Origin of the sequence: Kosakonia sp. (genome assembly GCF_032104925.1) — a bacterium.
GTDB lineage: Bacteria > Pseudomonadota > Gammaproteobacteria > Enterobacterales > Enterobacteriaceae > Kosakonia.
Genome location: NZ_DAMCGF010000011.1, coordinates 56,053 through 113,723, shown reverse-complemented (window position 1 = coordinate 113,723; position 57,671 = coordinate 56,053). Strand labels below are relative to the sequence as shown.

Annotated in this window: 51 protein-coding genes and 5 pseudogenes (2 of these 56 only partly in view); 22 read left to right on the top strand and 34 right to left on the bottom strand. The window is 52.2% G+C overall.

Annotated elements, in window-relative coordinates:
- Positions 1-1,167, top strand: the 3' portion of a protein-coding gene (locus RT644_RS19310; RefSeq protein ID WP_313627699.1) for a methyl-accepting chemotaxis protein. Its footprint begins 354 nt before the window's first position; the window shows 1,167 of its 1,521 coding nt (coding positions 355-1,521); its start codon lies off the left edge, out of view; its stop codon occupies positions 1,165-1,167.
- Between the two features lie 443 nt (positions 1,168-1,610).
- The gene (locus RT644_RS19305) at positions 1,611-3,173 is read left to right on the top strand and encodes a methyl-accepting chemotaxis protein (RefSeq protein WP_313627697.1); all 1,563 of its coding nucleotides are present in this window, start codon (positions 1,611-1,613) and stop codon (positions 3,171-3,173) included.
- On the opposite strand, the gene RT644_RS19300 is transcribed toward RT644_RS19305, so the two are convergent.
- Complete coding sequence (locus RT644_RS19300) at positions 3,170-3,691, bottom strand: PadR family transcriptional regulator (protein WP_313627695.1); 522 nt, start codon at positions 3,689-3,691, stop codon at positions 3,170-3,172. The genes RT644_RS19305 and RT644_RS19300 overlap by 4 nt on opposite strands.
- 236 nt (positions 3,692-3,927) lie before the next feature.
- Here RT644_RS19300 and RT644_RS19295 point away from each other — a divergent pair, with 236 nt between their 5' ends.
- Positions 3,928-4,701 carry a siderophore-interacting protein gene (locus RT644_RS19295; RefSeq protein WP_313627737.1) on the top strand — a complete coding sequence of 258 codons (774 nt, stop codon included), beginning with the start codon at positions 3,928-3,930 and terminating at the stop codon, positions 4,699-4,701.
- A 36-nt stretch (positions 4,702-4,737) separates the two neighbouring features.
- On the opposite strand, the gene RT644_RS19290 is transcribed toward RT644_RS19295, so the two are convergent.
- The 7 genes from RT644_RS19290 to RT644_RS19260 form a co-directional block, all read right to left on the bottom strand.
- Positions 4,738-5,907, bottom strand: coding sequence for a DNA repair ATPase (locus tag RT644_RS19290; RefSeq protein ID WP_020455359.1), 1,170 nt, complete (start codon positions 5,905-5,907; stop codon positions 4,738-4,740).
- A gap of 267 nt (positions 5,908-6,174) precedes the next feature.
- Positions 6,175-7,317, bottom strand: coding sequence for a response regulator (locus tag RT644_RS19285; protein ID WP_017457425.1), 1,143 nt, complete (start codon positions 7,315-7,317; stop codon positions 6,175-6,177).
- Positions 7,310-8,404, bottom strand: coding sequence for an HDOD domain-containing protein (locus RT644_RS19280; RefSeq protein ID WP_313627692.1), 1,095 nt, complete (start codon positions 8,402-8,404; stop codon positions 7,310-7,312). Before RT644_RS19280 ends, RT644_RS19285 begins: the two co-directional genes overlap by 8 nt.
- Positions 8,395-9,504: an ATP-binding protein gene (locus RT644_RS19275; protein WP_313627690.1), complete on the bottom strand. Its 1,110-nt coding sequence runs from the start codon at positions 9,502-9,504 to the stop codon at positions 8,395-8,397. The genes RT644_RS19280 and RT644_RS19275 overlap by 10 nt, the downstream gene beginning before the upstream one ends.
- A 5-nt stretch (positions 9,505-9,509) precedes the next feature.
- Positions 9,510-10,622 carry an FIST N-terminal domain-containing protein gene (locus RT644_RS19270; RefSeq protein WP_020455355.1) on the bottom strand — a complete coding sequence of 371 codons (1,113 nt, stop codon included), beginning with the start codon at positions 10,620-10,622 and terminating at the stop codon, positions 9,510-9,512.
- A gap of 390 nt (positions 10,623-11,012) precedes the next feature.
- Positions 11,013-11,381 (bottom strand): STY0301 family protein, encoded by a 369-nt coding sequence (locus tag RT644_RS19265; protein ID WP_313627687.1) that lies wholly within the window; start codon positions 11,379-11,381, stop codon positions 11,013-11,015.
- 466 nt (positions 11,382-11,847) lie between these two features.
- Positions 11,848-12,558, bottom strand: a complete 711-nt coding sequence (locus tag RT644_RS19260) for a hypothetical protein (RefSeq protein ID WP_313627685.1) — start codon at positions 12,556-12,558, stop codon at positions 11,848-11,850.
- A 70-nt stretch (positions 12,559-12,628) separates the two neighbouring features.
- Between RT644_RS19260 and RT644_RS19255 the strand changes: the two genes are divergently transcribed.
- The 3 genes from RT644_RS19255 to RT644_RS19245 all read left to right on the top strand — a co-directional run bounded on the left by RT644_RS19255 (position 12,629) and on the right by RT644_RS19245 (position 15,960).
- Entirely contained in the window at positions 12,629-12,886 is a 258-nt protein-coding gene (locus RT644_RS19255; protein WP_313627683.1) for a hypothetical protein, read from the top strand.
- A gap of 877 nt (positions 12,887-13,763) precedes the next feature.
- Positions 13,764-14,884, top strand: a protein-coding gene (locus RT644_RS19250; RefSeq protein ID WP_313625751.1) for an IS3 family transposase whose coding sequence is annotated in 2 segments (ribosomal slippage) — positions 13,764-14,022 and positions 14,022-14,884 — 1,122 coding nt in all. Because the reading frame shifts where the segments join, the coding sequence is not laid out codon by codon here.
- Between the two features lie 596 nt (positions 14,885-15,480).
- On the top strand, positions 15,481-15,960 hold the full coding sequence (locus RT644_RS19245) for a hypothetical protein (protein WP_313627681.1): 480 nt from the start codon (positions 15,481-15,483) through the stop codon (positions 15,958-15,960).
- 263 nt (positions 15,961-16,223) lie between these two features.
- On the opposite strand, the gene RT644_RS19240 is transcribed toward RT644_RS19245, so the two are convergent.
- The 3 genes and pseudogenes from RT644_RS19240 to RT644_RS19230 all read right to left on the bottom strand — a co-directional run.
- Entirely contained in the window at positions 16,224-17,180 is a 957-nt protein-coding gene (locus RT644_RS19240) for a hypothetical protein (RefSeq protein WP_313627679.1), read from the bottom strand.
- A gap of 44 nt (positions 17,181-17,224) precedes the next feature.
- A complete protein-coding gene (locus RT644_RS19235; RefSeq protein WP_313627677.1) occupies positions 17,225-17,686 on the bottom strand; it encodes a hypothetical protein in 462 nt (153 codons plus the stop codon).
- A gap of 316 nt (positions 17,687-18,002) precedes the next feature.
- A pseudogene (locus RT644_RS19230) lies at positions 18,003-18,421 on the bottom strand (transposase); the annotation flags it as partial.
- A gap of 326 nt (positions 18,422-18,747) precedes the next feature.
- Between RT644_RS19230 and RT644_RS19225 the strand changes: the two are divergent.
- Positions 18,748-19,707, top strand: a complete 960-nt coding sequence (locus tag RT644_RS19225) for a hypothetical protein (protein ID WP_313627675.1) — start codon at positions 18,748-18,750, stop codon at positions 19,705-19,707.
- 119 nt (positions 19,708-19,826) lie between these two features.
- Here the strand turns inward: RT644_RS19225 and RT644_RS19220 are convergent, their stop codons facing one another.
- The 5 genes and pseudogenes from RT644_RS19220 to RT644_RS19205 all read right to left on the bottom strand — a co-directional run.
- Positions 19,827-20,282 (bottom strand): hypothetical protein, encoded by a 456-nt coding sequence (locus RT644_RS19220; protein WP_313627673.1) that lies wholly within the window; start codon positions 20,280-20,282, stop codon positions 19,827-19,829.
- Positions 20,233-20,439, bottom strand: a complete 207-nt coding sequence (locus tag RT644_RS23670) for a hypothetical protein (protein ID WP_409521886.1) — start codon at positions 20,437-20,439, stop codon at positions 20,233-20,235. Before RT644_RS23670 ends, RT644_RS19220 begins: the two co-directional genes overlap by 50 nt.
- Before the next feature lie 224 nt (positions 20,440-20,663).
- Positions 20,664-21,053, bottom strand: a complete 390-nt coding sequence (locus RT644_RS19215) for a hypothetical protein (protein ID WP_313627671.1) — start codon at positions 21,051-21,053, stop codon at positions 20,664-20,666.
- A gap of 12 nt (positions 21,054-21,065) precedes the next feature.
- A pseudogene (locus RT644_RS19210) lies at positions 21,066-22,217 on the bottom strand (RHS repeat-associated core domain-containing protein); the annotation flags it as partial.
- A pseudogene (locus RT644_RS19205) lies at positions 22,215-22,768 on the bottom strand (transposase); the annotation flags it as partial. The pseudogenes RT644_RS19210 and RT644_RS19205, both read right to left, overlap by 3 nt.
- 427 nt (positions 22,769-23,195) lie before the next feature.
- Between RT644_RS19205 and RT644_RS19200 the strand changes: the two are divergent.
- Positions 23,196-23,426: a hypothetical protein gene (locus tag RT644_RS19200; RefSeq protein ID WP_160271263.1), complete on the top strand. Its 231-nt coding sequence runs from the start codon at positions 23,196-23,198 to the stop codon at positions 23,424-23,426.
- A gap of 329 nt (positions 23,427-23,755) precedes the next feature.
- Here the strand turns inward: RT644_RS19200 and RT644_RS19195 are convergent, their stop codons facing one another.
- Both RT644_RS19195 and RT644_RS19190 read right to left on the bottom strand, forming a co-directional pair.
- Positions 23,756-25,726, bottom strand: a complete 1,971-nt coding sequence (locus RT644_RS19195; protein ID WP_313627668.1) for a methyl-accepting chemotaxis protein — start codon at positions 25,724-25,726, stop codon at positions 23,756-23,758.
- Positions 25,727-26,425: 699 nt separating this feature from the next.
- Positions 26,426-26,961, bottom strand: a pseudogene (locus tag RT644_RS19190) (tyrosine-type recombinase/integrase); the annotation flags it as partial.
- 147 nt (positions 26,962-27,108) lie between these two features.
- Between RT644_RS19190 and RT644_RS19185 the strand changes: the two are divergent.
- Positions 27,109-27,600, top strand: coding sequence for an Imm42 family immunity protein (locus RT644_RS19185; RefSeq protein WP_240528458.1), 492 nt, complete (start codon positions 27,109-27,111; stop codon positions 27,598-27,600).
- Positions 27,601-27,731: 131 nt separating this feature from the next.
- Here RT644_RS19185 and RT644_RS19180 read toward each other — a convergent pair.
- A pseudogene (locus tag RT644_RS19180) lies at positions 27,732-28,038 on the bottom strand (transposase); the annotation flags it as partial.
- A gap of 156 nt (positions 28,039-28,194) precedes the next feature.
- Complete coding sequence (locus RT644_RS19175) at positions 28,195-28,881, bottom strand: hypothetical protein (RefSeq protein WP_269232327.1); 687 nt, start codon at positions 28,879-28,881, stop codon at positions 28,195-28,197.
- Positions 28,882-29,480: 599 nt separating this feature from the next.
- On the opposite strand from RT644_RS19175, the gene RT644_RS19170 reads away from it, so the two are divergent.
- Positions 29,481-29,657 (top strand): hypothetical protein, encoded by a 177-nt coding sequence (locus RT644_RS19170; protein ID WP_170956376.1) that lies wholly within the window; start codon positions 29,481-29,483, stop codon positions 29,655-29,657.
- 121 nt (positions 29,658-29,778) lie between these two features.
- Complete coding sequence (locus RT644_RS19165; protein ID WP_160271258.1) at positions 29,779-30,399, top strand: DapH/DapD/GlmU-related protein; 621 nt, start codon at positions 29,779-29,781, stop codon at positions 30,397-30,399.
- 5 nt (positions 30,400-30,404) lie between these two features.
- On the opposite strand, the gene RT644_RS19160 is transcribed toward RT644_RS19165, so the two are convergent.
- Complete coding sequence (locus RT644_RS19160) at positions 30,405-31,757, bottom strand: MFS transporter (protein WP_313627665.1); 1,353 nt, start codon at positions 31,755-31,757, stop codon at positions 30,405-30,407.
- A gap of 129 nt (positions 31,758-31,886) precedes the next feature.
- Between RT644_RS19160 and RT644_RS19155 the strand changes: the two genes are divergently transcribed.
- On the top strand, positions 31,887-32,795 hold the full coding sequence (locus RT644_RS19155; RefSeq protein ID WP_313627664.1) for a LysR substrate-binding domain-containing protein: 909 nt from the start codon (positions 31,887-31,889) through the stop codon (positions 32,793-32,795).
- Positions 32,796-32,863: 68 nt separating this feature from the next.
- Here RT644_RS19155 and RT644_RS19150 read toward each other — a convergent pair whose 3' ends face one another.
- Positions 32,864-33,412, bottom strand: coding sequence for a flavodoxin family protein (locus RT644_RS19150; RefSeq protein ID WP_017457750.1), 549 nt, complete (start codon positions 33,410-33,412; stop codon positions 32,864-32,866).
- Between the two features lie 53 nt (positions 33,413-33,465).
- Positions 33,466-33,897, bottom strand: a complete 432-nt coding sequence (locus tag RT644_RS19145) for a DoxX family protein (protein ID WP_313627663.1) — start codon at positions 33,895-33,897, stop codon at positions 33,466-33,468.
- Positions 33,898-34,064: 167 nt separating this feature from the next.
- Between RT644_RS19145 and RT644_RS19140 the strand changes: the two genes are divergently transcribed.
- The gene (locus RT644_RS19140) at positions 34,065-34,463 is read left to right on the top strand and encodes a winged helix-turn-helix transcriptional regulator (RefSeq protein WP_020456379.1); all 399 of its coding nucleotides are present in this window, start codon (positions 34,065-34,067) and stop codon (positions 34,461-34,463) included.
- 16 nt (positions 34,464-34,479) lie between these two features.
- Here RT644_RS19140 and RT644_RS19135 read toward each other — a convergent pair whose 3' ends face one another.
- Complete coding sequence (locus RT644_RS19135; protein ID WP_313627661.1) at positions 34,480-35,490, bottom strand: alpha/beta hydrolase; 1,011 nt, start codon at positions 35,488-35,490, stop codon at positions 34,480-34,482.
- 292 nt (positions 35,491-35,782) lie between these two features.
- Between RT644_RS19135 and RT644_RS19130 the strand changes: the two genes are divergently transcribed.
- From RT644_RS19130 to RT644_RS19120, 3 genes are read left to right on the top strand one after another with little or no spacing between them, the layout of a single operon-like run.
- Positions 35,783-37,141, top strand: coding sequence for a hypothetical protein (locus RT644_RS19130; protein ID WP_313627659.1), 1,359 nt, complete (start codon positions 35,783-35,785; stop codon positions 37,139-37,141).
- The gene (locus tag RT644_RS19125) at positions 37,138-39,030 is read left to right on the top strand and encodes a hypothetical protein (protein ID WP_313627657.1); all 1,893 of its coding nucleotides are present in this window, start codon (positions 37,138-37,140) and stop codon (positions 39,028-39,030) included. The genes RT644_RS19130 and RT644_RS19125 overlap by 4 nt, the downstream gene beginning before the upstream one ends.
- The gene (locus RT644_RS19120; RefSeq protein ID WP_313627655.1) at positions 39,020-41,734 is read left to right on the top strand and encodes a DEAD/DEAH box helicase; all 2,715 of its coding nucleotides are present in this window, start codon (positions 39,020-39,022) and stop codon (positions 41,732-41,734) included. The genes RT644_RS19125 and RT644_RS19120 overlap by 11 nt, the downstream gene beginning before the upstream one ends.
- A gap of 10 nt (positions 41,735-41,744) precedes the next feature.
- Here RT644_RS19120 and RT644_RS19115 read toward each other — a convergent pair whose 3' ends face one another.
- Entirely contained in the window at positions 41,745-41,990 is a 246-nt protein-coding gene (locus RT644_RS19115) for a zinc ribbon domain-containing protein (RefSeq protein ID WP_020456384.1), read from the bottom strand.
- Between the two features lie 150 nt (positions 41,991-42,140).
- Between RT644_RS19115 and RT644_RS19110 the strand changes: the two genes are divergently transcribed.
- Positions 42,141-43,178 (top strand): hypothetical protein, encoded by a 1,038-nt coding sequence (locus RT644_RS19110; RefSeq protein WP_313627653.1) that lies wholly within the window; start codon positions 42,141-42,143, stop codon positions 43,176-43,178.
- A gap of 66 nt (positions 43,179-43,244) precedes the next feature.
- On the opposite strand, the gene RT644_RS19105 is transcribed toward RT644_RS19110, so the two are convergent.
- The 8 genes from RT644_RS19105 to RT644_RS19070 form a co-directional block, all read right to left on the bottom strand.
- Positions 43,245-43,520, bottom strand: a complete 276-nt coding sequence (locus tag RT644_RS19105) for a hypothetical protein (RefSeq protein WP_313627651.1) — start codon at positions 43,518-43,520, stop codon at positions 43,245-43,247.
- A 186-nt stretch (positions 43,521-43,706) separates the two neighbouring features.
- Positions 43,707-43,982, bottom strand: coding sequence for a hypothetical protein (locus RT644_RS19100; RefSeq protein ID WP_313627649.1), 276 nt, complete (start codon positions 43,980-43,982; stop codon positions 43,707-43,709).
- A gap of 184 nt (positions 43,983-44,166) precedes the next feature.
- Complete coding sequence (locus RT644_RS19095) at positions 44,167-45,489, bottom strand: ABC transporter substrate-binding protein (protein ID WP_045510207.1); 1,323 nt, start codon at positions 45,487-45,489, stop codon at positions 44,167-44,169.
- Complete coding sequence (locus RT644_RS19090; RefSeq protein WP_313627647.1) at positions 45,482-46,555, bottom strand: ABC transporter ATP-binding protein; 1,074 nt, start codon at positions 46,553-46,555, stop codon at positions 45,482-45,484. Before RT644_RS19090 ends, RT644_RS19095 begins: the two co-directional genes overlap by 8 nt.
- A 4-nt stretch (positions 46,556-46,559) precedes the next feature.
- Positions 46,560-47,384: a phosphodiesterase gene (locus RT644_RS19085; RefSeq protein WP_313627646.1), complete on the bottom strand. Its 825-nt coding sequence runs from the start codon at positions 47,382-47,384 to the stop codon at positions 46,560-46,562.
- An 11-nt stretch (positions 47,385-47,395) separates the two neighbouring features.
- Positions 47,396-48,283, bottom strand: a complete 888-nt coding sequence (locus RT644_RS19080) for a carbohydrate ABC transporter permease (protein WP_020456390.1) — start codon at positions 48,281-48,283, stop codon at positions 47,396-47,398.
- A complete protein-coding gene (locus tag RT644_RS19075) occupies positions 48,273-49,145 on the bottom strand; it encodes a sugar ABC transporter permease (protein WP_313627645.1) in 873 nt (290 codons plus the stop codon). The genes RT644_RS19080 and RT644_RS19075 overlap by 11 nt, the downstream gene beginning before the upstream one ends.
- Before the next feature lie 193 nt (positions 49,146-49,338).
- Positions 49,339-51,498, bottom strand: a complete 2,160-nt coding sequence (locus tag RT644_RS19070; RefSeq protein WP_313627644.1) for a TonB-dependent siderophore receptor — start codon at positions 51,496-51,498, stop codon at positions 49,339-49,341.
- A gap of 433 nt (positions 51,499-51,931) precedes the next feature.
- On the opposite strand from RT644_RS19070, the gene RT644_RS19065 reads away from it, so the two are divergent.
- From RT644_RS19065 to RT644_RS19045, 5 genes are read left to right on the top strand one after another with little or no spacing between them, the layout of a single operon-like run.
- Positions 51,932-52,759, top strand: a complete 828-nt coding sequence (locus RT644_RS19065) for an ABC transporter ATP-binding protein (protein ID WP_313627642.1) — start codon at positions 51,932-51,934, stop codon at positions 52,757-52,759.
- The gene (locus RT644_RS19060; RefSeq protein ID WP_313627641.1) at positions 52,756-53,781 is read left to right on the top strand and encodes an iron ABC transporter permease; all 1,026 of its coding nucleotides are present in this window, start codon (positions 52,756-52,758) and stop codon (positions 53,779-53,781) included. Before RT644_RS19065 ends, RT644_RS19060 begins: the two co-directional genes overlap by 4 nt.
- Entirely contained in the window at positions 53,778-54,830 is a 1,053-nt protein-coding gene (locus RT644_RS19055) for an iron ABC transporter permease (protein WP_313627640.1), read from the top strand. Before RT644_RS19060 ends, RT644_RS19055 begins: the two co-directional genes overlap by 4 nt.
- A gap of 16 nt (positions 54,831-54,846) precedes the next feature.
- Positions 54,847-55,794, top strand: a complete 948-nt coding sequence (locus RT644_RS19050) for an iron-siderophore ABC transporter substrate-binding protein (RefSeq protein WP_313627638.1) — start codon at positions 54,847-54,849, stop codon at positions 55,792-55,794.
- A gap of 9 nt (positions 55,795-55,803) precedes the next feature.
- Positions 55,804-56,697 carry a MurR/RpiR family transcriptional regulator gene (locus RT644_RS19045; protein ID WP_045510179.1) on the top strand — a complete coding sequence of 298 codons (894 nt, stop codon included), beginning with the start codon at positions 55,804-55,806 and terminating at the stop codon, positions 56,695-56,697.
- A 271-nt stretch (positions 56,698-56,968) separates the two neighbouring features.
- Here the strand turns inward: RT644_RS19045 and RT644_RS19040 are convergent, their stop codons facing one another.
- Positions 56,969-57,671, bottom strand: partial view of an efflux transporter outer membrane subunit gene (locus RT644_RS19040; RefSeq protein ID WP_045510176.1) — the 3' portion only. 662 nt of this gene lie beyond the right edge of the window; only the last 703 of its 1,365 coding nucleotides appear in the window; its start codon lies off the right edge, out of view; the stop codon is at positions 56,969-56,971.

Here is a 57,671-nt window from a genome sequence, read left to right as displayed (position 1 = left end):
AAAGATGAGGAGATCGCCGCCGTTGAGCCGCTGTACAAAGCGTTAAATGAAGGGCGCTGCAACAAACGTGTCTATAAAGGCCTGGTCATTAGCAAGCACTGGTGGGGAAAACTGGCGGGCATGCCGCTACGCTGGCGTGCGCGCAGCGTCATGACGTTGTTGTGGGCTGCGCAATTTGCTGGATTATGGTTTACCGGTGCAGGCGGCCTGGCGCTGGCGCTGAGCACGCTGGCGATGCTGCTGGGCTGCCTGGCATTTGAGTGGCAAATCGTTCGCCCGGCGGAAAACGTGGCACGTCAGGCACTGAGTGTGGCCACCGGGGAACGCAATAGCGTGCAACCGTTGAACCGCAGCGATGAGTTGGGGCTGACATTGCGGGCGATCGGGCAACTGGGGCTGATGTGCCGTTGGTTGATCAATGACGTTTCAACCCAGGTTCACAGTGTGCGTAGCGGCAGTGAAACGCTGGCGAAAGGTAATGAAGATCTTAATGAACGCACGCGCCAGACGGTGGTGAATGTGCAGCAGACGGTTGCCACCATGAGCCAGATGGCGGCATCGGTACAAAACAACTCGCAAACAGCATCGGCGGCAGACGAGCTCTCCAGCTCCGCCAGTAGCGCCGCCACGCACGGCGGTAAGGCGATGGAGACGGTGGTGAAAACCATGGACGAGATTGCCGACAGCACCGGGCGCATTGGCTCTATTACCAAGCTGATTAATGACATCGCTTTCCAGACCAATATCCTGGCGCTGAATGCCGCGGTAGAAGCGGCCAGGGCAGGCGAGCAGGGCAAAGGGTTTGCGGTCGTGGCGGGTGAAGTTCGCCACCTGGCGAGCCGTAGCGCCAGCGCGGCGAATGATATTCGTAAGCTGATCGACGCCAGTGCCAGTAAAGTGCAGTCTGGTTATGACCAGGTGCATGCCGCAGGCCGCACGATGGAAGATATTGTTAATCAGGTACAAAACGTCACTGCGCTGATCGGCCAGATTAGCCAGTCAACATCGGAGCAGGCTACCGGGCTTTCTGAACTGACGCGCGCAGTGGCGGAACTGGATGCCATCACGCAGAAAAACGCTGGTTTGGTAGAGGAGAGCGCGGCGGTTTCGGCAATGGTTAAACATCGCGCCGCCCGCCTGCAGGATGCCGTCGCCGTTTTGCACTAACAGTTTACCTTGCTCTTAAAAACCACTGGCCGCGCGCTGGTGGTTTTTTATTGGTAAGCGCTTGATTTCTGCCATTTCATGTAAGTGCGATATATATATTTTGTTAATTTTATATTAAGCACAGTTCGCATTGTGAAGTATTAATATATTTTCGCGCCTCTTATTTTATGCAGCGTTAAATCTGATGTAGCGATATTAATATGCCCTGCGCCAATCTTTATTTTCGTATATATAACGATCGATTGATCATTATTAATAGTTGATTGCTATCAGAAAGTTCATTAAGTAACTAAAAAAACGATCAAACTCATAAAGTTAGCGCTAACGTTACCGATAACGGCTAGTGGCTGCATTCTTTTAATTTGCGCCAGGGACTTAAGCGCGCCATTAGGGTGAGGGCGCGGAACTTTCGTCAATAAAATAATCAAACCCATGGAGAATATATGTTTTTACATGATGTAAAAATCGGCACGAAATTATTTCTGGCGTTCGGCTTTTTTATTGCGTTAATGGTAGTGAGTTCCTGTCTGTCTCTCTTCAGCCTGAACCGCGCGAATAACGGAATGCAAGAGATTGTGCACGAGGATTACCCAACCACGGTAAAAGCGAATCAGCTTATTGATAATTTCCAGACCTTTGTCAGCACCCAGCAACTGATGCTGCTGGATAGCGACGGCAAATGGACCGGTGAATCGCAAAAGCAGCTTGCTGAGATAAGCTCCCACATTACCGCTCTGCTGGAGGATTTATCTAAAAATCTGCGTGATGATAAATCGCAGAAAAACCTCGCCGACATCCGCACCGTGCGCCAGCAATACCTCGACTCCCGTTTCCGCATTCTCGATGCCGTTAAAAATAATGACCGCGCGGGTGCGATTCAGGAGATGATGACCAAAACCATTAACATCCAGAATGCTTACAAAGAGCGGGTGTTGGCGCTGATCGCCATTCAGGATGGGCAAATGCGTGCGGCGGGCGACCAGGTGCAGAACGATTTCAGTTCTAACCGCCTGATGCTGATTCTGCTGGCGATTGTTAGCATCGGCATGGGCAGCCTGATTGGCTGGTATATCGTACGGATGATCACGCGCCCGCTGAGTGAGGCGGTTGCCTTTGCTGAAGCGATTGCCGATGGCGATTTGACGCGTACCATCGATTCTCGCCACCGCGATGAAACCGGCGTACTGCTGCGTGCGCTGATGGAGATGAAAAACCGTCTTGTTGAGATCGTTCATCAGGTGCAAAACGGCTCAGAGAGTATTTCCAGCGCGGCGGCGCAGATTGTGGCCGGTAACCAGGATCTGGCGGCGCGTACCGAAGAGCAGGCCAGCTCCGTCGAGCAGACGGCGGCGTCCATGGAGCAGATCACCGCGACGGTGAAAAACACCGCCGATCACACCTCCGAAGCGACCCACCTTTCTGCCGATGCGGCGACAGTCGTGAAGAACAACGGCGAGATGATGAAGCAGGTCACCGAGAAGATGCGCGTGATTAACGACACATCCAACCGTATGTCCGACATCATCAACCTGATTGACGCAATTGCCTTCCAGACTAACATTCTGGCGCTGAACGCGGCGGTCGAAGCGGCGCGCGCCGGTGAACACGGTCGTGGTTTTGCGGTTGTGGCGGGTGAAGTTCGCCAGTTAGCCCAGAAGAGCGCTTCCTCTGCCAACGATATTCGCCATCTGATTGAAAGCTCTACCAGCCAGACTCGTGAAGGCATGGCGCTGGTCGAAAAAGCCAGTGCGCTGATTAACGGTATGGTCAGTAATGTGGAAGAGATGGATGTTATCCTGCGCGAAATTGGTCAGGCGAGCCGCGAGCAGACCGATGGTATTTCGCAGATTAACAGCGCGATTGGCCTGATTGACTCCACCACCCAGCAGAACTCCAGCCTGGTGGAAGAGTCGGTGGCAGCAGCAGCGGCGCTGAACGATCAGGCGTTACATCTGCGCGAGCTGGTGCAGGTGTTCCGCCTGCGCGACGTGCCACAGGTAGTTTAATCGAGTTGTGAAATCTCCAGCGCTGCGCGGTCGATAATGCCAATTATCTGTTTAAGCTGCGTGGCGCTGACTTCCCCCTGATTCACCCGTAAATCCAGTACCGCTTTAAAGTTCTCCAGCGCCCGTTTCATCTGTGGGTTTTTGCGCAGTTGATAGCCAACGTTGCGTGCTTTAATCCGCTCTTCAATCTGTGCCAGCGATGGCGCATTTTCCGCCAGCCACTCCGTGCCCTGCGGCGTAATGGCGATCATTCGGCGTCCGTTTTCTTCATCGCTAACGGTAATTAACTGCTGCGCTTGCAGAGCATCCAGAGTGGGATAAATCACACCAGGGCTGGGTGTGTAGTTGCCCTGCGTCAGCGCTTCAATGGCTTTGATCAGCTCATAGCCGTGGCTGGCGTTTTGGCTGAGCAATTGCAGGATCACCAGACGTAATTCGCCGTGACCGAAAAAGCGCTGGCGTCGGCCGCCGTGTCCGTGGTGGTGCTCCCTGTCGGTATTGCCGTGATGATGACGCATAGCTGCTTACTCATTTAATTTGATATATCTAATTTATATCTAAAATAACCCGCTTGAACAACACTGACGGCGTTTTTTATTTAATAGAATGATTTTTAATGACTTTATTTCCTGGTTTAGCAACCGATGCGCTTTCGTGTGGATATATCTTAAAAAGATCTTGCCTTCTGCCTAATCAACAATCATTATCATTTGCACAACATTTAGATATATCGTATTCACGTTCATGAAGGCCGATTATGACAACCCACTCTCAACGCTATCCCCAGCGCGTACGCAATGAGCTGCGCTTTCGCGAGTTAACTGTTTTGCGCGTCGAACGCCCAGGTGCGGGCTTCCAGCGCATTGTGCTCGGCGGCGAGCAACTGGATGGCTTCACCTCCCGCGGCTTTGACGATCACAGTAAAGTCTTCTTCCCGCAGCCGGGTACGCGCTTTGTACCGCCAGTCGTGACCGATGAAGGTATCGTCTGGGGCGATGGCCCGCGCCCGGCTTCCCGCGACTATACGCCGCTGTACGATGCCAGCCGCCACGAACTGGCACTGGATTTCTATATTCACGACTGCGGCGTAGCGAGTAGCTGGGCGATGCAGGCGCAGGTGGGCGATAAATTGACTATTGGCGGGCCGCGCGGTTCGCTGGTGGTGCCGGAAGATTACGCCTGGCAGTTATATGTGTGCGATGAATCCGGCATGCCGGCGCTGCGCCGCCGCCTTGAAGCGCTCAGCCAGCTTGCTGTACGCCCGCAGGTTACTGCGGTGGTGAGCATTGCGGATGTTGCTTATCAAGATTATTTCGCGGATATAAACGGCTTTGATATTCAGTGGGTGCCGGGGCATCACCCGCAGGCCGTTGCCGACAAACTGGCGGCGATAAGCGTGCCGGAAAACGACTATTTTATTTGGCTGACCGGGGAAGGGGAGGCAGTGAAATCGCTGATGGATCGCTTTGAATCTGCCGACATCGATCAACAACTGGTGCGTGCGCAAGCCTACTGGCACAAGAAATAAACACAAAGCCCGGTACGATTACCGGGCTCGTTGCGCTCAGGCCACTTCGTCGTACTCGGCTTCGCTGACCTGCTGCTCCAGCGTCTGGCGGATCTCGGCCAGCGCTTTCTCCTGCTGGCGGAAGTAGGTTTCCCTGTCGCCAAGCGTGGAGATCAACTGCCAGGACTCCTCTTTTTCCAGCGTCGCCAGCTCTTCAATCAGGCTGGCAATATGCTGTTTGACTTCAACAATGCGCTGGCGCAGACGCTGCAGATCGTTGAGACGATCGCTTGCCATTAATGGCTCCAGCCCTTTTTGCAGACGGGTCAAAATCGAGCGGATGGCGCTCAGATCGCCGCGCTGGCGCGCCTGGTTAAGCTGCACCATCATGCTATGAGCGTCGTTTTTCAGTTCGTTATCCACCAGGTCCGGGTGGCAGAGCTTACTGGCCTGGCGCCACAGGCGTTTTAGCTCATGACGTTCGTCTTCGCTCATCTTCTGCTCGAAGCTAAAGCGTTTTTCCGCGTCGTGCTGCTGCTCCTGGTAGCTTTCATACTCCTGACGCGCTTCGTCGCGCGCCTGGCGCGTGGGCTCTTCCTCCCGCGTGAGGCCGCGCTCCAGTTCCTGCGCTTCGGCGAGCAGCGAGGCAATCAGCTCGCTTTGTTGTTGCAGATGCTTGCGCGCTTCCGCCGCCTGTAATGAGTGCGGTGGCATGCTCTGCCAGCGTTGCGTCAAGGTCACTAAAACGTCCACGGCTTGCGACAGGTATTTCTGGCAGCGCAGATAATCCGCCTCGCGACGGCGCGCTTCCGCTTCCTGGCGGCGCACCGCCGCTTCGGCCAGCGTTTTACGCAGCCGCAAAATTTGCGACATCAGTGGCCCAAGGCGAGTTAAGTAGAGATCGTTGAATTCATCCAGCAGCTGGATACGCGCATTGCGTTTATCAATGAGTTCGCGCATTTGCTCTTCCAGCGCTTTCAGCTCCAGCTTGCTGGCGGCCACTTGCGGATCCTGCCAGCTGACCACTGAGCGCTGGTTTTGCAGCCAGACGGTGATGGCGCGCATCGCTTCGCTGTAATTTTTCTCTTCAAGTGCGTGAACGATAAACGCTAACTCCGGGTCCGTAACTTCATTTTTGAGTAAAGGAAGCTGGCTGAGGATGATGCCGTCATCCTCCAGTTCAATGGCGTATTTGATGATTTCAAGCCGTTTTATAGGTTTGTTCATGGCGTTTCGTCAAAGCGCGTTGAGTGTGTTAAAGGGAGTTGTTAATTCATCAAATCTGGACCATGGATGCAAATCTCGCAATAGCCCGGAGCCATATTACATGGGACATATTTCAATGCGTTAGTCTTTCTGTGAAAATTGCGTTTATGGCGCCTTTTTGCCGCGAAATGAGCAAAAAATTGCTTTATGGCGGGGTGTTTGCCCCGCCTGCAACGATTTACCTCTCTGCAACATAACGACGCGATGAATCTCCCAATCGCGTACCGATCATGCCGATGCGGTGCTGTCTGGCAGCCCGCGAACCCGGATGGGTTCCTCAATGGCATTAGCCGCGAGCAAGCGTTGTAATGCCGAGATCGCCGTGTCGGTCAATTCGTGCCCTTTGGTCAGCACCATTAAGCCATTGGTGGTGCGGATATCTTCGTCTACCACCCAACCCGGCATCAGCTCGCGAATACGCGCAGAGCGCACGCCGGTCACATTGGAGCGGAAATCTGACAGGGATTTAATGATGTATTCAGGTAACGGTGGATGCGCCGCCCGTAAAATTTCCCATGGCCGCTCCAGGCTCCATCCCCGCGCCGCATGCCGTTCCAGCTCAAGGGCTGCGCGCAGCAGATGGGCACCGCGTAAAACCTCAAGCGGCACATTCGGCGCCGGCTCTTTTGCCTGGTGGCGAATGATCCCGGCGACCAGTTCAAGACGGGGAATATTTTCCACCAGCTTTCCCGCGACGTCTGGGTGTCCCAGCAGCAGTTTTTTCTCCTCCTCGGAGAGTTTGCGCTGAGCGGCGTCGGCCTGAACGATATCGGCGGGAATACCAACGCAGCCAATTTGGCTTAATGACGCGGCAATCGTGTAAATCCACTCATCTGGCCACTCCAGCTTCGGCAGCGCGTGGCGAACGCAAGATTGGGCGAACGCCGCCCGCTGAAACGCCCACGGTGCGACCATGGCAAGCACTTCCGTCAGCGTTTTGACCGAAGCGGTAAGGGTGGTTGCCAGCAGCTCTTTTTCTGCGCAGACGAGACGATACTGGCGCACAGCGTCATTAAGCGCCGCGACCAGTTCTTCTTTCGGACACGGTTTGCAGAGATAGCGGAAAATGGCGCCTTTATTGATGGCGGCGATAGAGGACTCCACATCGGCCTGCCCGGTAAGCAGGATCCGCACGCTATCGGGCGAGAGTTCCCGCGCTTTCGCCAGAAAGGTGGCGCCATCCATGCCGGGCATGCGCATGTCGGACATGATTACCGCAAAGCGCTCTCCCCAACGAACAGCGTCCAGAGCGGCTTCGCCGCCTGGTGCCACCACCACATCAAATTCGCCAAACAGGTTTCGTTCCATCGCGGCGAGCACGTTAGGTTCATCATCTACGCACAGCACCCTGGGCAAGGCGGTATCAGTCATGAAGTGTGTCCTGTAGGTTAGCGAGCATTTGTTGCCATAAGGGGAGCTGGTCAAGCACACCTGCTTTTTCAAGGTAATCGCGATCGGGGGGGCTGTTGTTGGCCAGCGCCACAGCGACATGCACCACGCCAGACGCTCCGAATGCATCATGTGCGAAACGTGAGGGCCGGGCCTGCTCCGCCACTATTTCGACGATATCCAGCGGTAATCCCCACACTGCCAGCAGGTAAGCGCCCACTGCTGAATGCATGGGAATAGCATTACATGTGGTTGTTTCGCTACCGATCTCGCTCATTTCGGGGATCAGCTTCGCAATATTCGCGAGTAGCGCGGCGGTGGATTCCAGCCCCTGATGGCCCGTCATCCGGGCGGCGAGTGAAGAGGCAAAAAGAGAGACCCGGCGTAACTCGCTGACCAAAGGATCCCTTTTCGCATCGGCAAAACAGTGTGATGCCAGCACCAGCAATTTCACCTGATCCATGCCGAGAAGCGTAATAGCGCTACCGATATCGTGGATTGGCGAACCTCTGTTGAACCAGGCGGAATTCGCAAGCTGCATGATTTTGGCGCTCAGCGCCGGGTCGCTGCCCAGCAATTCGGCAATCTGCCGGGTATCGCTCTCTGGGTTATTGAGAAGATGTTGAACCTCAGTGAACACCTTCGGTGCGGCGGGCAACTGATTGATTCGACCGACCATATCGAGCACCGCCGGATCGTTGAACATGGTGCGCAGAGAAAGCGCGCTTTCAATTATCGCTATTAACGTCGCGCTGTCGCAGGGTTTCGAGACAAATCGATGTGCGACTTCCAGCATACGCTGGGTGGCACCGGGTTCTGAGTAGCCGGATAAAATGATACGTATCGTACCCGGCCAGCGGTTGCGCACCTGCGCCAGTAACTCTGCGCCATCCATAAAGGGCATACGCATATCAGAGACCACGACATCCGCCGGTGTTTCTTCCAGCATGGTCAGCGCTTCAGGGCCGCTGTTGGCGAAGCGGCACTCCCAGTCGATATCTTGCAACATGATGGCGCGCTCAATGCCTGAAAGCACCCGGCTTTCGTCATCAACGAACATCACTTGCATGCAGGCTCATCCTCGTTGCGGCAATGGAGCGGAAATTGCAGGATAAACGTGGAACCCACGCCTTCTTCTGACTCGCAGCGAATCTTCCCATTATGTTTGTCCACCACGGTGGAGTAGACAATCGCTAAGCCTTGTCCAGTCCCTTTACCCACCGCTTTAGTGGTGAAGAACGGATCGAAAATGCGGTCGCGGATCGCTGCGGGTATGCCACTGCCATCATCCTGGACGCGGATTTCTAGATAGTCGCCGTTCTGTAATGCTGAAATAACGATGCGGCCTTTCTCTTTCACTCCTTCCTGCAGGGTATCCGCAATGGCATGGGCGGCATTGACCACCAGGTTGAGAATGGCCTGGCCGACCATGTCACGCAGGCAGGGGAGCTGCGGTAAGTTGTCGGCGATGTTAGTTTCGAGCTCCGCCACATATTTCCATTCGTTGCGGGCCACCGTGACCGTGGTATTAATCACATCGCGCACATCTATCCGCTCTTTCACATTCTTCGAAGGGTGGGAAAACTCCTTCATCGCGGCGACAATCCGCGCAATATGCTCAAGCCCCTCCAGAGACTCGTCCAGCGCGCCTGGAATTTGTCGACGCAGAAAATCAATTTTTGTGCGTTTGAGCGTCGTATCGAACTCTGCCATCACCGGATCATCGGCCATTTTTTTGCGCGCAACGTCCGCGAGCGCGAGGGCGGCATTCAGCAGTTTTAGCAGCGAGTCCGTGGCACCTTTGATGAAGCCGACATTATCGGCAACATACTGCGTCGGGGTGTTGATTTCGTGGGCGATACCGGCGGCGAGCTGACCGATAGACTCCATTTTTTGCGCCTGAAGTAGCTGGGTCTGCGCCAGACGCAGCTCGGCCAGCGCCTTTTCCAGCTCATGCCGTTCGTTTTCGAGTTCCATTGTCTTACGCGCGACCACTTTCTCAAGCCCGACATTTTGTTCGAGAATGGCAAATGGTGTGGCGTGACTGTGCCGGGCTTCCTGGGCGATGCGGCGTTTCAGCACATCAATGGTTTTATCCCTGGCTGCGAGTTTGCGCTCGTAGTCAGCAGGGGAAAGAGGCGGGGTAGAGGCTTCGGAAAAGAGCGACATGATATTTACCCTCCAATGGCGACACCGGTAAATGTCTGGTTGACATGCAACCCGTTGTACTGCTCACCGTAGGTTGAAAACCCTACCACCCGGTTCTGCACCATGATTTCACCGATCTGCTGTTCCAGCCCCTCTTTTTCGAACTGGAGACGGCGCAGGATACAATCGCAGCCGATGATCACGGCAGGATTGGGGATCGTCTCGTGCACTTTTTCAAACGCCTGGCTAAACGTCTGGATCGGATCTTCCGCTTTGCCGATCGAGACGATCAGCCCCTCTTCGATAGCGCAATAACAGGTAAGCGAGAGATCGTCGTTCATTTTCTGAATGGAACGGACGTAAGGCTCATCGCCGAAAGAGAGCACCAGCGGGTTGCGGGAAAAGACAGTTGGTGTCAATTCATCGACGGTAAGACCAAGGGATTCGGCATAGATCTGCGCGGCGGGTTCGCCGTTGATCTCCATAATGAGCCGTTTTTCCGCGTCCGCCTCGGTGATAACCAGCTCGACATCGCTGGGTACAAAATGCTGGATCTTAAACGTAGCGACCGGTGAACTGGTTTCGATAACCGCGAATACGGCAGCGTCAGAGATAAAATGACCATCGCCATCATAAATAAAGCTTTTTTCGAAACGCAGATCGTCACCGGCAGAGCCGCCAATGAGGGGCACATTACCAATCTGTTGATAAAGGTTTGCCACCAGCCGCTCTTCGGCCATCGACAGACCATCCACCAGCAGCAGACCAAAACGATGCAGGTTTGGTCTCTCTTCGCTGTCGCGGCGAATGGTTTCTGCGATATCCGTAATGACCGAGGTGTATTCAAGCAGAGGATGAATGATAAACGCGCGGGCGTGAAAACCATCGCTCAGCCCGAGACCCAGCAGCCCAGAATGCTGAAAGCCTTCAGTGCCAATATGACCGGAAGAGGTACAACCGATGCAGGGGCAGGAGAAGGTGTTTTTTAATTCGCGGCCTAACACCTCCAGATCGTAATCCGGAGAGCAAAAGAAAAGGATGGTTTCAACATCGTCATGACCGATTTGGGCGGCAAACTGGGCAACGGCTTCGACCGGATCAGGAGATTCACTGCTGGCATATCTGGGCTGGAAACTCACGGCAAATTCTCCCACTCTGTGCAGCGGTTTTCGCCTCTGCGGTAGCATGACCCAATGCATTGCTCATTGGTCTGATGAAGGAAGATTAGGAGGTGGGTGAGTAAATATCAAATCGGCAGGTTGATAATTTGACAGGCTTTTTACTTCGCTTTTCTTTTTGCATCGGCACGGTAAATTCCGCGCATTTCCGCCGGTACAGACGCGGCTGAAGGATTAACTTTTTTAAGCGCAGAAGCTGCTCGTCGAAGAGATGAGAAACTTGTTGATTAGGTTATTCGGGGCCACGAGTCAGGTCGATATGCTGTGGCGTGTGGGGGCAATTATTCAAAGAAATCAGCGCTTAGCTCATTTCGAACGCCACTATTTCATTCCTCGCTTACTGTGGCGGGATTATTGGCAATGGGCGATCAGATTATTGTGCTGGTCATATGAGGCCGAGCATTTCTGCGCCGTTGCCGGAACCACCAATTCGACAGTTTGCAGCGTATTTTTATACCGGCAAACAACGTAGAGCGATGTTTTATGCTGTCTTGCTTCGTCCTGATAATCTGCCAGGGTCCAGGCAGTGTCTTTATCAGTATCCGGCATGAGTTCGACCTGTTCTTTTGGCGGCCCGACAAACAAGCTGGCATCCGTCAGGGCATGTTGTTTCATCGTCAGGGAGGGGAATTGCGGGCACTGAATGCTTTCTGCCTGCGCAATTCTGGCGAACGACAACACTGCTAAAGTGAAAAGAGTACGTTTATTCCACAACTTCATAATTATCCCCGTTGTTTGCCGTGTGTGATGCATGATGAACACGAATTATACGTTTGCTGACAGGATAAAGTGCAGCCACTTTTTTACCAGAGGGTAAATACATTTCTTTTTGACAGACCTATGTATGCCCCTGTCTCAGTGATTAGATTTTATTTTTGCTCAGGAAATTGCTGAATGAAAACGTGACGAACTTCCTGCGCCGGATGATGGCTCAAATTATTCACTGCTTTGAAGTTTTTTTACAATAGTAAAAATGCCCCTGACGGAGCATTTTAGCTGTGATAAGTACGGTGCTAATACCAACGATTATATTTTATAAACAAAAACGAAATAATAAGAACCCATATAATGCTAAGCAGCGCAGCATGATTTGGAACAAACATTACAAACAGGAAAATTCCGCCAATAAGCAATGCAAAGGGGATTAAATAAAAATGCGCTTGTAGCAACCATAAAAGGGCTTTTTTCATCGCTTCAGCATCTCATATAGCGCGTCTGCAATTACCTCTTCATTATTTCCTCCTGATTCAACTTGGTAAATAACCTTTGACATCTGAGGTTCAATAAGAAAGTAAAGCATCTCAAGGTTTTCACGGTATAAACTTTGATAATAAGCAGCATCCTGAAATTTTAATTTGTTAGCCGCTAGAGCAGCGATTTGTATTTTTGAATACATCGCTGCACCTTTAACAAACCACATCGACATATTGTTGACCATCTTGATATGCGATTCCTGAAAACCAGCACTGTCAATTATTAGCTTTGAAATAGTTAAGGAGATAGCTATTTTGCTGGATTTGACGGCAGCGTCGTGAGCTTTATCCCCAATTTTCTCTTTGATAAAAGATAGAAGGTTAAAGCTTTTCTCCTCGCCAAGTCTGTTAAGAGTTTTCCGAAAATAAAGCTCAACCATATCGAGTACAACATCATTACGTTTGTACATCTCGCTAAAGCAGAGGAAAAAGCGTTTATCTTCCTGCCACTGCTCATAGCAGGTACTATGGTAGTAATCGTCAGGAATCAGGCAGGAACCATAGTTAATGAGTCGCTGACCGCCTAATTTCACTTGCTCAACAGTCTCCATATGGCTGGCATGTATCTCGCGCAATGCTTTTGTTACAGCGATAGCCATCCGTTTGTCCGCCTGCATTTTCAATTTAAAATAGTTTTCTGCCATTTCAATTAGCCTTGTTGTAGCATTGTGGCTTAATAATTGATTATGCTCGTCAAAGGGGGCAAGAAAGAAAATGACAAAGGGGAAAAAAACAGCGATTTATGTTATTGTTGCAATTATTTTCTTTCTAATTATTCCGGAGTTCGCATTAAGGTATATTTCGACGGATTTTCTGGGCAGGATTAGTGACTTTACAAGCCTGTGGGGAACGTTTAGCCCCTTTCTTTCTATGCTTGTTTTTCTTGGCTTATCTTCAATTATTCTGGCTGTTATCACCGTTGCTCTTGTTGGGAAAATTTACCGGGTTTTATCCCGGTCCGGTGGTCAGTAAATCCTTTTAAAAACCGGCATATGCCTTTTCATTTAGAGCGTATGCATCTGTTGTATTAGTTTGCATGCGCTTTTTGTCTTGTTTGATGATGAGCCGCTCAAATGTGCCCAGGGATCCGAAGTTCTCATGCGGCTGCATTAGCGCAAAGTGGGCAGGTCAGCCTCACGCAGACAAAATAAACGTGTCGCAGACAAAAACGGCACTACACCGCACCCGCCTGCGGGTTTTGGATCGAGTAAATTTTCCAGTTTTATTTTTCTTCAAACCATCGCGCCAGACTGCGCCAGTGTTGGCAAGTTGCGGGAACAGCCGAACTGAAAAGATTGAAAAGAATTTCAGTAATTTTCAGTGGTCAGGATCAATACCAGATTTAGATGAAAATATAACTATATGAATAGTAAAGGGAATAAGGGTTTTATGTAATCTTTGCAGATCATTACCTGCTGATTGATCTTTTGTGTATTTACTGGCAAAGCCAGGCTTGGCGCAGCCTGGCGAGTAGCATCGGGTTAGAGCGTGGGTGAAAAATTACGCTAGCATTATTAGGCCAAAATTACTTCTACTTCGTCCAGTAATGACTTGGATAAGCTTTTTTCCATCGCTTCACGGTATCCTTCTCGGAAATAGAAAAAAAAGCTTTCATCGGAATTTGATATATTACAATCCAAAACTGGTAATAAAGCATATTTGCTTGTAAATATTGATTTTCTGATTTTCTTTATCTTTCCATCGAAAGACGAATCGTTAACCTCAAGTAATTCTAAACATCTTTTCTTTAGAGGTGTTAAATCAATTAAAAAATCCTCTGACCTGCTCCCCGTTGATTAATACACCGCGATGTTAGTAATGTCTTCATAAGCCACATGAGGACATCCCCATGAAGAAGCGTTTTTCCGACGAACAGATCATCAGTATCCTCCGCGAGGCTGAAGCCGGGGTTTCTGCCCGTGAGCTCTGCCGTAAGCACGCCATTTCCGACGCCACCTTTTACACCTGGCGTAAGAAGTATGGCGGTATGGAGGTGCCCGAGGTTAAGCGCCTGAAGTCGCTTGAGGAAGAGAACGTCAGGCTCAGGAAGCTGCCTGCCGAAGCCATGCTGGATAAGGAGGCGCTTCAGGTGGCTCTGGGGCGAAAGTACTGACGACAGGCCAGAAGCGGGAAGCCGTGGTGTTGATGTGTGATGCGACCGGTCTGTCGCAACGTCGTGCCTGCCGGCTTACAGGTTTGTCCCTGTCGACCTGCCGTTATGATGCTCAGCGTCCGGCTGCTGATGCACATTTATCAGGGCGTATTACTGCGCTGGCGCTTGAACGCAGACGTTTTGGTTATCGGCGCATCTGGCAGTTGCTGCGTAGGGAGGGCCTTCACGTCAATCACAAGCGGGTATACCGTATTTACCACCTTAATGGACTGAGCGTAAAACGCAGACGGCGCCGTAAGGGGCTGGCGACCGAGCGGTTTCCACTTCTGCGCCCGGATGCACCGAACCTTACATGGTCGATGGATTTCGTTATGGACGCACTGGCTAACGGTCGCAGGATCAAGTGCCTGACCTGTGTGGATGATTTCACGAAGGAGTGTCTGACGATCACCGCTGCTTTCGGTATTTCAGGCGTTCAGGTCACGCGTATTCTGGACAGCATCGCGTTGTTTCGGGGGTATCCGACGACAACAAGAACCGATCAGGGCCCGGAATTTACCTGCCGCGCGCTCGATCAATGGGCCTTTGAGCATAGTGTGGAACTACGGCTTATCCAGCCAGGTAAGCCAACGCAGAACGGATTTATTGAGAGTTTTAACGGACGTTTTCGCGATGAGTGTCTGAATGAACACTGGTTCAGCGATATTCTTCATGCCCGGAAAACGATTAATGACTGGCGGCAGGATTATAACGAGTGTCGTCCCCATTCATCACTGGATTACCAGACACCAGCTGAATTCGCAACGGACTGGCGAAACAGGAAATATGAAGAAAAACCAACCGATATTACTAACTGAAGGTTGTATCTAATCCCGGGGGCAGGTCACTAGATTATCCGTGGCGATTCAGACTGAGTGCTGGCCTTACGGCGGGGGATCAGCGAAGACCTGCACCGCGGTGATACTGAGCGAACCCACCAGTGGTGCTGGGGGCATGGTGATAGCCTTTGAAGAAGTGATGCTGGCGCGGGGATTAAATCCGGCTGAGTAGCTGCTGGTCACGGCGACCGATATCGATCCCCTCGCAGCCGATATGACGTTCATCCAGTTGAGCCTGCTGGGAATACCGACCATCGTGAAGACGGGCAATTCGCTGGCACTGTCCGTGAACCGCACCTGCTATACCGCGGTGTATTACTTCAATAACTGAAAAGCCCGCATGGCCTGCATGAGCGTATTCAGGCCATGCGGGCTTTTTTTCCTGAGTATTTAAAGGGATCACCGGCAGAGGACATAAGCGCTGATGCCGGTTAAAGCCTGCCTTACGTCAAGGCATGGAGAAAGGTGTGTCACGCCTTTGATATCCGGGTACAACAGCGAGAAGTCTTTTCTGCTTATGCCGATACTGGCTGAGACACAAGCCGTTAACCTGAAAAGAAAAAGGGAGATGTGAAATGAACAGACTTACAGGAATCGCTGTTTTATGTCTGGCTCTGATGGGATGCAGTTCTATACCCTCAGATAACAGAGCGCTGAATTTTAAAACAGAAATGCAGTCGCCGGTGTCAGGACCGACTACAATAACCGTAACTGCTGACAGCCTTCTTAAACAAGAAAATACCCGCCATCTGATTCTGTATCCACTGCGTCCATTACCGGGAAAATCATTTCGCTCTGAGCTGGACAGGAAATTTGCCGCTGCGACCATGTATATTGAATTGCCTCCTGGCAAAGGAAACAGAACTGCTGAGATCAGCGGTGAGATAAATTACTATGATCATGAGCGGTATGAAAATGGGCACCTGATGGGAGACAGTGTCAGGTCAATACCTGTCCCGTTACAGACCGTCCCGCTGACACTTAATAAACCCGTCTCAGTCAGTCTGCCACAGGGGATTCGCTATTCCGTCATGCTGACGGACAGTCAGCCCTGAACCTGACATTTAAATATGTCGACACCCGACACCGTCAGGTGCCGGGTATCGGCTACTTTCCCTGCAGTCACGCGTCCGTCTCAGTTTTCATGATGAATTAACAACAATGAAATCATGAAACCCTCCATAACCATCAACGCGCCGTGCCTTCATGCAAGACTGGCCGCTGAGTACAGAAGTGTTACCCTGTCGTTATGATTAACCGTTCCCCGTCGAGGCGCAACGCAGGCTTCGCGCATGTCTACTGCTTGGACAGGCTAGGGTTATTTGTCATTCGCTCCGGAGGAGGCAGTAGCGTAGAGGAAATTTAAGAGAGTCTGTGGAAGATCGGTAGTCTTTTTGTCAGACCCGTCCGCTTTCAAAAAATAATCCAGTAAGGTTTTTGGCGTTTTTGACAGGTTCTCGAACAAATTTACGGGATGCTGTACCACTTTCCCACCTTCCAGACGGAAGCCGTGTTTCAGTCCGGTTGCAGTAACAAAGAATTTGCCATTTACGCTCCCGAAATCAGGCTCCGGTATTTTAAGTGTTGCTTCACTGGCTGCCTCAACAATGAAGTTTTGATTCCCTTTTTGCTGATAGACAGAGAACTGCGCCTCGGAAACCTGTTCCTTATCAGCATGGTTTTGACCAGTCTGATTGACGATGCTCTCAATAAATTGAAAATTTGCCAAGTGCGACGGAGAGTATCCAGGATCCAGTTCATAGCGTAAAAAACCTTCATCCAGCCCGGAGCCAGACAGGTTACCCCCGTTCAGAATACGTGAGGCTGTCGCCTCATCTTCTGCGGTAAATTTGTAGGTCAGTACATGCCCACTATTATCATACATCTTCCCGTTATTCAGGTTGGCCATCACGCCACTAAACATACGGTAATCGCCTAAATCGCGGGCGAGATCGTCCACATAACGCAAATCCGTTCCCTGTTGCTGTGCCTTTGCATACAACCCTGCCAGTGTGTTGCGGTCATTATTTGTCAGAAAATTAACGGAAGACATGCCCATCGTGGCTTTCGTCAGTTGAGTTTGTACTGGCGGGTTGCTGTCTGTATCGCCGAACAGACGGGACATCAGCAGCCCCATACCACTGATAGTCGCTTTCCCTGATGCTGCTGTCGTTTGATTTGACGCCTGAACAGGCTGAGGGCTCGTAGCTTTTGAAACACCCTCAGAGGTGGTTTGCGCCTGTGTGTATTTTACTGTGGATGTATTGATAATCATAAAGCCGCTCCCCCAGACCTGCGATTTAAAGTGTTTTGAATTAATTAATAGCTGTAGTCCAGCGTGATGCTTTCCTGACGTGACGGACGAGCCTGATCGCCAGGTTTGCCGGTCAGCGTGTGTCGGAACTGTACCTGCACACCTAGATCAAACGGTAGATCATTAAATTGGGTAGTGGATGAAGAAGACCCGCCAGTTATATCAATACATTTCATGGAGCCTGCACTGTAAGGGCGAAAATAACAAAGTTGAGCTTTGTCGGAGAAGGCCGAAACATAGGCTGCAGCGTTGTATCTGACCATTGTTAATTTTTTGGAGGCGTTTAATGTTCCTTTTGGAAAATCAGTCGAACTGACATACAGATTAGTTGTTGAAGGTCCGCCTGTCCCCGTGGAGTAAATATTGATTACGGGTGCTGTTACCGCTTTAGTAATAGAGTTTGTCGCAGCCATTACTGGCAAAGACGCCATGAACAGTATGGAGAGTACTACTGCTTTCATTTCCATTGTTATTCCCTGAAATATTTCCGTTAGTTGCTCAGCTACAGAACTGACCAGCATCAGATACCATAGAGCACCATGTCCCTGGTGAGTCCATACAGCATTTCCTGTAGCACCCCACAATCCGGTTCCGGATTGGATATGCTGCGCTTATTGATGTGAATTCGCACATCGTCACAGCCAACGGCATAAATCCGGATAACTTTAGGGGTTACTACCTGATCTGGGGGGGGAGAAATTGTGTTTGCTTGACCTTCTGACCCGAATATGATCCAGCCGTAATCAGGAATAACCGGCTTCATGTTGGCTGCATATTCTGGCAACCGGCGATTTGTTCAGGCGACCAGTCCTGATGCATCTTCTCTGCGATGATTTTACACAGTGTGGGTCTTTCAATTAGCTTGCAGGGGTTTAGCCTAAGATCATTTTCCCTCGCAGCAGTATCCGCATTTTGATGCACGGTGTTGTTTTGCACCGCCGTGCCTCTTGATCTCTCGGCTAATCGTTGAGGGGGCTCTTGATAATTTGTCAGAGATGTCCTTGATGCTGCGTTTTGCTACCAGCCCTCTGGATATCTCCTCTCTTTCATCGAGCGAAAGGGCTAACGGTTGTCGCTTTCGGTCAGGGGGACGATATCCACCAGTCTGGTGGATAGTGGGCATGATAGAAGAATCATATCAGTCGAAAATATCTGGCGATACCATGCAGGGAATCGCCTTGCTTATATCTGTTCCAGATAATCGCTTTCTATTCTGGCGTGTAATTAATATGCGTTCTTCGTTTCATGGCAATGTCCCCCTTGATTAAGGATTACGTTGCATCGACCCGTTGAGCTCACAGCACGGAGTGGACATTCATTCTCAAACGTGGTTGTAATAGCATTCAGTAATCAAATAATTCTCTTCGAGTTGGATGGATAATCATTTGTAATGTTATGTTGTTTGTGATTAAAGAAAAAAAGGTCTCTGCCGATTATTACCTGAAGAGAAAGAAGTGCTTGCTGCATTCGGTAGAAATAGGGATGTACTTTTTCTATTTAACTTTAACTAAAAAACGAGTAGTTCAATATGACTAATGAGAAAATTCATACGGAATTTATCAACAAGATAGTATCAGAGTTTGATGCAGATGATAACGTTAACTACAAGTATTCGACAGGGAAATCTACCAAGCAAATTATAAAAGATATAAGAGATGCTGTTTTATTTATTAAAAGAGAAAAAGAAAATAACAAATTCGATGAGGAATGGGGTTCTTCCGTTGCGCTTAACGCGTTAGCCCTTGTGGCAATATTAATTTTTGTATTCGCTACCGGAAAGAAATCTGATTCTGAATTTATTGAAGCGTTAAGACTGCCTGCCTATATCATATCAATCATGTTATCGACAATGTGGATAGGTATTAGTATCGAAAAAACATTAATATTCAACCAGATATGGAGGTTTAAAACTGCAAAAATTATATTGTCGTTATCATTCACTGGTTTGGTTGTGTATTGTACCGCAGAGGCCTCTGCAATAATTAATGATATATTTAGTATTGATCCATCATTTTTCCCTTTTACAAGAAGCTTTCTTATTGCTTATCTCTTCTTCAAAAAAATATCTATCCTTGTTTATCTGTTAGCTTTTGTGGGTATATTGTGTTTAATCAATGTTATTTTATGCTTGAAGGCAAAGTGGGGTGGAAATAGTGATATTGATTTTCCTTTTGGGGCACTGGTTTATATATTTTTTATATGTATCTTCAGTTACTTTGCTTTAGGGTGGGTTGGTAGTAATTTCAATGATGAAGTGTTAAACAGAAAAGTATATTCATTAGCTCACCAGCTAGATTTTAACAAAAAAAACCCGTGCTCAAATTTAAAAGAAGATAAAGTAAGTGTGATTTTTCTTGGGCCAAATCAGGACAAAGTACTTGTTGACTTCAATAAAGAAGAAACGTTTACTGCCTCCGGTTTTCTTGAGGGAATCTACTGGTACACATATGACAATAATAAATTAAAAATTTTACAGTGCTTGCATTAATGTCGCATGCTAAACATTTCCATATTGCTTACTTTGATCCTAGTCTGAAATATCCACCGTGCTTCAAAGCACGGTTAAACACTGTTTAGTAGGCGAGGATCTTTTTAAATGGTAATGTCTTAGCCATCTTCAGAAAAACAGAAACTCATTTTTGTTGAAATCCAAGATAGAATAAAAGTTACTTCACTTCCCTCGAAAACTTCCTGTAAATATTTCTTCAGCAACTCGATGTCTTTTGTCATCGGAATGAACACATGGTATTCCTTAACGTCAGCTTCAATCGCCGCATCATTATTAAGCACGATGGCTAGCTTATCGGCACCAAGTTTAACAGACTGAATGGCGTCGGCAATTTCATATTCCGTCGTATCACTCTGGAACCCGATACACTTATTCACTGGTAATTCGTCCTCATCAAGTCGTCCAATAATGATGAAGTTTTTAGGGGCATGAGCATCATCCCCTATACCTATAGTGAGTACATCATCTTCTTCATAACAATTAACACAGACTGCATTGAATTGCCTAATTTTTATCATTCTTTGTCCTTGCCCTGCAAAGCTTTTCGCCTGCATGATTTCTTACCAGAAACCTGTCATTTATTATCTGTCCTGTTTCCGAAGGCCTGTTATAAACGACATCAGCACCAGTATTTATTCTTCCATTACACGATGTACACGGAGGATACTGCCCGTCAATAACAAATTCTCTGCTAAGAACGGCGGTTGGCAAGGCACTATTAATATCGAAGTGTACCGATCATCGGATAGGAGGTCAGGTAATTATAGAAAAGATATAAGCTGGATGAGTATTCCTTCCTGAGTATGTTCAACTCATCCATCCTGTAATTGACTGTGAAGATGACATTAAAAATTTGACTGCTCATAGGCAGATACGTTTACTACGTATCTGCACAGAAATTAATTTCAATCGCTTGGCCAGATGGCACTTGCATGTTATAAGAAAGCGGTTTCGCTGCTACCAATTTTTTTAAGCTCAAGCCCCTTAAATTTTATACCTATCCCATGTTCCTGATCTAAATTGGTTGAAAACATGAATCCGAAATCATCTTCCTCATCAGGAGAAAGATAAATCTTCACCAATACGATATTTTCTGCTGTTGAGCCATACACCCGTTTGCAGTATACGCGGGTTTCAGCTGTAATTTTCTGGAAGAATTCGTTCTGATTCTCAATAAGAAAATCAATGTCGGTTTTCATTTTTTCATCGGCCGAATCCGCTTCCAGGTTTATGCACTGGACGGAGTCGGAACCGAATGCCGACAGAACCAAATCTACCGAAGCTCCTTCATCATCTTCATAAAATTTCAGATCATCAGGTTTCATGAAAAACTCCTTCTATTTACAGTTTAAAGACTTGGCCGTCTTCTTGGCTTCAGCGGATTCGTACTTGACGCCATTGTATTTTTCGAATTGGCTGACAGAGCCTGAATGCGGGAAAGTTGCCTCATGAGCACTGGTTTCCACAAGCTGCATTGTAGAAGTATTCGACACCGGGTCATAGTCATTCAGATGATGCCAGGTATAGTTCTCCGGATGTGATTTTCCTGTAATATTACCGGAAGCATTTGCGTATCCTGCGATGTCATTAGCGGCCTTAAAATCGCCATATCTGCTGCCGGTCATTTGAATTTTAACGATGCTTTCCCCATGTGGGTATAAAGCATCACTACCTGAAAAATCAACCCCGGGATATCGCGAAAGACCGGTAGGATCAATCCACACCAGCGGGTTCGGCGCATACTGATAAAGGTTCCACCCACCGTTTAACCCAATCGGATCCTGAACGATAAACCGTCCGACCTGCGGGTCGTAGTAGCGGAACAGGTTGTAGTGCAGGCCGGTTTCGCTGTCGGCGTACTGCCCGGCATAGCGCAGCGGTTGATGGGACAGAGTCTGGTTCTGCAACTGTCGTGTAAAGCCTTCTGTCTGGTGCCGTATCTCGCCAAAACTGCCGTAATGGCCGCTCCATCGTACGGTACCGTTCGCATCGGTGGCTTCCAGCGGCGCGCCATTCAGGTCAGTGCTGAACCAGAAAATCTCACCGCTGTTATCGTTCTGCAGATGGTCGATTCGCGCCAGCGGACTCCAGACTTCATTCGGGTCGTAAATATAGGTACTGCAATGGCCACCCTCAAGCTGCTCCTGCAACAGGCGATAGCCCTGCCACAGGAAACAGATTTCGGAAGCACCATGGGTTGTGGTGACGATTCTGCGGGTGCGCCTGCCGAGGGCATCATAGTGATATCGCGCCTCAAAACGTCCCTCCGGCCCGGTTCCCTGCGCTGAAATAAGCTGGTTTTCGTCGTCATATACGTAATGCTGTTCATACAGGCCACTGCGGCGGCTGACAAGATTGCCCCAGTGATCATATTTCATAAACAGATTCTGCCAGTGCAGCAGACGGTTATTGGTTACCGGCAGGTCGTCATCATTGGCAGCAAGGTTATCCGCTGCGTCGTACCGGAAATGTGAGCTGCTGTGCCCCTGTATTCCGGCACGCTTCATCAGCCGCCAGACCCGGTTCACTCCGCACTGCTGTCCGGTATCACGCAGATCCAGATGGATCTTGCGATAACCATAGACGCATCCCGACTCCAGCCAGAACTGTTTAATCTGTCCTGTCAGTCTCAGGTCTGTCTGATGGCGTTGTGAATGCGGCTGCTGAAGCCAGGCGTAAAAGCCACTGGGATGAACATCCAGCACCCGACAGAGCAAACGAACAGGCCAGCAACGGCTGTTGTCGCGGATAAAGGTGTACCTCAGTCGGACAGCTTTGCGAAGTACGCCGCGGCTTTTTTTAATATGTCCCGTTCGTCCGTAACCCGCTTCAACTCTTTCTGAAGACGGCGGATCTCGGCCTGAGCATCTGACTGTTCATTATGAGTGGAAAAATCCGGGCCGTACTTCTTTATCTAGGCGTAAAGACTGTGAGTGGTGATATCGAGACGTGTTGCAACACTGGAAACAGAATGACCACGATCAACAACCTGTTTGACTGCTTCAATTTTAAACTCTTCAGGATAACGCTTACCGCTCATGGGCACCTCTCTTTAAGTCATCTTAAATGACTCTGAGGTGTCTGTTAAACCCGTGGCGATTCAATGATCGGTTTGTGATCTCTGATGGTCGATCTTTTACATTATCTGAACGTGATGTCAAATTTACATAGTTTTGTCCGGACGATTCGGGCTTTCAATTTTTGAATTTCCATTACATAGAGCTGGCGGTCGAGGCACCTGGCCCCAGCAACTGCTCTCAGCAATGACAAAGCACGGTACTGATACGCCAGGTCCGTCCGGGGTAACGCATATAATACCTGTTACCGGTTTGATTGTTCGGCTGGTTCTGGTACAGAAATATGCGATCGCCATCCGGGCGCTCTCCATAAACAGTGGTGTTATAAATATCCAGCATACTCAATCTGCCAACGAAGGAGATCACTATGCGTAAGCGAGAGGACTAGATATGTTAGAGTATAGCGTAGGTAGTTCATTGGACAGAGATGATCTTTATGCTGAATTATTATTCAATCGAGTTCAGTGGGGAGAAATTTCATTAGCTGAAGATAAAAAATCTTTAAATATAATCATTTACCCTAATGGTAATAGCATTTTTGAGTTTAAATATGATGAATTATTGCTCTTGCTTGAGAAAGCGAAAAAACATCTTCTTAGTCTTGAACCTTTAAGTGAATGATAAAATTCTGAGGCTCATATACCATAATGAATATCTCCTGAACGAAGGTGTTGCCAGTATAAAAATAACGATTTGCAGAAGAGTCGATTATCTTTGCCATATAGGAAGTCAGTTCCTGACGTGGCCTTTGTCTGCCAGCAGATTAAGCAAACCGGACAGGTGCTCCGCGAGTCCCTGGTTACCCTGCCGTAGGCCACCAGGTACATGCCCAGCGAGAAAATTATGATCAGCCTGGGCTCACCGCGTGACACTTTCCTGGCGTAAAAATTTGCGGTAACAATATGAATCGATTAGAGAAGCTCTGCTGATTTATCAGCAGAGCTTGACCTTCAGTGATGGTCGTGTCGGGTAGAGAGCTTCTGCAATACTGTCAGTTGCGCAACTGCTTCTTGCATGGCATCCATACCTGCGGTCAGGGCATGCAGGCTGCTTAGATGTGTAGCGATACTTTCCCGCTCACCATTGGTTTTACTGCTCATGGTCGCAATCGTATCAGCTGCGGAAATAGAGTGCTGTGCCATGTTGCTGGCCGTTTCCACGGTATTGTTCGCCACGTTGCGGATGCGAGAAATCGTGGTGACCGCCTGATTAATGTTTGCGGCGGTGGCATCCGCCTGTTCTTTTGAGGAACGTGCCAACCGCCGCACCTCGCTTGCAACAACGGCAAAACCACGCCCGGCATCGCCAGCCCGCGCTGCTTCTACAGCGGCATTGAGCGCCAGCAAGTTAGTCTGGAATGCAATGTTACTGATACCACTGGTAATTTCATTAATACCTGCAGATATTTTCTCCAGATCGTCCAGCCCTTCAACTAAACGGTTCTGTGCCTGCTGGCTTTGGATAGCAATATCGCTGATAGAGCGAATACTGTTTTCCGCCATCCCCAGGGTTTCATTCTGCGTCTGGGTCGCCGCTTCGAGCATCGGTAATGCCGTCATTAGCGGCCCCAGTTTCTGTTGATAGGCAACCACGCGAGAAATTACCCCACTCTGGAAATCATTCAGTGCTTCCCAGCGACGAAGCGCGCGCTGGGCATAGTGTCCCGCATAGCTGGCATATTCCACCGGGAAATTCGTCATTGCTTTCACATCATGGTTGAAAAAAACCAATGCGGATAACGTCTGGTTAATTGGCACCCCAAGAATTTCCCCAAAGCTGGAAAATCCTGCAGCTGGTAAGCCTTTAAAAAAGTGTGCGTTATGCAGATGGGACTCACTACCCAGACGACGCAGTATACAGTCGTTCATCAGGACGGCCGCAGGTTTACCAAGCCCCGTAATGAAATGATTCCAGTCCTGTTGTGTCGCCTGTTTAAAATCAGTTTCTTCGAGCAAATGCAGGCGATCACCAAATTCAAGGTCGCAAAAAAAGTGCACACCGTTACTGTCAATGGTCGCGACAGAGCGAATGAAGTACTCATCTCCTACTTTCACGCCGAAGGTGAGTCCTTTAAGTTTTTCGGTTAATTGTTGCTCATTACAGCGTAAATGTTCCGCCAGCGCGCTCGTAAAATGAACCTGCTGACCCTGTTCGTTAAATACGGATGTGACGGTACGGGCGACCGGATCCGCCTGAGCAATCAGCCAGCTTTTATTGCACGGTTTAAAATTCTGGCTTTTGAAAGGAGCGAATGATTTCCCTCTCGACATGGTGCAAAAGACAATCACTGCTTTTCCCTGCATCACCTCACCGCCCACGCTTATCCATGTACCATCAAAAGCGAGTTTTCCTCCTGCCGAACCGCCAATAGCAAGGCAGGGGAAACGACCGCAGTTATACCAGGCCTGCATCAAAAAGCCTTCTGATGCAGAAAGCCCGTCACAGTAAACCATAGCGAAAGTTTTCTCTGAGGAGAGCGGCATACGCACCTGCAGCCTTTCGAGCTCCAGCTGAATCGCTTTGATTCGATCCGGAGCGGTATGCATATCTTTCACATGTAAATCAACGATATGTACTTCGTGCTGTGCAACCAGTGAGTCGGGCAGGAACAGCCAGCTGCCCTGTTGCCCCGCGCCGTCACAATAAGTCGTTTCGCGGCCGCTGCTACTCAACGCGCCACTGGAAGAAAGGGTGATTACGGTTAAGTCGGGAGAGGATAATTGCTGCCATGCCCGGCTGACGTTTGGATAATCGGCATTAGGCGGAACAAATGTCATCAGGATCCCACGGGATTTATTACTTAAGCCTGCCGCCGATAACGATCTGGGCATATTTCGGCAATCATAAATGCCATTCGCTGGCTGGGAACGACTCCGGCGCAATGCTGCGGCTAACAAGCTTTTTATCGACATAGATGACATATCCTCACCATTTTTGAAAAACTAAATTTTTTACAGAATCTAAAGTTAGGACGAATTTATGAGGCTATATATTCTGCTTTCATTACATACTTCAAACGAAGCGTCAGATACAATTTAGAAAAATTGCTTTGATTACTTATTTCTTATCGCCTTGGCGGGCTAAATGTTTAATTATTTTTATCGGCGGATAGGCGCGGCAATTATTAAAATAGTCAAAATAATCAATATATAACGACGCATAGCAGACTATCGATATATCATCCAGTAAAAAATATATACCAATTATGTGATACGTCTCAAAATATGGGCGTAACTATCCATGGCATCAAGCCTATATATTTACAGACCTGACTGTTTCTTAGTTTTACCTTAAGATAACTGTTTACTTTGAACACTCGGCCCTGAAATCCTGCGCCATTCAGAAATAGAAGGTCACGTTTAATATCAACAAAACGGACCTTGCAGATCTCAAATCAACCCCATCCAATATAATGAAAGTGTGTGAAAAGCAGCTCAACAGTAAAAAGCAGATAAAACAGAGAAAGAAATACACAGACTGCTAAGAAAGTTTGGCGAAGCAGGCGCTCTTGAACTCCTCTGACATGGGGGAAATGCTAATGACACGCCGCCACCGGACGAAAAAAACAGTTAAAAAACAACACCTTCCTTGTAAAAGGCTCTCGCACTCCAAAGCCAGGATTATTTCGCGAAGTTAAATTTATCTCTTGCCCTGCGGAGTTTATCTTCCCCGCGCCCGTCACACTTCTGCGTGGTGGTGACGCTGGCGTAACCCATTGCATCCTTGGCCGTAATTAAGTGCTCACCATTATCGAGCAGCGCCGTTGCGAAGGTTCTTCTGAGATCATGGGGCGCGCACTTGTCGAGATCGGCCTCTTACTGACGCGTCTGCAGAATATGCTACACCGCCTGGTCGGTGAGACGGTCGTTCGTGACTCAGTCATGCCGACGGATGCCTGTGAACAGTGGGCCGGGATGTTCGCCACGAATCTGATCGGTCTACAACATTAATCGTTGTCAGGCTCCGGCCGGCACATAGGCCAGTTTTCCTTATTACCTTTGCCAGGCACTTTTAATGCATGCTCACCGGGGAGGGTATCTTCATAGCTCAGCGCCACCGCCTCTGATCGGCGCTGGCCGCAGCCAGGAATCACCGCCAGCAATGCTGCATCCCTGCCGCCTTTGCTGCTGCCGTCGGCTTCACACATAGCGCATAATCTCCATACTATAGATAGTAATGGTTACAAATAGAGATTTTCTCCAGATAATACGGGTAGTTACGATTGGTCAGGTAGTACCGCAAACATAAAAAACAAGCTTGAGTTACCAAATGACGTTAGAGCAGCCTTGAGAAAGCAGGAAGGATGGAAAATAAAATGATTATTGGAAATGCATTGGAAATTGGTATTCAATTAGAATCAATTATTGAATTGAGTTCCCCAAGTGGCCTTTTTAATTTTATTATTGATGATCGGTTAATTCCTGGTAAGGGAATAGTCACCGATCTATATGTTGTGATTTCCTCGCTAAAGGATAGTTTGAATAATAAATTAGCTGATGGTGTCATTGATATAGGGGAAATACCATTGGATGATTTGGATTTTTCAAACGGAGCCCCGGAAAATGTGCTTTGGCTTGATGTAAGTGAATTATCAGATTACGGTTGTGTTTTTTGGTTGGGATTTGATAGGGAATTCGAACGTTTGTTTTATTCAACTGATTTTGAAAAAACAATTCAGGAAAAAATATATCCAAAGGGTACAATAGAAAAACTGATTAATACTTTGCCAGATGCTAAAGATTTTATAATTAGAAGAATTAATAAAGAAGTAACGATTACTGATGTTACTGTTTAGCTATTAAAAATAAGAGTCTTAACCCGCTCGCGTTGGTTAACACACCCTGATAGGCCCGCAGGCTTGAAACCATAGAAAAAGTAGAGCAGCAAAAAATAATAGACTAAGCAAAAAATAATCTTCGGGGTTTTATTCAGGCTCCGGTAGACCTGACGAATACTGAGTCCGAATGCTGTTATCAGATACGTTACCAGTTTACGCTTAAAGACTGGTTTTAGCGCTTTTTTCGATAACGTCTTTCAGTGCCCGGTTCTCCTCTTCAAGATCCTTTATCTTTTTAATATCAGAAGATTCCATTCCATCGCGTTTAGATTTCCAGTTGCAGTAGGTGGCCTAAGTGTTACCAACCTCCCGGCAGGCATCTTTTACAATACGTCCGACTTCTACCGACTTAATCACGGTGATGCCCTGATGCTCAGTAAAACAGGCTTTACGCATGGCGATCTCTGGGGGTTGGCAGATTGAGTATGCCGGATGAACGCTAAAAATGAATGGCTTGGTTTGAAGAGATACTTACAAGCGTAACATGCTGATAGTGGCCAGCATTGCGCAACGTTGACCACTATCACAAAAGCTGAACAGGCTAAGCCTATGTCAGCGAAACCTCACACTGTGCAAAACCTTATCAATTTCATCTTTGCTGGCCTGGCTCGTGGTGTTATAGGAGACGGTCAGTACTGCTGTTTTCTCATCAAGTGGGATTTGATAGTTCTTCATTTCCCAGTCGTCATTGTCGAGGATACCTTTGCGATGAAACTCAGCAAGAAAAGCGGGAGCGCCATTAACACTGGACAGGGAGCAGGAAACAGCACTGGTTAGCTCGCTGTTGATCTTTTTCAAAGCTGGCGCTATTGAGGAGGTGATCACCTCACACACATCATCGACGTCACTTCGGCTGAAGTGGCGCAAATCATCGCTTTCGATCATGTTATCGGTAAAAACCACTTTTACTGTCGCGGTGTTTAGCTTGCCTTCTCTATTTGCATTCGCTGAAAGTGACAGGTTTTTTTCACTCTGCGGAACGCCGGTTACAGACGCGCTAACTTTTTCTATTTCTTTGGCTTGTTCTGCTGACATCAACACCCATGCTTCAGGCAGTTCAAGGCTCAGTCCATAACCTGCCTGATAGCGTTTGTAGCCTTCATGAGGCGTATCAACAGCTGTTACTGGCGGGGTTACATCTTCTTTTATTTTATTGTCATCATTCGCAATGAAGAAAATAACCTTAACGACAATAAATAACGCAACCAGCAGTAATAGCCATTTTATTCTAATCATCATTTTTCCCTGTATTCATAATACATTGCCTTTGAGTAATATCTTATAAGCTTAAGAATAATGCGGCAACTGCATGACTTATCGCGGGTAAATATAGGCGCTGCTAGGTGTAACGTCTCAGTGTTTATGCATAGCCCACTACAAATAGTAGGGCGGGGTGCAAATGGGGGAGGGTACGCCTCACTATAATATGGCTGGTATCGCGCGTTTTTTCAGTAACGTTTGTGGCGCCTGACTTTGCTATCCCTTGTCCTTATGCGAGCGGTGATCTGCCAGGGAAAATAGTTAACACGCTTTAAAATATCGGGCTGGAGCAATGCTGCTGGCTACGCAGCATGACGAAATAATGTTCATTGCGATGATCACTATTATTTCAACGAACACGGCTTTAATAATAAACCATGCATGCCAACTTCTGGCTTTACCATGGAAAAAGTTTGTTGTTTTGTTGATTACAAGGTCGTTTAGCGCTGCGAGCCGTACTTATGCGCAAAATGATAAAGAGGCTGCGTTGACGCTTTGAGTGGCAAAAAGGTGCTTCTGCCAGCACCAGCGGCCTGAATAATTGAAGCGAGTACGCTGCGGAAAACGGCGCGGGTAAGATGCGGGAACTGGTCGATCAGTTTCTGGCGTGTCAGTCTGCCTCTCATCTGGGAAATAACATCAAACTTAATCCGATGAAAAGCATCGGGTTGTATCACCGCAACGCGTTTGAGCTGCAGGTGCGGGATTATGTTCTGCATCCGAAACGTAGCTGGATGCAGGACAACGCGAAGTAACACTTATCGCTCAATGATATTAAGCCGCTTTGGTGTGGCTTTGTTTTCCCCGCCACACCCGTCATTTTCCCTACACAGAACCGGCATACAGTAGCGCGATCTGTCATGAGGGAAACCACCGATGAAGCTCGTAAAACTCGCCGAAACCTGGATAGACCCCAGCGTGCGCATACGCGAATGCAAAATTGGTCAGCAGTGTGAAGTGCTGGCCAACAGCCTGATGGAATACGCCACGCTGGGGGATTTCTCCTACCTGGGGGAATACTGCACCGTCGCCGATGCGCAGATCGGTAAATTTGTGGCGATCGCCAACAACGTGCGTATCGGTGCGCCCAATCATCCGATGGAACGCCCGTCGCAGCATCGCATCACCTACTGCCCGGAGTATTACTCTGCCAGCGCCACGCGCGATCACGATTTTTTTGCGCGTCGCCGTGGCGACAGCGTCACCATCGGCAATGATGTTTGGATCGGCCATGCGGCTATTGTGTTGCCTGGCGTCACCGTGGGTGATGGTGCGGTGATCGCCGCCGGTGCGGTAGTGAGTAAAAATGTCGCCCCTTACACCATCGTCGGTGGTGTCCCGGCAAAAACGATCCGCTTACGCTTCGCGCCGCACATCGGCCATCAGTTGCAGCAAATTGCCTGGTGGGACTGGCCGCTGGAGACCATCATCGAGCGGCTGGCTGATTTTCAGGATGAACGTATCGACGCGTTTTGCGATAAGTGGAATAAGTCGTAACCGCGCTATTGGTGCTCTCGTGCGCAGAGTGCGATCACCATTCCCGCCACTGCTGCGCCACACAGCAGATGAAACACGAATGACCACGCGGTTAAATCCGGCTTTGCGCCCAGCAGCACGGAAATGACTGCGAGCATCATCGCTCCGGCGATGTACTGGCTGGTAATCATCAGCGCACTGGCGCGGCCCTGCTGGTGCGCTGGCACTGCCGTTAACCCCACGTCGAACATTGCCGGGTAAACCAATCCGTGGCCAATACCACTCAGCGCAATGCCGAGCATAAACGCGGGCGAGAGGGGGGCTTGCAGCGAAATGGCCAGCAGCCACAGGCCGAGCGCGGCACTGGCAAATCCTGCCATTAGCACTTTTGCGCTGGCATAACGCGCCGTTAGCCGGGTGTAAAGCGCGTTGCCCGCCACAATCAGCAGCGCCAGTGGCGTAAACAGCAGTCCGGTGGTGACGGCATCAAGCTGTAATGTCTGTTGCCACAACAGTGTCATGGCGTAGAACTGGCTACCGACGCTCGCCATATAACAGGCGCTGCTCAGCCAGCCACTTTGTAAGCCTGGCAGATTGCGCAAGGTGCGTGATAACAGCGGCTGCGGGGCAAAGCGTTCATGCAAAATAAACAGCAACAACATCGCCGCCGCCAGCCGGTTGGCGAGAAAATCTGCCGCGCCCGTTTCGCCATAGCGCATTAACGCCCATACCAGCGCGCCAGCAGCCATGCAGCCAACCAGCGCACCAGCGCCGGAACGTGCCGTTTCACGTTGTGGGATCAGGTGTTGAAAATCGCGCTTCACCCGCCACAGCGCCAGCAAGCCTGGCGGCAGGTTGATAAAAAAGATCGCCCGCCAGCTTAGCGTTGTCAGTACGCCGCCGAGCACCACGCCCGCCACCAGTCCGAGTGCGCCAATCGCACTCCAGATTGCCAGTGCGCGGCGGTGCGACTCTCCGTGAAAGCGTTGCCCGATCAGGGCTAGCACCGCTGGTTGTAGTAGCGCGGCGGCGATGCCTTGCCCGGCGCGGGCAACCAGCAACAGTTCGCTACTGTATGCCAGTCCGCCGAGGGCCGACGCCAGTAAAAACAGCGCCATGCCGGCGCTGTAAATGCGCCGAGCGCCAACGCGATCGCACAAATTTCCGCCGAGCAACAGCAGCGCGGCGAAGGTCAGGCCGTAGAGCGACACCACCCACTGCATCGCACTAAGCGAGAGCTGTAAATCGTGCGTCAGCGTTGGCAGCGCAACGTAGACGATGGCGTAATCCAGCGCGATCAGCGCCTGGGCGATGCCGGGAGCCAGCAGCGCAAAATAGTGTGTTGAGGTGGGCGCAGTCAGTGCGTTGAGTTGCGTCATGGGTTTTTCCTGTTAATCTGCAAAAGGTGAGTAATATTCATGATTACTTCAGATACATAACAGGCTACGCCTTGCTTTGCGGGCAAGGCAAAGTCATATTTCTCAGCAAAAGATGAGTTAAATTCAGCTATGCGCACACGCCGTTTACCGCCGCTTTCCGCTATACGCGCTTTTGATGCCGTTGCCCGCCATGCCAGTTTTAAAGCGGCGGCGGAGGAGATTGGCGTGACGCCAACGGCAATTAGTCATCAGATCCGCGTGCTGGAGGCGTCTTTGAACCAACGGCTTTTTAACCGTTCGGCGCGCGCTGTCACCTTAACGGCTGCCGGAGAGATCCTGTTTCGTGCTTCAGGGAATATGTTTGCCACGCTGCGCGAAGCGGTTGATGCCATCGACAGTGCCAGTCTGCCGGGGGCGTTAACGCTAAGCACCACCTCCAACTTCCTGACCAACTGGCTGGTGCCGCGCCTTCCTTCGCTGCATCAGCGACACCCTGAACTGGAGCTGCGTCTGCACAGCAGTACCGACCTGGTGGATGTGCGCGGCGCAATGGCTGACTGCGTGATCCGTTACAGCATGCAGGCCGACGAGACGCTGGATAACACATTGTTGTATCGCGATCGCTTTGTGCTGGTCGCCAGCCCGCAACTGGCGCTCAAGCGCCCGCAAGATCTGGTGGGCTTAACGCTGTTTCATATCGAAAACCGCCATGTCCCGACGCCGGAGCCGGACTGGCAACACTGGCAAGCGGCGTTTGGCCCGGCAGATTTACCGGTGCAGTCCGGCATTCGATTTGATGATGAGACGCACGCGATTCAGGCGGCTATCGCCGGGCAGGGCGTGCTGCTCGCTAGCGAGTTACTGATCCAGAATGCGCTGACACAAAAGCTGCTGCGTATCGCGTTGCCTGGCAACTTACCCGGCGGGAATTATTACTTTGTGACCAGCCGCGAGAAAGCGCAGCGGCAAGATGTGCAGCAGTTTAAACAGTGGGTGCAGGGGGAGTTTGCTGCCCTGAGCATTTCGACAGAACGTTAAAAAGATGCTGTAAACATCCGCAAAAAAGCCAGGTTTCCCTGGCTTTCTCTTATTAATTACCGAAAAACTCAGTTAAACCGGCGAGCGATATCCGCGACGCGTTGACCGAATTTCACTGCGGTATCCAGATCGCCGGAGGCGATTTGGTCTGCGCCGGCATCAGAGGGAGACTGCACCAGCAAGCCAACGGAGCCGCCGAGGTTGTTGATGTCCTGGCGTGTTGCGGCCAGCGTATTCGCGGGCAGCAAGCCCAGGCTTACCCAGATGCCGCCATGTTGTGAGGCCAGCGTTTGCAGGTATTGCAAAGACACTTGTTTGTCGCCGTTCAGGCTGGCGCTGTTGCTAAAACCGGCGAAAACTTTATCCTGCCAGGCGCGGGTGAACCATGCTTTTGAACTGGCGTCGGCGAATTTTTTAAACTGCCACGGTACGCCGCCCATATAGGTTGGCGCGCCGAAAATGATCGCTTTTGCGTCATTCAGCAATTGCCAGTCGCTCTCCTGAATATCGCCGTTATTATCAATAACAATAAGCTGTGCGTTGGCGCCTTCTGCCACTTTCTCCGCCACTGCTTTGGTGTGGCCGTAGCCGGAATAATAGATCACAACCGTAGACATAATTTTCCCCTATCGAAGAGAGATGTCGTACAAACCAGTTTGCACGACCACCATCATTTTTCTTTCCCGGCAAACAGCGTGTATTTGCCCGCGCCCAAAAACATAATGCTTAAACCACCCAGGAAATAGAGCGCCTCGCTTTCCAGACCCCATGCGCCAACATTGGTCAGGGTAAAGAATTTCCCCATGCCGACCAGTAATGTGGCGACCAGAATATTGAAGGCGTAAATAAACGCCGCCTGGCGAGTAAACAGACCAATAATAATCAGCACTGGCGTAATGATTTCGCCAATGAATACGCCGTAAGCAATAAAACCCGGCAAGCCCTGCGCCACCAGCATGTCGGAAATCCAGCCGATGCCATGTTGCACTTTGGCCACGCCGTGGAACAGCATCAACACACCAAATGTCAGACGCAACAGCAGCTTGCCAAATTCCGGGTGCGTGGTGAGACTGAGAAACGCATTGTTTAGCCGGGTAATCATCCTTTTATTCCTCACTATTGCGCAGGAGAACTTTTGCCATTTCTGGCACCTTAGTATCAAATAGAAACTTAAGCTTTGAGTTATACACATCCGGTTCCGGTTGCGGAAGAAGGCACTCCAGGGGCACTACGTTTCCTCAAGGAAACCTACTACGAGAGTTTGTCGTTATGATTAAGCCGTCCATTCCTTACGATATCTACGATAACCGCTGCCCGACGCGCGATATGCTGGCACGCCTGGCGGATAAATGGGCGCTACTGGTGCTGGCGCGGCTGGAAAATGGCCCGATGCGTTTTAACGGCCTGAAGCGGGATATCCGCATGATCACCCAAAAGGTGCTAACCCAGACGCTGCGCAAACTTGAGCGCGATGGCATTATCGCCCGCCAGGTGTTTTACACCGTGCCGGTGTCGGTGGAGTACAGCCTGACGCCACTGGGCCGCACGCTGACGGAAACCGTCTCCGTGCTGGCGCACTGGGTGGAGCACAATATGGATGCGGTGCTGGCCGCGCAGGCGGCGTATGACGAGGCGAACCCGGCCAAAATAAAAGAACCCACCGCGTAAGGTGGGTTCGTGGGGCTTATTGCAGGTGGGTGCGCAGTTCGTATGCGGCCTGTGATAAGGCGGTGCGCACGGTGGGTTCTTCGCTGAGTGCGTTCAGCAAGCCGTAGTCGTGGATCATGCCGTTATAGCGGGTGACCGTCACCGGCACGCCTGCAGCATCCAGTTTACGACCAAATGCTTCACCTTCATCACGCAGCACGTCCAGTTCGGCGGTCTGAATCAGCGTCGGCGGCAGGCCTTTCAACTGCGCGCTGCTGGCTTCCAGCGGGGAAGCGAGGATGTTGCGGCGGTCGCTCTCTTTGGTGGTGTAGTTATCCCAGAACCATTTCATCATGTTTTTGCTAAGGAAATAGCCGCTGGAAAACTGGTTATAGGAGCCGGTTTCAAAGCGCGCGTCGGTAACCGGCCAGAACATCACCTGGTAACGAATCGCTGGTGTGTGATGTTCTTTGGCCTGCAAAGCAACGGCAGCGACCATATTGCCGCCCACGCTGTTACCAGCCAGCGCCAGGCGTGAACCATCAACGCCAATCTCTTTGCCATGCTCGGCAACCCAGCGGGTCGCTTCATACGCCTGATTAATCGCTACCGGGAAGTGCGCTTCCGGTGATGGTGTGTAGTTAACAAACACTGCCGCCGCGCCGGATTCAGTCACCAGATCGCGAACTAAACGTTCATGAGTTGGATAGTCGCCCAGTACCCAGCCACCGCCGTGGAAGAACATAAACACCGGCAAGGTTCCGGTTGCGCCTTGTGGTTTAACGATGGTCAGTTTAAGCGGTTGGCCGTTAACGGTGATGGTTTTCTCCGAGACATCGGCTGGCGGCAGTTTCGCGCCCTGCTGAGCGCCAATCAGCACCTGGCGGGCATCGTGCGGGGAAAGTTGTTCAATCGGTTTACCGCCGCTGCTGTTCAGCGCGGAAAGAAATTTCGCCACCCCCGCGGTCGGTGTTGGCGCATCGGCGGCCCAGGCGGTAGAAACGCTGGAGGCAACTAAACTCATGGCAATCAGTAATGAACGTGACATCTTATCTCCCTTGCGATTGTATCGCGTGCTATTTAGTTGGTTGTGTTAAGTGCCGTTGTGTCCGGCTGTGGAGTGCAATTTAAATAGTGCGCTATTTGATTGCAAGCTAAATTTATAAAATTAATACGCGACAACGTTTTACTGATTGATTTTTAAAAGATTAAATTTGTAGGAAGATCGGCGTAAGAAGCTGTAGATCGCCCGCCTGCCTGTAAAGTACCAAAGATGAGGATGTCATGGAGCAGGTAAAAAGAGGATAATAACTGCCTGTTTTTCCTTAAATAAAATTTTAATGAATCTTCAGCGTTTTATTACGGAATATGACGAATCACTCAGCGGTGAATTGAATATTGATCCACTTGGTCAATTGATTGTCTGGTCCTCTTTCGGGCAGCAGATTTTTCGCAACCGTATTAGTTCAGTCGCCAATGATGTTCGTCACTACACACTCAATCTGCTTCACCATTATGTTATTCGCAGCGTTCTCGGCGACGATAAAACGCAGCTCGGCGACGCATTACAAAAAATCTATGGCGGCAAAAACGATGTAAAACTGACGCACGCCTGTTTGTTTTTCTTAGAGAATATTTACACCTTATCGATGTGCGATAGCCAGAGCAAAAAGGGTGTTGTCACCACCGGCGTGCTGGGCATCGTTAAAGCCCGCAAACTATTCGCAGATTTTAATAATCCCCCGGTTATTTTCGGCCACGGATCGGATAGCCAACTGCTGACCCAGCAATTATTTCTCGGCACCAACGGGCGTTATAAAACGCCGATGATGAATATGCACTTCTTCGATCAAAAATATCATTATCAGTTGGCAGAAGGCATATCCGCATGGGAACAGGCCGGGCAATTTATTTTGCAAACACCGCAGCTAAAAACGCTTTTTCGCCTGTTATGCGATGCATTGCAAATGCAGCTTGGCGTGCGCCTCAAACGGGATCTGACGCTTCACTTTGCCGATATTGATAAAAAACTTACTCAGGCGTATGTCCAGGCTTTTCGCTCGTCGGAATATGTGGGTAACTACGCCAGGGATTTCTGGTTTGAGATGACCCGCTTACGCGAAGGCGCTAGCGGTGCGCTGTATCACGCCCTTGAACAGGCGTCGGAAAAGCAACCTGCGGCAGATATTTATCACCGGGCGCTGCGTCTTAGCCATAACGAAGCCGATCGCCGGTTGTTGCGCCATATCGTGCATGTTGAACCTTATCTGGCGGCGATTGATCTGTTATTTGCCGGGATTTGCCAGCGTAAAAAACAGACATTTGAGGATATTCGCCAGTTCTGGGCACAGCGTGGGCTGGATGATCATACGTTACCGAAACGAGCTGAACAGGTGATAAACGATAAGACGCTGCTGCCCGCACTTTCCGGCACGGCGCATACCCGCCTTGAACGTTTGTTGCATGTTGCGCAGGCACCTTCTGTTGCTGCGCAAACCATTGAATTACTCAAATATCATGAGTATGTGATGCAAAGCCGCGGCCAGCTACCATGGATAACGCTTACTGGCGAAACGCTAACGTTGCAGGTTCCTGCGCGTCCGATGCATGAGGATCGCAAGAATGATGACTGGGTGAATGGGTATTACATCCCGCAGTTCCGCTATATGCTGAAAGGGTTGCGTGGAGAAGAAAAGTGAAATTAATCAACGAACTGAAAGCGCAACTGGCGACACTTGGCGAGATCAAACGGGTTTGGCTGACCAGCTTTAATATCAATATCAGTTTTATTGAAACGCACCTGCTGCCTGCGGTACTGGGCCTGGAAGAGCCGCCGAAAAACCGCAGCGAGTTTGAACGTCTGCAATTCGATCTCACCCGCAAAAAGATCGATTTTCGCATCTATTGCGATAAGCGTCTGATAACCCAGGAGCAGCATAAGCGCACCTCCATCGCGGTGCTGCCAGTGTCCGTGCGACAGATTGCGCCGCATCTGGATGCCCGCAACAGCCTCTTTCACCCCAAAGTGCTCTATATCGAGGATATCCACGGCGATATTATTCTCGGGGCGGGCAGCGCGAACCTGACACTCAGCGGTTGGGGGCGCAATCAGGAAGCGGTCGATTTTCGCCGTGTCAGTACCAACAAGCAGTACCAGCAGATTAAGTCCTTTTTTACGCTGGTAGACCCGAATATTGTTGTCGACGACGCGTTCCCGGTGCGGCGGAAATTTTCCCATGACGATCCTGACTGGGATTTTATTCATTCCCTCTCCGGTCCCTCGTTGCTAAAAGCGTTGGCAAATGGCGATAGTGTCAAAAAGCTCTCCGTCTGGTCGCCCTATCTGGCCGCCGATCTGGGGGGCTTTATCACTTCTTTGTCACAGGCGTTGGGCAACCTGGCGTTAAAAGTCGATCTGGTGCCGGATTTACTTCAAGGCCTATATCTGCGCACGCCCGGCGGCGAAAACGTTGAGGCATTACGAGCGTCGAATCGGCTACTTCTTTGCGAAAACCCGATCGCGCGTGACGAGCGCTCAGAACTCACTCACGCCAAAATCTGGCTGGCGACAGGAAAAACGTCGGCCCGACTGGCGATCGGTTCCTGGAATTTCACCGCGCCGGGTTGTAGCAGTCTGACTGTGGGCAAGCAAAGCAGTCACTGGAATATTGAAGCGGGCATTGTGCACAGCGTTGCGCCAAAAACCACCATTGTCGGTGAACCTCTGAATAAAGACGTCGGGTTTGCCAGCGCGGTGTTGCTTGAGGAAGAAAGGTTACCGGATTTCGAACAGTTACCCTTTGATTTACAGGTGCAATTTGACTGGCGCTCTGCCCGCTATCGTGTCAGTGGAGAGTGGTTCGACGGCAAACCCAGCGAGCAATACTCTCTGCGCTTACCCGGTCTTTCACAAGGGGTTCCCCTACGCTGGCGCGGTAAGTCACTGGTTGCGTTGCGCGATCTGGTTGCCGATCAGCCGGATGAGGTGTTAACCCAGCACTTTTATACCGTCATCCGCCCCGGCGAGGCGGACTGGCAGGGCATTATTCATGAAGTGGGGCAGGCGTTTCGCCGGGTGACCGGTTTTGACTCGCTGCACGATCTTCTGAACAGCTATATCAGTGATGTCGACCCGCAGGACAACGACGCGGTGCACCTGCGTGAAACACTGCGCGATGGTGATTCGGCAGAGGATGCGCCGCCGGAGGAAAAGCCGCAGGTGCAGACCAGCGCCACCAGCTATTTCCGCCTTTTCTACGCGCTGGAAAAACGCCGCGAACAACTCGAAGCCCTGAACGATGATGCCTCGCTGCACTACTGGCTGTTTACCTGTCCTGGCTGTTTGCTCGAGCTGGTGGAGAAAGTCCGCGAACACCTCGCCGCGCAACCAGGAACGCTGTTTGGCTGGTTTATGGCCAACGAGGTGCAAAGCCTCTGTCAGCTGGCGAAAAAGCGCTACCGCAAAAAGAGCCTCGCCGCCCACGCGTGGCCGAAGCTTGTCATCGACATTCCGCCATTACCGGTGAAAGGAAAACAGCGCCAGCAGTACCTCGACGCAATAAAGCAAAGGTGTGGATATGAAGCCTGATAACTGGAAAGCCATCACGCCGCAGGCGGTGGCGGAAAAGATGAGTTTTGATGCCTCGCAGGACAACTGGCAATACGATGCGCAGGAGTCTTCAATGGCCGCGCGTCAGGCTGAAGGTGTCGCCGGGCTGTGGAACATTCTGGCGAAACGTCGGCTGGCGTTGCTGGCCGATGAAGTGGGGATGGGCAAAACCTTTCAGGCGATTGGTGTGATGCTCCAGCTCTGGCATAAAAAGCCCGATGCGAAAATCCTCATCCTCGCGCCCAATAAAGACATTTGCCTGCACTGGAAACGGGAATATAAAACCTTTTTGCTGCATCACTATCGCGCTAAAAATTCGAAAATTTGTAATGCGCAAAGGGAGCCGGTGCACGAGGCGCGTATTTTCACAAGGTTGCCCGAGCTGGAGCAGGATATCCGCGAATCGCGGGGCAATTTTTACCTGACCACCATTCACTCGCTCAGCGGGCTGGTGCCGGAGTGGGAGAAAAAAGAGCAGAACGTGCAGGAGCGCGCCGCGCGCCAGGCCGGGATAATCCATGCGCAGATTAAAGCCACGCTGGGCGAACAGGGATTTGATCTCATCATCATTGATGAGGCGCACTACTTTCGTAACCGCGATGGCAAATCCCAGCGCGCGGCGGCGGCGAAGCGCTTTTTTGGCGAGGACGATAACCGCTTAGGGCAGCGAACATTGTTACTCACCGCGACGCCGAATCACTCTTCATCGCGTAATGTCGCCGATATTTTGCGCTACTTCGTCGATCCGGACGCGATTAGCCCCGACGGCGACGCCAAAACACTGTTAAAAACCTTTGCCATTCGCCGCCTGCGACAAATGCAGGGAAAGGGCGTAACCAACAACAAATATAACTATCGCCATGAACAGGCGACGGCGGCGGATTTTACCGACAACCCGGATGCGGAGCTCTTTTTCGCCCTCTACCAGCGCGAACTGGTAAAGACGCTGGGCGCAAAAGGTGAGCGCCGCCAGTTCCAGTATGGCTATCTCGAAGGGTTTGAGTCGACGGGCATTGTGGCAAAAGAGGACAGCGAAAGTGGTGAAGAGAATTCGGACGATATGGCGAAAGACGCCTTTCACCAGGCACCGGATTCACGCTTGCTGGCAGAGCTGACGCAAGCGTTTCAGGATATCTACCACCGCTTTCCGGATCACCCGAAATATGGCGCGCTGGTTAAACAGTGCGTGCCTGAACAGTTGTTTACTGCACCACGCCCGCTGTATCGCGATAAACACCTGGTGTTTGTGCGCCGCATCCCCTCGGTGCGTGAAATCACCCAGCGCGTTAATGCCGAATATGACGAGCTGATGGCGCAGGAGATAATCGCTGCCTGGGGCGTTGAATCGCCGGATGAGACGCTAAAAGCATGGCGCAAAAGCGGATGGTCACGTAAATATTTCAATCGCTTAACGCAGGCGGCGCACGTGCTGCAGGAGGCGTCAGAGTTCATTGATGACGAAGCGGAAAGTAGTGACGACGACGAGGAACTCAACGAGCGCAAGCAAAATGAGCTGAAGCTCTCATCGAAAATCGCCGATCTGTTTGTCGTGAAAAAAAACGGTGAGAAACGAACCGATTGCACTAACGTGAGCCAGCGTTTTCGCCGGGCCGAAAGCCTGTTCTCGCTGTTTCTGGAGCCTGCGGCGGATTATTGCTGTGCGCAATATGCCACCTATTACCGGCTTACCGATCGCCAGCGCGATAACTTTGGCGATGCGGCGCGCGATGTTCGCCTGCAAACGTGGCCCACCGAGCAGCCTCTTGCGCGTAGCGAAAAGGTGCAAGAAAACCGTTATGAGCAACCGCTGCAAACGGCCTGGGGGATGATGTTTCCGCTGCTGCCCGCGCATTGCCAGCAGCAGCTTCGCCACTGGCAGGCAAGCAATCCGGCGATCGTGGAAAACCTCGCCAACTACCTGAAAACGGGCTACATCTTCGCCAGCCCGGTAATGATTGAACTCTACTGCTGGTTTATCCGCTTTAGTCGCCAGAGCACCACGTCGGATGTGCAAAAGCGTTACCGTGATTTTACCGCCAGCATTGCCGATAAACTGCCGGGATCGTTACTGCTGCGCTATTTCATCAATGGCATTGAAACCTTCGAGGCGATGTGTGAAAAAATCACCGATCACCCGCTGGCCGACTGGAAGACACCGTGGCGGGAACTGACCAGCCTCTCAAGCCCGGCGTGGTACGCCAGCGGTCAAACCGATAACCGGCAACGCTTGATCCTCGGGTTCAACAGCCCCTTTTATCCCAACGTGCTGGTGGCAACGTCCGTGTTTCAGGAAGGAGTGAACCTGCATTTGCAGTGCAACCAGGTACATCATTACGGGATTGCCTGGACACCCGGCGACAACGAGCAGCGCGTAGGGCGCGTCGATCGGCTGTTTGGCCGCGTCAACCATCTGCTAAAAGAGCACGGCACCACCGAACTGCGCATTCACTACCCTTATCTCGCGCAGTCGCTGGATCAGGATCAGCTCGCTGCATTTATCCAGCACAAACGTAACTTTGAAGCGAAGCTCGATGCCTGCGACTTTGATCAGTTCAGCCGCGAGATCAATCTCAACGACGAAACCGGCGGTTGGGAGGCGGCGCTGCGCAAACCCCAGGCCGACCTGAAACCGGTCGATCCTTATCCGGCGGCATTTGCCGGGGCAACAGACCCGGCAAAGTAAGGGGGAGTTATCAGGCCCTGTCAGCCCAGGCGGGCATTGACGTCAGGTAACGAACGGCGCGTTTACGTGCTTCTTCGTTGCCGACGTGCTGCCAGGAATCCAGGTACTGCGCAAGGCCGGAAACGGCCTCTTCCCAGGATTTCAGCTGGCCTTCGCTGTCGGTACACCAGACACAATATTTATCGCTGGGACCACGGGCTTCCGGTGCGGATAGCGGCATTCCGCAGGAGTGGCAGTGAGATTCGGTGTGAGACATGGTGTGCTCCTTGTCAGTGAGTTGAGCGATAAATATACAGAAACGGGTGGCGGGAAACTGTTCAACTGCACATAAAGGCAGATTATTTTTAGGGTTATGGTGGACGGCATTGTGTTTTACACTTTTCGTTCACTTGGCAGGGAGAATGGCATGACAGATTACTGGTGGAAGGATCTTCGCGATCGCAATGAGAGCTGGCAGGGGCTGGAACTGATGGTGCGTGAAGGCGACGGTCAGGCAATGGAGATGCAAAGCGGGCACAACGGGCGCATGGCGTTACAGGTCAACGGCAAGACGCTGTTCTGGGCCACCATGCTCAACGATCACTCCGGTGTCTGGCTGGTGTTTAATGCCGATCATCCGGCTCAGCAACTGCTATTGCCTGCCATCTCTTCTGCCGATGTGGAAAGTGCCAAACGCGCAGGCGAAGCGAACTGGATAAGCCACTGGTGTCGTTATTTTGCCCGCCAGTTGATGGAGGCACCCACACCGCTGCTGGCACCGCGCCGCTGGTTGCTGCGCCCAATGGAACAAGTCAAACCGACAGCACCGTATGTGCTGAATAAGCCGCTACCGTTTGCGCAGTGGCGGTTTCATACGCCTGCCAGCAGCGCGCAAATCAGCGTCAACTGGTCGCTGTGGAGTGAGGATTTCCCCGATCTGCAAAACCCGGAAAAGGTGACGTTTGTCGACTGGTGGTGGAACGGTCATCTGCTGCTGGCGCGTTACCCGGTGGAGCCAGACAGCGGGCGCGTAAAGTGGTGGCGCAAGAAATGCCGCGAAGGCGAGCTGCCACCGATTCTGGTGTGGTTTATCGCCGGGCTGGCGTCGTTTGTCATTCTCGACGGGCACGATCGTTTGCAGGCGGCGCTGGCAGAAGGCATTCAGCCGCAGTTTCTGGTGCTCAGTGAACTCAGCGAACAGCGTTATACGCCCGATGAAGAGACGCGGGAGCGGGTGCTGCGCGCACTGGCTATCCAGCAGGAGAAGTGCAAAAAAACCGGTGCCAATATTGATGCAATGAACCAGTCGCTGCTGAACCTGTATGACACCCGTTATCTTTATGCCCCGACACACAGCCGCGCGGTACTCGGCGATGGCAAAGGCTGGGAACGCGACGTCACCAGCTATCTGCAGCGTCACCAGTTAGCGGCATATTTAGGCAAAATTCTGGCGCGGGAAGAGTAAGGCGGAAACGCCAGCCGTTTTAGTATTCACACGGGCTGGCGTGTGAGTAAATGCTTACTGGGGGCATTAGCCCCCCGGGTTTTGAATACACTTACTGCGATGATTTTTAAAACCCACGCACTTGCCAGTTTCAGGATCGACATAGTACTGAATCGGCGTCGGGAGAAATAATTCATGGAATGGAGCATCCGGAGAAGGAGCATGGTTGGTGCTAATTTGCCAATATTGCGCCCCCTCTATTTCCACAAGTTCTGCTAAATGAAAGTTATAGTCCCAGCAATTTTTGAATTTTTTAAGTGCGTAGGCTTTGGCGGCTTCTATTGCTTGTTTCTCATCAATCATTGTTGAACACCATAGTAAACGTTATACATCGCCCCACCTACAGTGACCGGACCAGGTAAAATACCTGCGGTTTCGTGGCGCAGTGCGGTATAGGTTATTTGGTAGCCATTACCGAGAGGAAACCGGAAACCTTGCAAAATATATTGTGCGAATAAATGCTTCTTACTGGGGCTTGCTCAATACTTATCACCTCTTGCGCTGGCTAATCTGTTTATCCCGATGGGTTTTATACCCGACGCACTCCCCGGTGTGTGGATTGACGTAATACCGAATCGGCGAGGACAAGATTTGCTCATAGAATGGCGTGCCAGGCGGTGAAGCCAGGTTGGTTTTGATTTCCCAATACTGAACACCGTCGAGCTCTACAAGAGCCGCAAGGTGCACATCATAGTCCCAGGAGTTGATGAAATTTTTTAACGCGTACGCTTTCGCGGATTCAATAGCTGCTTTCTCATCAATCATGGCTGGATAACGCCCTTACCGGTGAAGCAAAATGAACAACATTTTTCACGTGACGCGTGTTGGCGACAAACCGATACCGCAAACGCGTGAACCTTTTGGCTGGTGTTCAAATGATACGGGAAAGACAGAGAAAATCATCGAGGAAAAAGGAGAACTACCCCGCGTCCTTGCGGGGGGGAATGGCTTATTTCACGGCTTGCAGTGCCGTTTTCTCGACGTATGGCTTCATCAAGGTATCAGCTTCTTTCTGCGCGGCTTCGGCGGCGGCTTCCGGGGTGACTTTCTCGTCGTTCACCACGGCGGCGAGCTGGTTTTCCATCGCTTTACGCACCGCGACCGTCTCGTAAGTGGAGTACCACGGATGGGCATATTGCAACTGCTCCAGCGCAATCGCCGCACGCGGATCCTGCTTCAGATACTCCTTCATCTCGGCGGTGTCGTAAGAGGCTTTCAGTGGTGAGAAGTAGCCGGTAAAGCGGCTCCAGGCCCCGTTGACTTCCGGGCTGACGAGGTAGGTCAGGAACTGATAAGCCGCTTTTTTCTGCGCGTCATTAATGCCCTTAAAGCTCACCAGGCTGGCGCCGCCAATCGGCACCGCGCGCTGCTCCTGCGCGGGCATCATCGCCACACCCAGCTCGAAATCTTTGGTGTTCTCACGCATAAAGCCCAGCGCACCAGTGCTCAGCATTGCCATTCCCAGCTTGCCGGAGAAAAACGCAGCGCTGATCTGCTTGGAGTTCAGTACGCCAGAGGGCATAACTTTGTCTTTGTAGATCAGATCCTGCCAGAAACGCAGCGCGCCAATGGTGGTCGGTGCGTTGTAATAGACTTCGCCGGGATAGTTTTCGTTGAAGTAGTTACCGCCGTTGGCGCGCACCAGCGAGGAGAAAATCCAGCCGCCGTAATCGTCGTTGGTGGAGGGCAGCATAATGCCCCACTGACCTTTGCTCTGGTCGGTGAGTTTCTTCGCGTCGTCCAACAGCTCCTTCCAGTTCTGCGGCGGCTGTTTGATGCCCGCCTGGTCAAACATCGTTTTGTTGTAGTACAGAATCGGCGTCGAGTTGTGGAACGGGATGGCGTAGGTCACGCCCATTACCTGCGCGTTTTTGTGCATGGCTGGCCAGAACGCATTTTGCAGGAAATCACCCGCTTTTTTGTCGCCGTATTTGAACAGTTCGTCCATCGGCAGAATTTCATCTTTCAGCGCCAGATCGGTGGTGAAGTTGGCGGACATGATCACCAGCGCAGGGGGCTGGCCCGCTTTCTGCGCGGATTCGGCTTTCATTTTGGTGGTGTCGTAATTGCCGGTGAAAATCCCGCGTACTTCCACGTCTTTTTGCGAATCGTTAAACGCCTTGATGATGCGCGTCATCTCCATCGTCAGTTTGCCGTCCACCGGGGCCGGAAACATGAAATCAATCTTCTCCTGCGCGATAGCAGTGCCGCTAATGGCAAGGGTAATGGCGTAAGTAAGCACTCGCAGCGTCTTTGGCAGAGGCTTAGGCATGGTCTTTCTCCTGGTGTAAGTTAAGCAAGGTTTGCGCATCAAAAAGATGGCTATCAAGGGGTGAAAAACCGACGCGGAGTGTGTCCCCTTTATTGGGCACATCACCTCTGTGACGGCGGATATAGCGCAGGGTGCCAATTGGCGTGCTGACGTGGAGCTGATAATCGGCTCCCATCAGTTCCCGCTGAATCACCGTGGCGGGCAGCACCAACTGGCCCGCTTCCGGCGTATCGGTAATGTGTTCCGGGCGAATGCCCAGCCACACATCGGCGGCATCGCGCGCGTGAGGCGGTAACGGCAGATGTTGCTCGTCCAGCAGCACGTTGCCACTGGCGCACGGCAGCGAGAGCAGATTCATCGCCGGTGAGCCGATAAACCCGGCGACAAACAGGTTTGCCGGGTGCGCATACAGGTGCTCCGGGCGACCTACTTGCTGCACGTGGCCGCCATTCATTACCACAATGCGATCGGCCATCGACATGGCTTCGGTCTGATCGTGCGTGACATAAATGGTGCTGGTTTTGAGCTGCTGGTGCATCGCCATTATGCTGTCGCGCACCTCGGTGCGCAGGCGCGCATCAAGGTTGGAGAGCGGCTCGTCCATTAAAAACAGCTTCGGGTTACGCACAATTGCGCGTGCCATCGCCACGCGCTGGCGCTGGCCGCCGGAGAGTTTGGCCGGTTTTCTGTCCAGCAGCGTGTCGAGCTGCAGCATCTGCGCCACGCGATCGAGGCGCGGTTGCCAGCTCGCTTTCTCTTCCTTGCGCACTTTCATGCCGAAGGTGATGTTGTCGCGCACGGAAAGGTGCGGAAACAGCGCATAGTTCTGGAAGATCATCGCGAAGTTGCGCTCGCGCGGTGAACGCGTAGTAATGTCATCGCTGTCGAGCAGGATCGCACCGTCGCTGACGCTCTCCAGCCCGGCAATCAGCCGCAGCAACGTACTTTTCCCACAGCCGGAAGGGCCAACCAGCACCACGAATTCACCGTCGTGGATATCCAGCGTCAGCGCGCTGAGCGCCGCTTTGCCATCGAACTGTTTACTGATGTTTTGCAGTCTTAACATGGGGTTAAAGCTCATCCACCGGGCAGCTGTTGCTTTCGTTGTATAACCACGGGCCAGCGTAATGCGACAGCGGATGCAGGTAGCTGACCCACTGCTCGCCAATCTGGCGGTGCATCAGGCATGACGGCGGCGACATGTCGTAATACGGGCGCGTGTCTTCGTGGCAGTACGGCACCTGGTGCACCGTCGCCGGGATGGTGGCAATCGTCGCCTGGCGATACTGAGTCATGGTCAGGCTGTGGTTGTGGCCGCAGAAAATGCGCGTCAGTGCCGGGAAGCGCTCCACTAATTTCAGTAATTGATGGCCATTTTCGCAGGCGATACGATCCATCTGCGCGTTACCGAGCGGCAGAGGCGGGTGGTGCATAAAGATAGCGGTGGATTTGTCCTGACTTTGGCTAAGCTGCGCTTCCAGCCAGTTCAATGTTTCATTGGTCAGCCAGCCTTTCGATTCCCCGGCGAGGCTGGAATCAATGAACAGCAAGCGGGTGGCGAAATCATCAATCGCATAGCGCATGTTTTGCGGATCGTTGCCCAGATGCGGGCACAGCGGATGCAGATATTCGAGAAAGTGGGCTTTGTCATCGTGGTTGCCAGGAATAACAAACAGCGGGTAGTCGAGGCTACCGAGGATCTGGCGCGCCACGCGGTACTCTTCCGGACGGCCGCAGTTAACAATATCGCCGCTGACCACGACCGCATCCGGGCGTTCGCGCAGCGCGTTAAGCTGGCATACCACATCGGCATTTCCGGCGTTGATATCAATAAAGCCGTACAGCTTCTCGTTCTGGCTGCGGAAGTGGGTATCTGAAATTTGCGCTAAAAACATCACTCAACTCCTTATTTAATCCCGGAAAAGCCAAAGCTCCGGAGAAACTGCTTTTGAAAAGCGATAAACGCGACCATCAGCGGCAGGCAGACCATCAGCGTCCCGGCGCTGATCATCCCCCACTGGCCGCCGGACTCCGCGCCCATGGCGAATGACACCAGGCCGACCGTCAGCACCTGTTTGTCCGGGTCGTTGAGCATCATCAGCGGCCATAAATACTCGTTCCAGTGGTAGGTAATGCTGACGGTGGCGAAGGCCAGCACTGACGGCCACGACATCGGCAACATCACGCGGAACAGCACCTGCCACCAGCGGCAGCCCTCCATCAGCGCCGCTTCTTCGATCTCTTTCGGGATAGCGAGAAACGCCTGGCGCATCAGGAACACGCCAAACGCCGAGGTGAAATAGGGCATCATCACGCCGGTCAGGGTGTTGAGCAGGCCGAAGGTTTTGAGTGTCAGCATGTTGGGGATCATCATCACCACCGGCATGATCATCAGTTGCACCAGAAACAGAATGAACAGTGTTTTCTTGCCGCGAAATTCGTGGCAGGCAAAGACGTAACCGGCGGTGGTGATGGTGAATAGCTGCACGAAGAAGGTGCCGAAGGCGAAAATCAGCGTGTTGGCGTAGAGGCTCAGCCAGTTGGCGCTGTTCCACGCGTCGCGGAAGTTATCCAGCGTGAGCGGAAAGCGCGGCAGAATCGACGCCATTCCTTCACCAAAGGTGGTGGCGCTGAAAGCAGACGAAAGCATCCAGATAAAGGGGCTCACCCACAGCAGCGCCAGGCACACCATCAACACCGCAAGCGTTACCGGACGGGAGTAGCGCAGGCGCAGCCACAACGGGCGCGCTACGGTCGTGCTGCGATTGATGGCAGGCGTGATTTCAACGCTCATAATGCGCTCCTCTTTCCAGCAGTTTCAGGTTAACCAGCGAGAAGATGAACAGCCCGACCAGCGTCAAAAACGTGGCGGCGGAGGCTTTGCCCAGATCGTGGGTATCCCAGGCGAGGTTTTGGATGTAATAGAGCAGCACGGTGGTGGCGTTGTCCGGCCCGCCGCGCGTCATCACCGCGACGTGATCGATCTGAGTAATCGAATAGATGAGTGCGGTGGTAACAACAAAGCTGATAGTCGGGCGCAGCAGCGGTATCGTCACCCTGAAGAACACCTGCGTTGAGGTTGCCCCTTCCATAACTGCCGCTTCACGCGTGGACGCGGGAATGCCCTGTAACCCGGCCAGAAAGAACAGCATGTAATAACCGGCAAACTTCCAGACGCCAATCAGCGCCAGCGCAAACAGCGCGCTGTTGCTGCGCCCCAGCCAGTTGTTGTTCATCGGGCCAAACAGTTGCGCCAGGTAATGATCGAGCATGCCGAGGCCGGGCATAAAGATAAACAGCCACAGCGCGGCGGCGCTGACCATCGGGATAATCATCGGGAAGAAGAAGGCGGTGCGCAGCCAGCGGTTGATGCGGTGGTTTTCCCACAAGGCCACCGCCAGTAGCAGCGCCAGCGCGACGCCCGGGATCACCGTCAGCAGCAGATAAATCAGGTTATTGAACAGCGATTGCCAGAACACACTGTCATCCAGCAGGCGGGCGAAATTTCCCAGCCCGACATACGGCGCATCCTGCGTTGCCATGCGGGTATCGAACAGGCTGTCGTACACCGAGCGAAATAGCGGAAAGTAGGTAAACAGCGCCAGAAACAGCAGTGACGGCGACAGGATCAGCCAGGGAAGCCAGTATTTTCTCATAAGTTTCTGAAAACGAATTTACGGGGTTCGAAAGCCAGAGAGTCTGTGAAAAAAATGCTGCAATAGGATGGCGCGCAAATGACTGTTTAGTGAACAGGTGTTCACTGTGAGGCGCTGGCGGGAAGGTGAGTGTTATGGGCAAAAAAGCCCCGCATCCTGCGGGGCACCTTTCTCACCGGTTCACGGGAGGAGATCAGAAATCCATTTTGACGGTGAACTGCACTTCGCGTGGATTGCCAATCTGGTTGCCCAGGTTGTTGGTGGCTATTGACGAGGTGTAGTACGTCTTGTCGAAGATATTTTTCAGGTTGACCTGCAACGTTACCGGGTATTGCAGTTTCATTTTGTATGCGGCAAACGCATCGGCAACCGCGTAGCCCGGCAGATAGTAATCCGCGCCGTTGGTAGCAGAGCGGCGGCTAACGCCATGACCGCCGCCGCCGAGAGTCAGTGTATTTCCGGCAAAGACATTATGAATGTCATAGGTCAGGAACAGTGAACCGGTGTGGCGCGGCACGTTCGGCAATGGTTTACCGGCGTAATCGGGATCTTCCAGCACTTTCGCCGCCGTGTAGCTGTAGCTTGCAATGACATTCATGTTCGGCGTCAATGCACCGGCGAGATCCATTTCCACACCTTGCGAGCGCACGCGACCGGCGGTTTTCGCCACGGTATCACCGGCGATGATCTCGTTGTACAGCACGTTGCGTTTATGGATATCAAACGCCGTAATATTGGCGGTAACGCCGTCGAACAGATCGAATTTTGCACCCACTTCGTAAGAGGTGGAGGTTTCTGGCGGTAAGTCACCGATATAGCTGGCGATGGACGACTGCGGCATAAAGGCTTTCGCTACGTTACCGAACAGCGAAACCGATGGCGTGAGTTTGTAGACCAGGCCAAATTTCGGTGTCCATTTTTCGTCGCTGCTGTCGGTATTGACGTTAAACGGACGGCCTTTCCCGGCGTACTGGGTGTAATACTGGTAGCGCATCCCGGCGACGGCGATCCATTTGTCGGTCAGGTATAACGCATCCTGTGCATAAACCGAGTAGCTCTCCTGCTTGATAGTTTGATCGCTGTCGGACGCGGAAACGGACGTACACTTGCGGGCATTGCCATAGCCTGGGTTATAAATATTGAAATCTTTGACGTTTTTACAGCGGATCATGTCGGTACGCAGCAGATCGTAATATTCATACGAAACGCCGGTGAGGATCTCATTATAAAAACCGCCAATATTCACATTACCCTGCAGGTCAGCCCGCGTGGTGTGCATACGCTGCGTGGATCCTTGCGTGGCATCTACTCGGCGCGTCAGATTACCGGTGGCGGCATCGTAAGCCATCACGCGTGACTGATTATCGCTGTATTTATCCTGGCTGAAGCCGTACTCCACTTTCCCGGTCCATTCGCTGTTAAAGCGGTACTCGGCGTTCAACTGTGCGATGTCGGATTCACCGTCGGTGATGTTAAACGGCTCATCGAAACGGGTTTTTCTGTCGACGTTCACCGCCTGTTTGGTGGTGAGATCGAAGATCGTACCGCGATCGAACGGTGTCTGGTAATCGCGGTGCGAGTAGAGCACGTTGACGGTGGCGTTATCGCCAAACCACGTCAGCGAGGGCGAAATAAAGGTGCTTTTCTCTTTACCAAAATTGCGCCAGTAATCTTCATTTTGATACTCGCCAATCAGGCGATACGCCAGCCGCGTGCCCTCAATCGGCCCGGTAACATCAAACTGGCCGGTTCCGCCGCCAAAACTTGAAGAAGTGGCGGAAACTGAGCCGCCGAATTGGGTTTCCGGGCGTTTCGTGACCACATTGATAAGCCCGCCGGGATCGAGAATGCCGTACAGCGTGGACGCCGGGCCTTTCAGCACTTCAACGCGAGATACGTCGGCATTAAAACTGCGCGGCACCACGGTGCGCAGGCCGTTGGTCATGATTGAACCATCGCGGTTGGCACCAAATCCCCGGCGCACAAACGCATCCTGCGTGCCGCCGAGCGTGTTGGTTTGTACCACATTGCTGACGTTGTACAGTGCTTCGTCAAGGCTGGTGGCGTGTTGATCTTCCAGCACTTTATCACTCACGGTGTTGACTACCTGCGGAATATCCAGCAGCGGCATGGACGTCAGCGTGGCGGTGGACGAGCTGAGCGGCTGGTAGCCGGAAGTCGCCTGTTTATCGGCGGAAGAGGCGCCCGCCAGCACGGTAATGGTATCGCCGTCTTTGCTTTGTTCCGGCTTGTCTGCCGCATGTGTCAAAGGAGTGAAAGCCGACCCTAAAAAGAGCGCTGAAAACAGCGCGCGCCCTTTCAGCCCGGAAATACAACGAGTTAACTCAGCCATTTATTCTACTTTTCCCGAAAAACCCTGAACAACGCAGGAGTGAACGTTTTTATCTTTATTGCCCGATTGCGCGAATCTACCCGTTTGCTGCGATCTACAGCGTCGGATATGTAATTGAGAATCATTCAATCATGAGGCTTTGTAGTAGTAAACGTAAAATGAAAGAAATTTGCTACAGCGGTTTCAGGCGTGAAATACAACTCGATAAGTTGTGATGAATTTTTATTAATTTATTGAAAATAAAAGAATTATTTTTAATTCTTGTGGGGCGGTTTTTCTGTAGTAACACAAAATAAAAGGGTGTTGGTTTCGCTTTCTACGGCACTTGACTACTACAGCGGCAAACGGCAATATCGAAAAGAGAATGAGATTTATTTTTGTTTGATGGTTTAGTGCGCGGCTATTTTCATGAGCTTGCGGCGCAGGAGTCAACATGCCACAGCAAGTGGAAAATCAAGCCGCAGGGCAAGGGATCGTGCTGGAAAGCCTGTCGGCGGGCTACCACAGCAAGGTGATTGTCAACGACATTACGCTTTCGATCCCTACGGGGAAAATGACCGTGCTGGTCGGCGCGAACGGCTCCGGCAAATCCACACTGCTCGGCACCATCGCCCGGATGCTCAAACCGCTCGGCGGCAGCGTGCTGCTTGATGGCAAAGCCATTCATCACCAACCCACTAAAGCCGTTTCCCGCCAGTTAGGTATTTTGCCGCAATCGCCGATTGTGCCGGAAGGGCTCACCGTCTTTGAACTGGTGTCGCGCGGGCGTTTTCCGTGGCAGAGCTTTATGCGCCAGTGGTCTGAAGAAGACGAACAGGCAGTCGTTGACGCGCTAAATCTGACCGGCACTGCAGAATTCGCCCATCAAACGGTAGACAGCCTCTCCGGCGGGCAGCGTCAGCGCTGCTGGATAGCAATGGCGCTGGCGCAGCAAACGCCGGTGATCCTGCTCGATGAGCCGACAACGTTTCTCGATCTGCGCTACCAGGTGGAGATCCTCGAACTGCTGCATTCCCTGACTCGCGGTCATGGACGCACCGTGGTTGCGGTATTGCACGATCTCAATTTTGCGGTCAACTACGCCGACACGCTGGTGTTCCTGAAACAGGGGCGCTTACAAGGGGTGATTCACGAAGGCGATGCCTGTACCCCTGAGCTGATCAAACGCGTATTTGATGTTGACGTGCAGATGTCGATTAACCCGCTGACCGGTAAACCCTTTTTTATGCCGTTTCGTAAACCGGACGGAACAAGCGCATGAGTAGCGTCGCGTTTTCTGCCCGCCGTCGTGCCGGGCGCGTGGGTGTGGCCTCACTGCTGCTGACACTGGTAGTGCTGGCGGCATCGGTCGCGCATCTTGGCCTTGGCGCGCGCTATATCGCGCCGCCGACGGTCATCCAGGCGTTGCTGGATTTCGATCCGCGCAACTTTGATCATCGCGTCATTATCAGCCTGCGTTTGTTGCGTCTGGTGGCGGCACTGTTCACCGGTGCCGCGCTTGGCGTGGCCGGGGCGCTGCTGCAATCGGTCATCCGCAACCCCTTAGGCGAGCCGCATATTCTGGGGCTGAATTCCGGTGCCGCGCTGGCGGTCGTGGCCTGCACGGCGCTCGGCATTAGCTCCGGCGATGCCGCATTCAGCCGTCCGTTGATTGCCGCAGGCGGCGCTGCATTGCTCTTTTCGCTGGTGATGGCGCTTTCGGCTGCCGGGCGTTCGGGTTTTACGCCGATGAAGGTGACGCTGTGCGGCGTGGCGCTGTCGGCGTTTGCCTCCTCAATTACCGCAGCGATCCTGATCCTTGATGAGCAAACGCTGCTCACTATGCGCACCTGGCTGGCGGGCGATCTCGCCGGGTTGAATTGGGCACAGATCCAGCATGCGGCAATGGCTGCTGTTATCGGTTTTGCGGTGGCGTTATGGCTGGCTCCGGCACTGAACATGCTGGCGCTGGGCGACAACATGGCGCGGGGTTTAGGTGTGTCGCTGATGCGAACGCGTGCATTGGCGCTGGTGGCGATTGCGCTGCTGTGCGGTGCGGCGGTGTCGGTCGCCGGGCCGATTGGTTTTATTGGCTTGGTGGTGCCGCATATGGTGCGCCGTCTCGCCGGGGATGATTTACGTGTGGTTATGCCACTTTCGGCGCTGGGCGGCGCGCTGTTGTTACTGGTGGCAGATATCGCCGCCCGCACGCTGCTGGCGCCGCAGGAACTGGCAACCGGCGTGATGACCGCGCTGGTAGGGGCGCCGCTGTTTATAGCGCTGGCGGCGAGGTTTTTCAAATGAGCAGCCCGTTGCAGCGCGCCGGATTGCGCAGCTTGCGGGTTGGTGCTTTTTCGCGCCTGCTGCGCCCGCATGCGCTGATGTGGCTTTTGGGGCTCGCCATCGTGGCGCTGGCGTTACTGCTGACGGGCGTGACACAAGGTTCGTTGCCGGTTCCGGCATCTTCTATTGGCCGTGCGTTATTTTTCCCTCAGGCGCTGAGCGGCGAGCAGCAATACGTGGTGTGGGACATTCGACTGCCGCGCGTGCTGATGGCGCTAATGTGCGGGGCGATGCTCGGCATGGCGGGGGCGGCGATGCAGTCGATCACCCGTAACGGGCTGGCGGATCCTGGCTTGATTGGCGTGAAAGAGGGGGCGAGCGTAGTCGTGCTCACGCTGGTGCTGTGCTTTCCGGCCGTTGGTGTAGTCTGGCGACCGCTGGCCGGCATGGCGGGGGGACTGCTCGCTGCCGGGCTGGTGATGGCGCTGGCGCGCGATGTTTCCCGTCCGCGCTTTGTGCTGCTCGGCATTGGCGTTTCCTGGACCTTCGCCGCCGGGATTGGCGCGTTTATGACCACCGCCGATGTGCGCGATGTGCAAACCGCGATGATGTGGCTGGCGGGCAGTCTGCATGCTGCCACCTGGCCGTTGTTGATGGTGGCGCTGTGCTGGGCGGTTCCGGCAACATTGATTTTACTGGTAACCGCGCGCGCGGCGGATGTGGCGTTGCTCGGTAATCAGGCGGCGACCGGTCTGGGCGTGCGCCTTGCGCGCCTTCAACTGCTGCGCTTTATCGCGCCGGTGTTGCTCACCGCCGCCAGCGTTTCTTGCGTGGGCAGTATCGGTTTTGTTGGCCTGATTGCCCCGCATATGGCGCGCTTTCTGCTGCGCGGCGGCCAACGTGCGCTGCTGTGGGGAAGCGCAATGCTGGGCGGATTACTGGTGTTGCTGGCGGATTCGCTCGGACGGTTGGCTTTTGCGCCGCTGCAAATCCCCGCTGGTATTGTTATCTCGCTGATTGGCGGGCCGTTTTTCTTGCTGCTGCTGTGGCAGCGGCGCGATCGTTTATAACGCTTAAAGGTCTTGTATGCGCTTACTTTTTTCGCTGCTAGTGCTGGTTGGTCTGAGTGCCAGCGCCGCGGAACCGAAACAGGTTTTCACCGACGACCTCGGGCGCGTGGTGACGGTACCATTGCACCCGAAACGCATTGTGTCGTTACACGATCTCGATATCACTATTCCGCTGATTGAGCTTGGCGTACCGCCGGTCGCCAGCCACGGACGGACGCGCCCGGACGGCACGCATGTGTTGCGCTCCAGCGGCATGTTGACCGGTGTCGATTTTGACAATTCGGCGATGACATTTATTGGTTCAGCGGATATCGACATTGAAGCGGTGGTGGCGGCAAAACCGGATTTGATCATCACCGAGCCCAGTCGCAACACGCCGGTTGAGCAGTTAGCGAAAATCGCGCCCACCGTCAGCATCGATCATCTGGAGGGCGGTGCGCCGGAGATCTATCGCAAGCTGGCGCAATTGACCGGTACGCAGGCGCGCTTTGCGATCCTTGAGCGCCGTTATCATGAGCAGATCGCTGCGCTGAAAAAAACCATTGATACCAGCAAGATAACCGTGTCGGTTATTCAGGCTAACAACGGGAAAATCAACGCGCTGCACAGTTATCACTCGCTGGGTCGCGTGCTGCGCGATGCCGGTTTTCGTTTTCCGCCGCTTATCGACAGCATCCCTGACGGCGGGCGCATCGACGTCAGCGCCGAGCGGTTGCCGGAACTGGATGCCGATTTCGTTTTTGCCACCTGGCGCGGCGATACCGGCGGTAAACCACAGGATGAAATGGCGGCCATGGATGCGGTGATGCCGGGCTGGTGTGATTTCCTCACTGCCTGTCGCCGCGGGCATTACGTGCTGATTTCGCGCGAAGAGGCGATCTCCAACTCGTTTGCCTCACTGAGCCTGATGGTGGCGCAGGTGCAGTCACACATTGCCGGTCGACCGTTACCGGCGGCCAGATAAGGGCGCACGATGCTAAACACCAAAAAAGCGAAAACTCGTGTGGATGTGTATGGGGAACGCTTTCGGGCGCGGGCGCATACGCTGTCGCCGCGTTTGCAGGCGGTGGCGCGGTATATCAATGAAAACCGCGAAGGGGTGCTGGAGCAAACGGCAATGGAGATCGCCGCCGCGACGCAAACCTCCGATGCCACGGTAGTGCGTGCGATTCAGGCGCTCGGTTTCGCCGGGCTTCGCGATTTGAAGCAGACGCTTGAGCACTGGTTCGGCCCGTCGGCCTCCTCGGCGGAAAAGATGAGCACCACGGTGAATGCGCTCTCGTGCGACGTCAATTCCGGCATCGATTTCGTGATCGAAGGGCACCAGCATACCTGCGAAATCCTCTCCGCGCCGGATAACCGCTACGCGATTGCTCAGGCGGTGGCGCTGCTGGTCGAGGCGCGACAGGTGGCGATTTTCGGCATCGGCGCATCGGGGATCCTCGCCGAGTACGCCGCACGGTTGTTCAGCCGCATCGGGTTACCCGCATCCCCGCTTAACCGCACCGGCATTGCCCTGTCGGAGCAGCTTATCAATTTGCAGCGCGGCGATGTGCTGGTGATGATGGCGCAGAAATCGGCGCACCGGGAAGGGCTGACCACGCTGAAAGAGACGCGGCGGCTGGGGATCCCGGTGATTTTGTTGACCAACGCTGTTGATTCACGTTTTAGCCAGCAAGCCGATGTGGTGATCCATGTTCCGCGCGGTGGCGAGAAGGGCAAAATCCCGCTGCACGGCACCGTGCTGCTGTGTCTGGAGATGATCATCTTGTCGGTGGCGTCCGCCACGTCGCAGCGGGCAATTAAAACGGTGAAACGCATTAATGAGTTTCACCGTGGGTTAAAACCGGGCGGGAAGAAGGGTTAAGCCTGGCAGGCTTTTAGCAGTGCAGCCCAGTCATCCGGCGGGCGATCCAATTGCATTGTTTTGCTTTTCTTCAACCCTGACGACGCCCATACCGATCAATAACCAGCGCGGCGCTGGAAGCCATCACAATCGCGAGGCTCATTTTCCACATCGCTTTACCGCCGATGCTGTTAAAGACAAACATCAGCATACCCAGCACGATAGCAACGGCGGGAGAAATCCGTGGCTTAACCGCTCCAAAAAACGCGCCGGGCAGCCCGGCGCAAAAGGGTTAACTGACGCCGCCGCCCAGCGATTGCCAGAGCGTGACGCGGTTTTGCAGATCGGTTTGTTGCAGCGAAATCAGCGACGATTTCGCCGTCCACAGCGCGCGCTGCGCGGTCAGCACCGACAAGTAATCGCCGGTTCCGGCGCTGTACTGGCGCTGGGCGATATCCAGCGCTTTCTGCTCGGCAGCGACATATTCACGCTGCGCATCGAGTTGTTCGTTGAGCGTTTCGCGCCGCGCCAGCGCATCGGCAACATCTTTAAACGCGCTCTGAATGGTTTTCTCATAGGTCGCGATCAGCCCTTTTTTCTCTGCTTCAGCGTAACGCAACTGCGCAACATTTTTACCCCCGGCAAACAGCGGCAGCGAAATGGACGGCGCGAAAGACCACACTTGCAGGCCGTGGCTAAACAAAGAGGAGAGCGAATCGCTGCCTACCCCGGCGCTGGCGGTCAGCGAAATGGTCGGGAAGAAGTTCGCCCGCGCCGCGCCGATATTGGCGTTCGCGCTTTTCAGGTTATGCTCCGCTTCCTGAATATCCGGGCGGCGCAGCAGCACGGAAGAAGACACGCCCGCCGGTGTCAGCGTAATGCTGTTGTCGGCAAGACTCTCCAGCGTACCCGGCAGCAGCGACTCCGGTACCGTGTCGCCCGCCAGTAAATTGAGCGCGTTTTTATCCTGTGCCACCTGCGTTTGGTAGCTGGCG

Excerpts from the sequence above, each read along its gene's own strand:
- RT644_RS19090 (WP_313627647.1), bottom strand. The coding sequence starts at position 46,555 with ATGTTAAGACTGCAAAACATCAGTAAACAGTTCGATGGCAAAGCGGCG.
- RT644_RS19080 (WP_020456390.1), bottom strand. The coding sequence starts at position 48,283 with ATGAGCGTTGAAATCACGCCTGCCATCAATCGCAGCACGACCGTAGCG.
- RT644_RS19105 (WP_313627651.1), bottom strand. The coding sequence starts at position 43,520 with ATGATTGATGAGAAACAAGCAATAGAAGCCGCCAAAGCCTACGCACTT.
- RT644_RS19045 (WP_045510179.1), top strand. The coding sequence starts at position 55,804 with ATGCTAAACACCAAAAAAGCGAAAACTCGTGTGGATGTGTATGGGGAA.
- RT644_RS19185 (WP_240528458.1), top strand. The coding sequence starts at position 27,109 with ATGGAAAATAAAATGATTATTGGAAATGCATTGGAAATTGGTATTCAA.
- RT644_RS19060 (WP_313627641.1), top strand. The coding sequence starts at position 52,756 with ATGAGTAGCGTCGCGTTTTCTGCCCGCCGTCGTGCCGGGCGCGTGGGT.
- RT644_RS19120 (WP_313627655.1), top strand. The coding sequence starts at position 39,020 with ATGAAGCCTGATAACTGGAAAGCCATCACGCCGCAGGCGGTGGCGGAA.
- RT644_RS19130 (WP_313627659.1), top strand. The coding sequence starts at position 35,783 with ATGAATCTTCAGCGTTTTATTACGGAATATGACGAATCACTCAGCGGT.
- RT644_RS19100 (WP_313627649.1), bottom strand. The coding sequence starts at position 43,982 with ATGATTGATGAGAAAGCAGCTATTGAATCCGCGAAAGCGTACGCGTTA.
- RT644_RS19300 (WP_313627695.1), bottom strand. The coding sequence starts at position 3,691 with ATGCGTCATCATCACGGCAATACCGACAGGGAGCACCACCACGGACAC.
- RT644_RS19160 (WP_313627665.1), bottom strand. The coding sequence starts at position 31,757 with ATGACGCAACTCAACGCACTGACTGCGCCCACCTCAACACACTATTTT.
- RT644_RS19200 (WP_160271263.1), top strand. The coding sequence starts at position 23,196 with ATGTTAGAGTATAGCGTAGGTAGTTCATTGGACAGAGATGATCTTTAT.
- RT644_RS19215 (WP_313627671.1), bottom strand. The coding sequence starts at position 21,053 with ATGAAACCTGATGATCTGAAATTTTATGAAGATGATGAAGGAGCTTCG.
- RT644_RS19135 (WP_313627661.1), bottom strand. The coding sequence starts at position 35,490 with ATGTCACGTTCATTACTGATTGCCATGAGTTTAGTTGCCTCCAGCGTT.
- RT644_RS19050 (WP_313627638.1), top strand. The coding sequence starts at position 54,847 with ATGCGCTTACTTTTTTCGCTGCTAGTGCTGGTTGGTCTGAGTGCCAGC.
- RT644_RS19095 (WP_045510207.1), bottom strand. The coding sequence starts at position 45,489 with ATGCCTAAGCCTCTGCCAAAGACGCTGCGAGTGCTTACTTACGCCATT.
- RT644_RS19165 (WP_160271258.1), top strand. The coding sequence starts at position 29,779 with ATGAAGCTCGTAAAACTCGCCGAAACCTGGATAGACCCCAGCGTGCGC.
- RT644_RS19155 (WP_313627664.1), top strand. The coding sequence starts at position 31,887 with ATGCGCACACGCCGTTTACCGCCGCTTTCCGCTATACGCGCTTTTGAT.
- RT644_RS19260 (WP_313627685.1), bottom strand. The coding sequence starts at position 12,558 with ATGGCAGAAAACTATTTTAAATTGAAAATGCAGGCGGACAAACGGATG.
- RT644_RS19110 (WP_313627653.1), top strand. The coding sequence starts at position 42,141 with ATGACAGATTACTGGTGGAAGGATCTTCGCGATCGCAATGAGAGCTGG.
- RT644_RS19280 (WP_313627692.1), bottom strand. The coding sequence starts at position 8,404 with ATGCAAGTGATGTTCGTTGATGACGAAAGCCGGGTGCTTTCAGGCATT.
- RT644_RS19220 (WP_313627673.1), bottom strand. The coding sequence starts at position 20,282 with ATGCAGGCGAAAAGCTTTGCAGGGCAAGGACAAAGAATGATAAAAATT.
- RT644_RS19265 (WP_313627687.1), bottom strand. The coding sequence starts at position 11,381 with ATGAAGTTGTGGAATAAACGTACTCTTTTCACTTTAGCAGTGTTGTCG.
- RT644_RS19170 (WP_170956376.1), top strand. The coding sequence starts at position 29,481 with ATGCGGGAACTGGTCGATCAGTTTCTGGCGTGTCAGTCTGCCTCTCAT.
- RT644_RS19275 (WP_313627690.1), bottom strand. The coding sequence starts at position 9,504 with ATGTCGCTCTTTTCCGAAGCCTCTACCCCGCCTCTTTCCCCTGCTGAC.
- RT644_RS19290 (WP_020455359.1), bottom strand. The coding sequence starts at position 5,907 with ATGAACAAACCTATAAAACGGCTTGAAATCATCAAATACGCCATTGAA.
- RT644_RS19195 (WP_313627668.1), bottom strand. The coding sequence starts at position 25,726 with ATGTCATCTATGTCGATAAAAAGCTTGTTAGCCGCAGCATTGCGCCGG.
- RT644_RS19070 (WP_313627644.1), bottom strand. The coding sequence starts at position 51,498 with ATGGCTGAGTTAACTCGTTGTATTTCCGGGCTGAAAGGGCGCGCGCTG.
- RT644_RS19085 (WP_313627646.1), bottom strand. The coding sequence starts at position 47,384 with ATGTTTTTAGCGCAAATTTCAGATACCCACTTCCGCAGCCAGAACGAG.
- RT644_RS19175 (WP_269232327.1), bottom strand. The coding sequence starts at position 28,881 with ATGATGATTAGAATAAAATGGCTATTACTGCTGGTTGCGTTATTTATT.
- RT644_RS19150 (WP_017457750.1), bottom strand. The coding sequence starts at position 33,412 with ATGTCTACGGTTGTGATCTATTATTCCGGCTACGGCCACACCAAAGCA.
- RT644_RS19075 (WP_313627645.1), bottom strand. The coding sequence starts at position 49,145 with ATGAGAAAATACTGGCTTCCCTGGCTGATCCTGTCGCCGTCACTGCTG.
- RT644_RS19235 (WP_313627677.1), bottom strand. The coding sequence starts at position 17,686 with ATGGAAATGAAAGCAGTAGTACTCTCCATACTGTTCATGGCGTCTTTG.
- RT644_RS19115 (WP_020456384.1), bottom strand. The coding sequence starts at position 41,990 with ATGTCTCACACCGAATCTCACTGCCACTCCTGCGGAATGCCGCTATCC.
- RT644_RS19285 (WP_017457425.1), bottom strand. The coding sequence starts at position 7,317 with ATGACTGATACCGCCTTGCCCAGGGTGCTGTGCGTAGATGATGAACCT.
- RT644_RS19065 (WP_313627642.1), top strand. The coding sequence starts at position 51,932 with ATGCCACAGCAAGTGGAAAATCAAGCCGCAGGGCAAGGGATCGTGCTG.
- RT644_RS19145 (WP_313627663.1), bottom strand. The coding sequence starts at position 33,897 with ATGATTACCCGGCTAAACAATGCGTTTCTCAGTCTCACCACGCACCCG.
- RT644_RS19140 (WP_020456379.1), top strand. The coding sequence starts at position 34,065 with ATGATTAAGCCGTCCATTCCTTACGATATCTACGATAACCGCTGCCCG.
- RT644_RS19055 (WP_313627640.1), top strand. The coding sequence starts at position 53,778 with ATGAGCAGCCCGTTGCAGCGCGCCGGATTGCGCAGCTTGCGGGTTGGT.
- RT644_RS19245 (WP_313627681.1), top strand. The coding sequence starts at position 15,481 with ATGAACAGACTTACAGGAATCGCTGTTTTATGTCTGGCTCTGATGGGA.
- RT644_RS19255 (WP_313627683.1), top strand. The coding sequence starts at position 12,629 with ATGACAAAGGGGAAAAAAACAGCGATTTATGTTATTGTTGCAATTATT.
- RT644_RS19305 (WP_313627697.1), top strand. The coding sequence starts at position 1,611 with ATGTTTTTACATGATGTAAAAATCGGCACGAAATTATTTCTGGCGTTC.
- RT644_RS19240 (WP_313627679.1), bottom strand. The coding sequence starts at position 17,180 with ATGATTATCAATACATCCACAGTAAAATACACACAGGCGCAAACCACC.
- RT644_RS19225 (WP_313627675.1), top strand. The coding sequence starts at position 18,748 with ATGACTAATGAGAAAATTCATACGGAATTTATCAACAAGATAGTATCA.